This is a genomic window from Hymenobacter persicinus, from assembly GCF_004167665.1.
GTDB classification, from domain to species: Bacteria; Bacteroidota; Bacteroidia; order Cytophagales; family Hymenobacteraceae; genus Hymenobacter; species Hymenobacter persicinus.
The window spans coordinates 1-56,858 of sequence record NZ_SEWE01000029.1 but is presented as its reverse complement, the minus strand read 5'-3'; the positions used below and the strand labels follow the sequence as shown (position 1 = coordinate 56,858).

52 protein-coding genes (1 of these 52 running past the window's edge) are annotated in these 56,858 nt (G+C 63.4%); 27 read left to right on the top strand and 25 right to left on the bottom strand.

Annotated elements, in window-relative coordinates; genetic code table 11:
* From EWM57_RS13930 to EWM57_RS13910, 5 genes are all read left to right on the top strand, one after another.
* Positions 1-249, top strand: the final stretch of a protein-coding gene (locus tag EWM57_RS13930; protein WP_129921765.1) for a DUF4199 domain-containing protein. The gene continues 279 nt to the left of window position 1, outside the view; the window shows 249 of its 528 coding nt (coding positions 280-528); its start codon lies beyond the left edge, outside the window; the stop codon is at positions 247-249.
* Positions 250-295: 46 nt separating this feature from the next.
* Positions 296-823: a DUF4199 domain-containing protein gene (locus EWM57_RS13925; protein WP_129921764.1), complete on the top strand. Its 528-nt coding sequence runs from the start codon at positions 296-298 to the stop codon at positions 821-823.
* Positions 824-827: 4 nt separating this feature from the next.
* Positions 828-1,802, top strand: a complete 975-nt coding sequence (locus EWM57_RS13920) for a glycosyltransferase family 2 protein (RefSeq protein WP_242510072.1) — start codon at positions 828-830, stop codon at positions 1,800-1,802.
* A gap of 147 nt (positions 1,803-1,949) precedes the next feature.
* Positions 1,950-3,110, top strand: a complete 1,161-nt coding sequence (locus EWM57_RS13915; protein ID WP_129921762.1) for a glycosyltransferase — start codon at positions 1,950-1,952, stop codon at positions 3,108-3,110.
* A 74-nt stretch (positions 3,111-3,184) separates the two neighbouring features.
* A complete protein-coding gene (locus EWM57_RS13910; RefSeq protein WP_129921761.1) occupies positions 3,185-4,942 on the top strand; it encodes a T9SS type A sorting domain-containing protein in 1,758 nt (585 codons plus the stop codon).
* On the opposite strand, the gene EWM57_RS13905 is transcribed toward EWM57_RS13910, so the two are convergent.
* From EWM57_RS13905 to purB, 3 genes are all read right to left on the bottom strand, one after another.
* On the bottom strand, positions 4,939-6,048 hold the full coding sequence (locus EWM57_RS13905; RefSeq protein ID WP_129921760.1) for a glycosyltransferase family 9 protein: 1,110 nt from the start codon (positions 6,046-6,048) through the stop codon (positions 4,939-4,941). The genes EWM57_RS13910 and EWM57_RS13905 overlap by 4 nt on opposite strands.
* Positions 6,049-6,196: 148 nt before the next feature.
* Positions 6,197-7,870, bottom strand: coding sequence for a T9SS type A sorting domain-containing protein (locus EWM57_RS13900; RefSeq protein WP_129921759.1), 1,674 nt, complete (start codon positions 7,868-7,870; stop codon positions 6,197-6,199).
* Positions 7,871-7,918: 48 nt separating this feature from the next.
* On the bottom strand, positions 7,919-9,283 hold the full coding sequence (gene purB / locus EWM57_RS13895; protein ID WP_129921758.1) for an adenylosuccinate lyase: 1,365 nt from the start codon (positions 9,281-9,283) through the stop codon (positions 7,919-7,921).
* Positions 9,284-9,448: 165 nt separating this feature from the next.
* On the opposite strand from purB, the gene EWM57_RS13890 reads away from it, so the two are divergent.
* Entirely contained in the window at positions 9,449-11,593 is a 2,145-nt protein-coding gene (locus EWM57_RS13890; RefSeq protein WP_165370515.1) for a transglycosylase domain-containing protein, read from the top strand.
* A 73-nt stretch (positions 11,594-11,666) separates the two neighbouring features.
* Here EWM57_RS13890 and EWM57_RS13885 read toward each other — a convergent pair whose 3' ends face one another.
* The 4 genes from EWM57_RS13885 to hemG all read right to left on the bottom strand — a co-directional run bounded on the left by EWM57_RS13885 (position 11,667) and on the right by hemG (position 15,761).
* Entirely contained in the window at positions 11,667-12,527 is an 861-nt protein-coding gene (locus EWM57_RS13885; protein WP_129921756.1) for a methylated-DNA--[protein]-cysteine S-methyltransferase, read from the bottom strand.
* 91 nt (positions 12,528-12,618) lie between these two features.
* Positions 12,619-13,548, bottom strand: coding sequence for a TerC family protein (locus EWM57_RS13880; RefSeq protein ID WP_129921755.1), 930 nt, complete (start codon positions 13,546-13,548; stop codon positions 12,619-12,621).
* A gap of 59 nt (positions 13,549-13,607) precedes the next feature.
* Positions 13,608-14,411 carry a polyprenol monophosphomannose synthase gene (locus EWM57_RS13875; protein ID WP_129921754.1) on the bottom strand — a complete coding sequence of 268 codons (804 nt, stop codon included), beginning with the start codon at positions 14,409-14,411 and terminating at the stop codon, positions 13,608-13,610.
* 21 nt (positions 14,412-14,432) lie between these two features.
* Positions 14,433-15,761 (bottom strand): protoporphyrinogen oxidase, encoded by a 1,329-nt coding sequence (gene hemG / locus EWM57_RS13870; protein ID WP_129921753.1) that lies wholly within the window; start codon positions 15,759-15,761, stop codon positions 14,433-14,435.
* Between the two features lie 84 nt (positions 15,762-15,845).
* Here hemG and EWM57_RS13865 point away from each other — a divergent pair, with 84 nt between their 5' ends.
* Positions 15,846-16,382, top strand: a complete 537-nt coding sequence (locus EWM57_RS13865) for a D-glycero-alpha-D-manno-heptose-1,7-bisphosphate 7-phosphatase (protein ID WP_129921752.1) — start codon at positions 15,846-15,848, stop codon at positions 16,380-16,382.
* Between the two features lie 132 nt (positions 16,383-16,514).
* On the opposite strand, the gene EWM57_RS21180 is transcribed toward EWM57_RS13865, so the two are convergent.
* Positions 16,515-16,670 (bottom strand): hypothetical protein, encoded by a 156-nt coding sequence (locus tag EWM57_RS21180; protein WP_165370514.1) that lies wholly within the window; start codon positions 16,668-16,670, stop codon positions 16,515-16,517.
* 101 nt (positions 16,671-16,771) lie between these two features.
* Positions 16,772-18,175, bottom strand: coding sequence for a type III PLP-dependent enzyme domain-containing protein (locus tag EWM57_RS13860; protein ID WP_129921751.1), 1,404 nt, complete (start codon positions 18,173-18,175; stop codon positions 16,772-16,774).
* A 280-nt stretch (positions 18,176-18,455) separates the two neighbouring features.
* On the opposite strand from EWM57_RS13860, the gene EWM57_RS13855 reads away from it, so the two are divergent.
* The 7 genes from EWM57_RS13855 to EWM57_RS13825 all read left to right on the top strand — a co-directional run bounded on the left by EWM57_RS13855 (position 18,456) and on the right by EWM57_RS13825 (position 25,370).
* On the top strand, positions 18,456-19,445 hold the full coding sequence (locus tag EWM57_RS13855; protein WP_129921750.1) for an arginase: 990 nt from the start codon (positions 18,456-18,458) through the stop codon (positions 19,443-19,445).
* A gap of 145 nt (positions 19,446-19,590) precedes the next feature.
* Positions 19,591-21,384: an arginine--tRNA ligase gene (gene argS, locus EWM57_RS13850; RefSeq protein ID WP_129921749.1), complete on the top strand. Its 1,794-nt coding sequence runs from the start codon at positions 19,591-19,593 to the stop codon at positions 21,382-21,384.
* A gap of 44 nt (positions 21,385-21,428) precedes the next feature.
* The gene (locus tag EWM57_RS13845) at positions 21,429-22,010 is read left to right on the top strand and encodes an LOG family protein (RefSeq protein WP_129921748.1); all 582 of its coding nucleotides are present in this window, start codon (positions 21,429-21,431) and stop codon (positions 22,008-22,010) included.
* A gap of 188 nt (positions 22,011-22,198) precedes the next feature.
* A complete protein-coding gene (locus EWM57_RS13840) occupies positions 22,199-22,789 on the top strand; it encodes a glutathione peroxidase (protein ID WP_129921747.1) in 591 nt (196 codons plus the stop codon).
* Between the two features lie 169 nt (positions 22,790-22,958).
* Positions 22,959-23,894, top strand: a complete 936-nt coding sequence (locus tag EWM57_RS13835) for a 1,4-dihydroxy-2-naphthoate polyprenyltransferase (RefSeq protein WP_129921746.1) — start codon at positions 22,959-22,961, stop codon at positions 23,892-23,894.
* A 40-nt stretch (positions 23,895-23,934) separates the two neighbouring features.
* Positions 23,935-24,501: a hypothetical protein gene (locus EWM57_RS13830; protein WP_129921745.1), complete on the top strand. Its 567-nt coding sequence runs from the start codon at positions 23,935-23,937 to the stop codon at positions 24,499-24,501.
* Between the two features lie 50 nt (positions 24,502-24,551).
* Positions 24,552-25,370, top strand: a complete 819-nt coding sequence (locus tag EWM57_RS13825; RefSeq protein ID WP_129921744.1) for an SDR family oxidoreductase — start codon at positions 24,552-24,554, stop codon at positions 25,368-25,370.
* Positions 25,371-25,451: 81 nt separating this feature from the next.
* Here EWM57_RS13825 and EWM57_RS13820 read toward each other — a convergent pair whose 3' ends face one another.
* The gene (locus EWM57_RS13820) at positions 25,452-27,092 is read right to left on the bottom strand and encodes a DEAD/DEAH box helicase (RefSeq protein WP_394345421.1); all 1,641 of its coding nucleotides are present in this window, start codon (positions 27,090-27,092) and stop codon (positions 25,452-25,454) included.
* Positions 27,093-27,249: 157 nt separating this feature from the next.
* Between EWM57_RS13820 and EWM57_RS13815 the strand changes: the two genes are divergently transcribed.
* Entirely contained in the window at positions 27,250-28,383 is a 1,134-nt protein-coding gene (locus EWM57_RS13815; protein WP_165370513.1) for a CaiB/BaiF CoA transferase family protein, read from the top strand.
* 327 nt (positions 28,384-28,710) lie between these two features.
* Positions 28,711-29,565, top strand: a complete 855-nt coding sequence (locus tag EWM57_RS13810; protein ID WP_242510071.1) for a hypothetical protein — start codon at positions 28,711-28,713, stop codon at positions 29,563-29,565.
* A 268-nt stretch (positions 29,566-29,833) separates the two neighbouring features.
* Here the strand turns inward: EWM57_RS13810 and trpS are convergent, their stop codons facing one another.
* From trpS to EWM57_RS13770, 8 genes are all read right to left on the bottom strand, one after another.
* Positions 29,834-30,811: a tryptophan--tRNA ligase gene (gene trpS / locus EWM57_RS13805; protein ID WP_129921743.1), complete on the bottom strand. Its 978-nt coding sequence runs from the start codon at positions 30,809-30,811 to the stop codon at positions 29,834-29,836.
* 18 nt (positions 30,812-30,829) lie between these two features.
* A complete protein-coding gene (locus EWM57_RS13800; RefSeq protein WP_129921742.1) occupies positions 30,830-31,453 on the bottom strand; it encodes a hypothetical protein in 624 nt (207 codons plus the stop codon).
* Positions 31,450-32,196: a queuosine precursor transporter gene (locus tag EWM57_RS13795; RefSeq protein WP_129921741.1), complete on the bottom strand. Its 747-nt coding sequence runs from the start codon at positions 32,194-32,196 to the stop codon at positions 31,450-31,452. Before EWM57_RS13795 ends, EWM57_RS13800 begins: the two co-directional genes overlap by 4 nt.
* Before the next feature lie 101 nt (positions 32,197-32,297).
* A complete protein-coding gene (locus EWM57_RS13790; RefSeq protein WP_242510070.1) occupies positions 32,298-33,203 on the bottom strand; it encodes a ribonuclease Z in 906 nt (301 codons plus the stop codon).
* Between the two features lie 153 nt (positions 33,204-33,356).
* Positions 33,357-33,731, bottom strand: coding sequence for an STAS domain-containing protein (locus tag EWM57_RS13785; RefSeq protein WP_073111726.1), 375 nt, complete (start codon positions 33,729-33,731; stop codon positions 33,357-33,359).
* A gap of 104 nt (positions 33,732-33,835) precedes the next feature.
* Positions 33,836-34,678: a DUF4198 domain-containing protein gene (locus EWM57_RS13780; protein WP_129921739.1), complete on the bottom strand. Its 843-nt coding sequence runs from the start codon at positions 34,676-34,678 to the stop codon at positions 33,836-33,838.
* A 120-nt stretch (positions 34,679-34,798) separates the two neighbouring features.
* On the bottom strand, positions 34,799-36,643 hold the full coding sequence (locus tag EWM57_RS13775; protein WP_129921738.1) for a glycosyltransferase: 1,845 nt from the start codon (positions 36,641-36,643) through the stop codon (positions 34,799-34,801).
* Positions 36,644-36,804: 161 nt separating this feature from the next.
* A complete protein-coding gene (locus EWM57_RS13770) occupies positions 36,805-38,625 on the bottom strand; it encodes an alpha-amylase family glycosyl hydrolase (RefSeq protein WP_242510069.1) in 1,821 nt (606 codons plus the stop codon).
* Between the two features lie 181 nt (positions 38,626-38,806).
* On the opposite strand from EWM57_RS13770, the gene EWM57_RS13765 reads away from it, so the two are divergent.
* Together EWM57_RS13765 and EWM57_RS13760 are read left to right on the top strand one after the other, a co-directional pair.
* Positions 38,807-39,496 carry a hypothetical protein gene (locus tag EWM57_RS13765; protein ID WP_129921737.1) on the top strand — a complete coding sequence of 230 codons (690 nt, stop codon included), beginning with the start codon at positions 38,807-38,809 and terminating at the stop codon, positions 39,494-39,496.
* Positions 39,497-39,571: 75 nt separating this feature from the next.
* Entirely contained in the window at positions 39,572-39,973 is a 402-nt protein-coding gene (locus tag EWM57_RS13760) for a DUF6960 family protein (protein ID WP_129921736.1), read from the top strand.
* A gap of 215 nt (positions 39,974-40,188) precedes the next feature.
* On the opposite strand, the gene EWM57_RS13755 is transcribed toward EWM57_RS13760, so the two are convergent.
* Positions 40,189-41,535 (bottom strand): YfcC family protein, encoded by a 1,347-nt coding sequence (locus EWM57_RS13755; RefSeq protein ID WP_129921735.1) that lies wholly within the window; start codon positions 41,533-41,535, stop codon positions 40,189-40,191.
* 151 nt (positions 41,536-41,686) lie between these two features.
* Here EWM57_RS13755 and EWM57_RS13750 point away from each other — a divergent pair, with 151 nt between their 5' ends.
* The 3 genes from EWM57_RS13750 to EWM57_RS13740 all read left to right on the top strand — a co-directional run bounded on the left by EWM57_RS13750 (position 41,687) and on the right by EWM57_RS13740 (position 44,890).
* Positions 41,687-41,932, top strand: coding sequence for a hypothetical protein (locus EWM57_RS13750; RefSeq protein WP_129921734.1), 246 nt, complete (start codon positions 41,687-41,689; stop codon positions 41,930-41,932).
* Between the two features lie 137 nt (positions 41,933-42,069).
* Positions 42,070-43,314, top strand: coding sequence for a hypothetical protein (locus EWM57_RS13745; protein WP_129921733.1), 1,245 nt, complete (start codon positions 42,070-42,072; stop codon positions 43,312-43,314).
* Positions 43,315-43,354: 40 nt separating this feature from the next.
* Positions 43,355-44,890: an ArnT family glycosyltransferase gene (locus tag EWM57_RS13740; RefSeq protein ID WP_129921732.1), complete on the top strand. Its 1,536-nt coding sequence runs from the start codon at positions 43,355-43,357 to the stop codon at positions 44,888-44,890.
* A 90-nt stretch (positions 44,891-44,980) separates the two neighbouring features.
* Here the strand turns inward: EWM57_RS13740 and EWM57_RS13735 are convergent, their stop codons facing one another.
* The 4 genes from EWM57_RS13735 to EWM57_RS13720 all read right to left on the bottom strand — a co-directional run bounded on the left by EWM57_RS13735 (position 44,981) and on the right by EWM57_RS13720 (position 49,362).
* Positions 44,981-45,346, bottom strand: a complete 366-nt coding sequence (locus EWM57_RS13735; RefSeq protein ID WP_129921731.1) for a CZB domain-containing protein — start codon at positions 45,344-45,346, stop codon at positions 44,981-44,983.
* A gap of 48 nt (positions 45,347-45,394) precedes the next feature.
* Entirely contained in the window at positions 45,395-46,690 is a 1,296-nt protein-coding gene (locus EWM57_RS13730; protein WP_129921730.1) for a PAS domain-containing protein, read from the bottom strand.
* A gap of 150 nt (positions 46,691-46,840) precedes the next feature.
* Complete coding sequence (locus tag EWM57_RS13725) at positions 46,841-47,680, bottom strand: hypothetical protein (RefSeq protein WP_129921729.1); 840 nt, start codon at positions 47,678-47,680, stop codon at positions 46,841-46,843.
* Between the two features lie 158 nt (positions 47,681-47,838).
* Positions 47,839-49,362 carry a malate:quinone oxidoreductase gene (locus tag EWM57_RS13720; protein WP_129921728.1) on the bottom strand — a complete coding sequence of 508 codons (1,524 nt, stop codon included), beginning with the start codon at positions 49,360-49,362 and terminating at the stop codon, positions 47,839-47,841.
* A gap of 328 nt (positions 49,363-49,690) precedes the next feature.
* Between EWM57_RS13720 and EWM57_RS13715 the strand changes: the two genes are divergently transcribed.
* The 6 genes from EWM57_RS13715 (at position 49,691) to EWM57_RS13690 (ending at position 55,782) form a co-directional block, all read left to right on the top strand.
* Positions 49,691-50,719, top strand: coding sequence for an SDR family oxidoreductase (locus tag EWM57_RS13715; protein WP_129921727.1), 1,029 nt, complete (start codon positions 49,691-49,693; stop codon positions 50,717-50,719).
* Positions 50,720-50,965: 246 nt separating this feature from the next.
* Entirely contained in the window at positions 50,966-52,927 is a 1,962-nt protein-coding gene (locus tag EWM57_RS13710) for an ATP-binding protein (protein WP_129921726.1), read from the top strand.
* Between the two features lie 165 nt (positions 52,928-53,092).
* Positions 53,093-53,947 (top strand): ABC transporter ATP-binding protein, encoded by an 855-nt coding sequence (locus EWM57_RS13705; RefSeq protein ID WP_129921725.1) that lies wholly within the window; start codon positions 53,093-53,095, stop codon positions 53,945-53,947.
* Complete coding sequence (locus EWM57_RS13700; protein ID WP_129921724.1) at positions 53,931-54,710, top strand: hypothetical protein; 780 nt, start codon at positions 53,931-53,933, stop codon at positions 54,708-54,710. Before EWM57_RS13705 ends, EWM57_RS13700 begins: the two co-directional genes overlap by 17 nt.
* A 14-nt stretch (positions 54,711-54,724) precedes the next feature.
* The gene (locus tag EWM57_RS13695; RefSeq protein WP_129921723.1) at positions 54,725-55,108 is read left to right on the top strand and encodes a GntR family transcriptional regulator; all 384 of its coding nucleotides are present in this window, start codon (positions 54,725-54,727) and stop codon (positions 55,106-55,108) included.
* A 5-nt stretch (positions 55,109-55,113) separates the two neighbouring features.
* Positions 55,114-55,782 carry a hypothetical protein gene (locus EWM57_RS13690; RefSeq protein ID WP_129921722.1) on the top strand — a complete coding sequence of 223 codons (669 nt, stop codon included), beginning with the start codon at positions 55,114-55,116 and terminating at the stop codon, positions 55,780-55,782.
* A 166-nt stretch (positions 55,783-55,948) separates the two neighbouring features.
* On the opposite strand, the gene EWM57_RS13685 is transcribed toward EWM57_RS13690, so the two are convergent.
* Positions 55,949-56,143: a PID-CTERM protein-sorting domain-containing protein gene (locus EWM57_RS13685; protein ID WP_129921721.1), complete on the bottom strand. Its 195-nt coding sequence runs from the start codon at positions 56,141-56,143 to the stop codon at positions 55,949-55,951.
* 79 nt (positions 56,144-56,222) lie between these two features.
* The coding region (locus EWM57_RS13680; RefSeq protein ID WP_129921720.1) for a T9SS type A sorting domain-containing protein at positions 56,223-56,858 on the bottom strand (636 nt) is incomplete at its 5' end.

The window sequence follows — 56,858 nt, the reverse complement described above, 5'->3', positions numbered from 1 at the left end:
AGCGTGTACGGGCTGGCGCGGGTGGCCGGCCCGGCGCAGCTTGAGCGCAGCAAAGCCGAAATGATTAAGATTGCCGAGGGCACCAAGGCGCTGTATCTGCGGCAGAAGGGGGGCAAGGCCCAATACGAGCAAACGATTCAGGGCCTGCAGCAGCTCGACGAGCAGAGCCTGACCACGGACGACTTTATTAAGAAATTCCTGTTGGGAGTGCTGTTGAGTGTGCCAGGAGGGATTTTCTTTCGGAAATAGTATCACCCAATTCTTTCCTTTCTCTCCAAACCCTTCCCTACTCCCCATGGAAAACACGTCTACTCCCTCCGTTACCACCACCTCCGTTGCCTTGCGCTATGGCTTACTGACGGGCCTGGCCTCGATTATCTTCTCCTTTATCCTGATGGCCACCGGCCAGGAAACCAACGTGCCACTGAGCATGCTGGGCCTAGTTATCTGGGTGGTGGGCGTGGTAATGGCGCACAAGTTTTTCAAGGCCAACAACGGCGGCTTCATGTCCTACAGCCAGGGCCTGGGCATCGGCACCATTATTTCGCTGGTGTCCGGGGTGATGGGCGCCATCTTCCGCTACGTCTACACCGAGTTTATCGACTCTTCCTCCACCCAGCGCGCCGTGGAAGCCATGCGGGCCAAACTGGAGGCGGATGGCATGGACGACGCGCAGATTGACAGCGCCGTGGCCATGTCGCAGAAGTTCAGCTCCGGACCGATGGCCATTGTCTTTGCCATTCTGGGCTCGATTCTGATTGGCTTTATTCTGTCGTTGATTGTTTCCGCCGTCACCAAAAACACCCGCCCCGAGTTTGAGTAAGCGTTTGTCCCCGCATTTCCCCGTTGAGCTGTCCATCGTCATTCCCCTGCTCAACGAAGCCGAGTCCCTGCCGGAGCTCACGCGCTGGATCAACCGGGTGCTGACCCAGCACGGGCTGACCTACGAGGTGATTCTGGTCGACGACGGCTCCACCGACGCGTCCTGGGACGTGATTGAGGAGCTGGCCCAGACCGACACCCACCTGCGCGGCATCCGCTTCAACCGCAACTACGGCAAGTCGGCGGCCCTGAACACGGCCTTCAAGGAGGCCGCGGGCCGGGTGGTGTGCACCATGGATGCCGACCTGCAGGACTCGCCCGAGGAATTGCCCGAGCTCTACCGCATGATTGTGGAGGACCGCTACGATCTGGTCAGCGGCTGGAAAAAGAAGCGCTTCGATCCGCTGAGCAAAACCATCCCGACCAAGCTCTTCAACGGCGTGACCCGACAGATATCGGGCATTCAGCTCCACGACTTCAACTGCGGCCTCAAAGCCTACGACCAGCGCGTGGTCAAGGGCATCGAGGTGTACGGGGAAATGCACCGCTACATTCCCGTCATTGCCAAGTGGAACGGCTTCGGCCGCATCGGCGAAAAGGCCGTCCAGCACCAGGAGCGCAAGTACGGCGTAACCAAGTTTGGGCTGGAGCGCTTCGTCTACGGCTTTCTGGATCTGCTCAGCATCACGTTCGTGAGCCGGTTTCGGCGGCGGCCCATGCACTTCTTCGGCACCATGGGCAGCCTCTCGTTTCTGGTCGGGATGCTGATTACGCTCTGGCTGGTGGGGCAGAAGTGGTATCTGGCCTTCCACAACCAGCACGCCCGCGGCGTCACCGACCAGCCCCTGTTTTTCCTGGCGCTGGTGGCCGTCATTGTGGGCGTACAGCTGTTTCTGGCCGGCTTTCTGGCCGAGATGGTCCAGCTCAGCGGCCCGCGCAAGAACCAGTACCTGATTCGGGAAAAGCTGAATATTGACTGACAAGATAACTTTTTAAACTGTCATCCTGAGCCTGCGAAGGACCTTATCACGTCAGCACGAGTCGTTGTTACGTCTCTCGTTCTGCCCTGGCAAGGTCCTTCGCAGGCTCAGGATGACAGTCGATTTTAGGGCTTAACCGATCTACGTATGAAAGTCGTCATCATCGGGCCGGCTTACCCGCTGCGGGGCGGGCTGGCTACCTACAACGAGCGGCTGGCCCGGGCTTTCCGCGCGGCCGGCGACGAAGTGCGGCTCGTCACGTTCAGTTTGCAGTACCCCGACTTCCTGTTTCCGGGCCAGACTCAATTCAGCACCGAGCCCGGCCCCGAGGACCTCGACATCGAAGTCAGCATCAACTCGGTGAACCCGCTCTCGTGGTGGACCGTGGGGGAAAAGCTGCGGCGCGAGAAGCCGGACCTGGTGATTTTCCGGTTCTGGCTGCCGTTTATGGGCCCGGCCCTGGGCTACATTGCCCGCCGCATCCGCCGCAACGGCCACACCCGCGTCGTGGCCATTACCGACAACGTGATTCCCCACGAAAAGCGCCCCGGCGACCGGGTGCTCACGCGCTACTTCCTCTCGGCCTGCCACGGTTTCGTGACCATGAGCCGCGCAGTGCTGGCCGACCTGCGCCGCCTGCACTTCAAGCAGCCCGCCCAGTACCAGCCCCACCCGCTTTACGACAACTTCGGCCCCCTCAAGCCCAAGCCCGCCGCGTTGGCGGCCTTGAAGCTCGACCCGCAGTTCGGCTACCTGCTGTTTTTCGGCTTTATCCGGGCCTACAAGGGCCTCGACATTCTGCTCGAAGCCTTTGCCGATGAGCGGCTGCGCGCTTTGCCCGTCAAGCTCATTGTTGCCGGCGAGTACTATGAGGATGCCGCGCCTTACGAGGCCCTCATCAAGCAGTACGACCTGGAAAGCCGCCTCGTGCGCGCCACCGACTTCATCCCGAACGAAAAGGTGGTCGACTATTTCTGCGCCGCCGACCTGGTGGTGCAGCCTTACAAAAACGCCACCCAGAGCGGGGTTTCGCAGATTGCCTACCACTTCGAGCGGCCCATGCTGGTCACCGACGTGGGCGGCCTAGCCGAGCTGATTCCCGATGGGGAAGTGGGCTACGTGGTCAAGCCCACGCCCAAGGCCATTGCCGACGCCCTCGTGGATTTCTACCAGCACCAGCGCGAAGCCGAATTCACCGCCGGGGTGTGGGCCAAGAAAAAGGAATTCTCCTGGAGCGAGATGGTGGCCGCGCTGAAGGCCGTGGGGCAGCCCGGCAAGTCTGATGCCCGTCAGCAGACTACATACTAACAAGCTGGTTTGGGTGATACGCAGCGAATAGGGCTTACTTTACAGAGTACTTCTATCCTTTCGTTCTTGTAGAGATGATTAATTTTATTCTACCACGATTTTTACGGTTAAGTAAAGGTGGACTGGTAGCCATGCTCTTATGGCTTGCCACTACCGTTTCGTTTGCCCAGGCGCCTGCCTGGCAGGCCGCAATAGCGGCTGGCCAGACCGGGGGCAACGCGCCCGCAATGAGCGCCACTGCCGCTGATGCGGCTGGCAATGTGTATTTAACGGGTTCTTTTCAGGGCACTGTCGTCTTTGGCAGCCTGACGCTAACCAGCGCCGGCTCGGAGGACGTTTTTGTTGTGAAGTGGAGTAGCGCTGCCCGGAGCTTTGTATGGGCGCTGCGGGCTGGCGGTCCGGGCCAAGACATTGCGAATGCTATTGCTGTGCGCGGAACCAGTATCTACATAGCCGGAAACTTCAGAGGCGCTACGGCCATGTTTGGCAACTCTGTGCTCACGAATGTGACCAGCAACAACCTTGATCCGGATATTTTTGTCGCCAAGCTCACGGATACTGGTCCAATGGCCTACTTTGACTGGGCCAAGCGGGCGGGCGGTACCGAAAGCGACTATGCCCATGCCCTGGCCGTCAATGGCTCAAGCGTTTACGTGGTTGGAGAATTCTACAGCCAGGCGGCCAGCTTTGGGGCTACTGTGCTCTCCAATGTGAGCAACAACAACTTCGGCGGCGACGTGTACGTGGCGAAGCTCCTAGATCAAGGAACAAGCACGGGCTTCGTTTGGGCGCAGCAGGCAGGGGGGCTCGATTATGACTATGGGCAGGGAGTAGTAGCGGATGGCAGCAGCGTGTACGTGACCGGTTACTTCTACAGCTCTGCGGCGGACTTTGGCACTACCACGCTGACCAACGCCAACACTGCCAGCAATAATACCACGGATGCCTACGTGGCCAAGCTTACCGATGCCGGCAGTACGGCCAGCTTCCAGTGGGCCCAACGCGCCGGCGGCCTGCAGAATGAGTACGCCAATGCTATTGGGCTGAAGGGCCCTAACGTGTACGTGACAGGAACGTTTGAGAGTAGTACGGCCAGCTTTGGCAGTTACGTTCTGGCCAACGCGGCGGGCACGGGCACGAGCGACATATTTGTAGCCAAGGTCGTGGATACCGGGACTACTGCCGGATTTGCCTGGGCGCAGCAAGCCGGGGGCGTCGGCAATGACTACGCCAATGGGATAGGGATTAGTGGTACCAGCATCTACGTAAGCGGCGGCTTTAAAGACCCCATATCCTTTCCGGCACTTACCACCCTTACCTCGGCTGGCCTGTACGACGTGTTTCTGGCCAAAGTGATTGACTCGGGCAGCAGTGCCCGCTTTGATTGGGTGCAGCAAGGGGGGAGCACCGGAGATGACAGCGCGAAGGGCGTGGCCGTAGGTGGAAAGCAGCTGCACTTGATTGGGGCAGGACCAATTCCCCTTGTGTTCGGCAGCCGAAGCATTCAGGGAATAGGGCGAGTCGGCTTCCTGGCGTCACTGACCGACAACACCATTCTGGCCACCGCCCCGGCCTGGCTGGAGGAAACTACAGTATACCCGAATCCCGGGCACGACCAACTGGCGGTTATGGTGCCCGGCGTGGCCACGGAGTCACAGGTGGCAATGCAGTTGACCGATTTGCTGGGCCGGGTGGTTTATCGTACGTCAGCGGCGCTGCCCAGCTCCGGCTTGCGGCATTACCTGGATGTATCAACGCTTAAGCCCGGCTTTTACTCCCTGCGCATCCAGGTCGGGACGAGCTATACTGTCCGAAAGCTCACAATTGATTAATTCCCAGCTAGCGTCGGCACGCTGGCCTGCACGGCTTCGAACACCTTCTGGGCGGGCAGCTCTTCCATGCAGCTGGTGCCGAGCTTGCAGGTGCCGCGGTAGAAGCACACGCAGGGCCGGTCGGGCTGCACGATCTGGCCGCGGCCGTAGAGGTCGAATTCGTAGGGGTTGAAGATGTTGTTCATCAGCACCGTGGGCTTCTGCAGGGCAATGCTGATGTGCATGGCCATGGTCACCTGGGTCACGATGCCATCCATCTGGTACATCAGGTTGATGAACTGCTCCAGGGGGAAGGTGCCCAGGTAGGCGGCGCCGGTGGCCGCGTGCAGGCGCTGGTTGCGCTCATCCTCGGCCGTGCCGCCGAGCAGCACCGGGGCATAACCGCCCTGTTGCAGCTGACCGATGAGCTCCACCCACTTCTCGTCGCTCCACAAGCGGGTGGTCCACCGGTCGCCGCAGCCGGTGTTGAGGCCGATGCGGGGCCGGCCCGTGGGCAACAGGCTCCAGTTGTAGCCCTTGTCCTGGTGGGTGTCGAAGACGTACTCCTCGTGGCGGAACTCGTAGCCGCAGAGCTCGAAGATTTCCTGGACGTAGGGCTTCTGGTTTTGCTGGCTGAGCTCGTCGAACACCCCGGTCAGGAACTTGTGGTTGGCCAGCCCATTGCCCGGCCAGGCCACGCCGAACTGCGGGTGCAGGGTGTAGCCAAACTTCTGGGTGGCCCGGATGGTGTCGTGCAGGGCGCAGGCTTCCTTGTCCTTGTCGAGATTGAAAAGCAAATCAAACTCCCGGACCTGCAGGTGGAGCACGCTGGGCAAGTCGAGCTTGAGAATCTCGTCGATGGCGTCGGCAGGCAAAATGGCGGGCGTGAGCGTGAGCCAGGTGATTTTGCTGTTCGGGTACTCCTGGCGCAGGCGGCGCAGCAGAGGCGTGGTGCGGATAACGTCGCCGATGGCCCCGAGCTTGATGATCAGGATGCGCTGCTGCACGGGCGCGTACACGGGGCAGCCGGCGCACTGGTAGCCGTGCTCCTTGTTGGGGCGGCAGGGAATATCACCACGGAAGTGGCGGCAGTCGGGATGAACCAGGGTACCGTTGAGAGAAGCCATGCGGGAGAGAGTATCCGGCAAAGGTAGCCGAAGGGGCGAAGCCGGCCGCAGGTAGCACGGAAAAAGCCGCCATCGGCAATGCCCACCATAAAAAAAGCCCCGGCCGCCGCGACGGGCAACCGGGGCTTTGGTGAAACGGCCGCGGACTTTACTCCACTACCAGCCGGCCGGAGGCCTCCCCGCAGCGCACCACGTACAGGCCGGGCGCGAGGCTCGTCACGTCGAGCGTGGTGGTAGTGGCCCCGGCGCGCAGCACCTGGCGGCGCACTTCCCGACCCAGGGCGTCGAGCACGAGCACGGGGCGGGCTTCGGGGGTGGCGGGCAGCGCGAAGGCAGCGGCGGTACGGGCCGGATTAGGCGTGAGCCGGAGAACTTCGGCCGCCACGGCCCGGTGGGTGCCCAGAGTCAGGCCGCTGGTGCGCGCCACGTAGAAGGCGTCATCGAGCGTGGAAGCCGTCAGGGAAGTCGAGCCGATGACGGTGGAGTTTTGGTAAATGCCGGCCACGGTGGCCTCGCCGGTGCTGGTCAGGGAAAGATTCAGAACGGCGTCGTTGTTGATGCCCCCGCCGCGCACGGCCTGGGTCCAGGCCGTACCAGCGCTGTTGAGGCGGGCCACAAACAGGTCGGCGGAAGAGGCGGCCGGGTTGGTATTGGTCAGCGTTACCGGCCCAAACGGGGCAGTGGCGCTGAAAAACAGGCCGCCGACGGTAGCCTGCCCGTTGGGGCTGATGGCCACGGCCAGGGCCGTTTCCGAGCCGGAGCCCCCGGCCCGCAGGGCCTGACTCCAGGTGCCGGCAGGCGTGAAGCGGGCGGCAAATACGTCGGAGGTGCCGTTCGTGGGGTCCGCGTTGGTCAGCGCAATAGTCCCGAAGCTGACGGCCGGGCTGCTGAAGGAGCCCACCACGGTGGCGTTGCCGGCCGCATCAATGACCACGCGCCGGGCCTGGTCGGAGAGGGGCCCGCCCACGCGCACGGCCTGGGTCCAGGTGCCGGTGCTGCCCAGGCGGGCCACAAAGGCGTCGTTGGTTTGCCCGCTGGCGTCCGCATTAGCCAGCGTGAAGCTGCCAACGCCCATCGAGGCACCCACAAACGAGCCCACCACGACGGCCGAGCCATCGGCGGCCAGGTCCACGTCTTCCGCCTGCTCATCGGCATTGCTGCCGGCCCGGGCGGCCTGGGTCCAGGTGCCGCTGGCGCTGAGGCGAGCCACAAATACGTCGGAGGTAGCGCCTGAGGGGTTGCTGTTGGCCAGGTTCAGGGTGCCGAAGCCGGCGGAAGGGCCGTAGAAAAAGCCCGCCACTACGGCGTTGCCGGCCGCATCCAGGGCCAGGGCCGCGGGGACGTTGGCCGCCAGGCTACCCCCCTGCACGGCCTGGGTCCAGGTGCCGCTGGCGCTGAGGCGGGCCACGAACACCTCCGCCCCGTTGGTGGTACCGACCCGGTTCAGGGTGGTGGGGCCAAACTGAGCCGCGGAACTGTAGAAGCCGCCCAGCACGGTAGCCGTACCGCTGGCGTCGAGGGCCAGGTCAATGGCGTAGTCTTCGGCAGGGCCGCCGGCGCGCACGGCCTGCGTGAAGGCGCCGGCACTGTTGAGGCGGGCCACAAACACGTCCCGGTTGCCCGCGCTGGTGAGCGTGGTCGAGCCCAGGGTGATGGTGCCGGTGAAGTCGCCTGCCACGACCGAGTTGCCGGCCGCGTCGGTGGCCGTGGCGTAAATGCGGGCGTAGCCGGCCCCCGTGGGCGCGGTGGCCCACTGCCAGCTCTGGGCCTGAGCAATTGCCGGCCCCAGCAGCAGGGCCGAAAGCAGTACGAGTCGATTCATAAGCGTAGGAATAAGGAAGGATGGAACAGTGTGGATAGGCCGGCGTCGTTACAGGCCCACGTAAGTGTGGGGGGTAATGGCGCGCAGCTCCTGCTTGACGGCCTCGCGGACATCGAGCGTGTCGATAAAGGTGCCGAGGCTGGCCTGGGAAATAGCTTCGCCGGTGCGGGTCAGGGCTTTGAGGGCGTTGTAGGGGTCGGGGTAGGCTTCGCGGCGCAGGATGGTCTGGATGGCTTCGGCCACCACGGCCCAGTTGGCTTCCAGGTCGCGGTGCAGGGCCGCTTCGTCGAGGGCCAGCTTGTCGAGGCCGCGCTGCAACGCCGTCAGGGCAATGAGGGTGTGGCCCAGGGGCACGCCCAGGTTGCGCAGCACCGTGGAGTCGGTCAGGTCGCGCTGCAGGCGGCTGATGGGCAGCTTGGCCGCCAGGTGCTCGAGCAGGGCGTTGGCCACGCCTAGGTTGCCCTCGGCGTTTTCAAAGTCGATGGGGTTCACCTTGTGGGGCATGGCCGACGAGCCCACTTCCCCGGCCTTGATGGTCTGGCGGAAGTAGCCCAGCGAAATGTACTGCCACACGTCCCGGGCCAGGTCGATGAGAATCGTGTTCAGGCGCTTGAGCCCGTCGCAGGTGGCGGCCAGGTGGTCGTAGTGCTCAATCTGGGTCGTGGGCTGGCTGCGGTGCAAACCTAAGCGGTTCTGCACAAACACGTCGGCAAACTGCTTCCAGTCGACCTGCGGATAGGCGACCAGGTGGGCATTCATATTGCCGGTGGCCCCGCCGAACTTGGCCCCGAAGGGCACCTGAGCCAGCAGCTCCACCTGGGCGTCGAGCCGGGCCACAAACACCTGGATTTCCTTGCCCAGGCGGGTGGGAGAGGCCGGCTGACCGTGGGTGCGGGCCAGCATGGGCACGGCTTCCCAGTCGGTGGCGCGGGTGGCCAGCTGGTTGCGCACCTGGGCGTAGGCCGGCAGCAGCACCCGCAGCAGCGCCTGCTGCAAGCTCAGCGGCACGGCCGTGTTGTTGATATCCTGGGACGTGAGGCCGAAGTGAATAAACTCCAGGTACTGCCCCAGGCCCAGGGCCTGAAACTGGTCGCGCAGGAAGTACTCCACCGCCTTCACGTCGTGGTTGGTGACCCGCTCGTGGGCCTTCACCGCGTCGGCATCGTCGAGGGAAAAGTGCTGGTAGAGGCCGCGCAGAGCCGGAAAAACCGCCTCGTCGACCTCCGCCAGCTGGGGCAGGGGCAACTCGCAGAGGGCAATGAAGTACTCGACCTCAATCAGCACCCGGTAGCGGATCAGGGCCAGCTCGGAGAAGTACGGGGCCAGCGGGATTGTCTGGCGGCGGTAGCGGCCATCGAGGGGCGAAACGGCAGTCAGGGGCGAGAGAAGGGCGAAGTCGGCAGCAGCAGTCATGCGGGAAGGAAACAAAGTTGGCCAGGGAGCGTCAAAGGTAGCGAATGAGGGCGCGGGGCAAACTCAGGCAAGGGCCTTTTTCGCTACCTTTGGGCTCCGAGCGGCGGTGGGTTTGGCCCGAATATGGCAGGCCCGGCCGCACTTTCCTTTCCTCTACTTGCTCGCGTGACTTCAGCAACCAAAAAGAAAATAGCTATTGGCCTGGGCATCTTGGTGGTGTTGCTGGGCGTGGCCCTGGGCGTGTTTCTGCTCAAGCGCCAGGAGCTGCTCACCTATGCCCTGCAGCAGGTGAAGGCCAAGGTGGAGCGCAAGTACCCCGTGGCCTTGACCCTGGGCCCGGCCCGCTTCACCGACCTGAACACGGTGCAGATTGACGGCATGAGCCTGGTGCCCAAGGCCCAGCCCACCGACACGCTGCTCAAAGCCCGGCTGATGACCGTCTCGCTGAGCGTGCGGTCCTTGTTTGCGGGCCGGCCGGTGTTCAGCAACCTCGAAATCAGCGACGCCCGCCTGACGGCCCGCAAAACGGCTCATTCCGACAACTACTCCTTTCTCTACAAAAAGAAAGGCAAGCAGCCCGAAGTGCCCCGCGACACGACCAAGGGCACCAACTACGCCCTGCTGGCCAACCAGCTGCTCGAGGCCAGCTTCGACAACGTGCCCGGCCAGGCCGACTTCCGCAACTTCCTGGTCACCTACAACAGCCCCCGCCACCAGGCCCGCATCACCATGCCGCGCCTGGCCATTGAGGACGGCGACATCAACGGGCAGCTCACGGCCGTTATCGACTCGGTGGAAAACCGCGTGGGGGTGCAGGGCCACATCGAGCCCGGCGACTACGCCCTGGCCGCCGAGGTGTTCGGCCTCAACCGCCGCCCCGTGACCTTGCCCTACGTGTTGCGCCGCTACGGGGCCCGGGTGCAGTTCGATACGCTGCGCTTCAGCCTCACCGACAAGGACCTGGCCGACGACGAGCTGACCGTGCGCGGCACGGCTTCGGCGGCCAACTTCATCGTCAACCACCCTAAGCTCTCCGACCGGGACGTGCGCTTCCCGCGCGGGGGCATCGACTTCGTGGCCCGGCTGGGGCAGGCCTTCGTGGCCCTGGACAAGGGCACCAAGGTGACGCTCAACCGCATGGAGTTCTTCCCCGTCATCAGCATCCGCAAGCTGCCGCTGAACCAGCGGGTGGTGGGTCGGGAAGTCAACGGGGTGCGCAACCGCCGCGAGGCGCTGGCGGGCCTGCAGGTGAAGGCCGATATTCAGTCGGCCGAAACGGCAGCCAACACGTTCTTCGCGGCCCTGCCCGAGGGCATGTTCAACACCCTGGAAGGCATGCAGGGCGAAGGCACGCTCACCTACAAGATGCACCTGGCCCTGGACATGAACCAGCTCGACAGCCTGCAGTTCAGCTCGGGCCTGACGCCGAAAAACTTCCGCATCACCCGCATGGGTGCCGAAGACCTCAACAAGCTCAACGAGGAGTTTCGCTACACGGCCTACAACGACAAGGGTGACTCCATCAAAACCTTCGCCGTGGGACCTTCCAACCCCGAGTTCGTGCGCTACGACGAAGTGTCGCCCTACCTGAAGGCCGCCATCATGACGGCCGAGGACCCGCGCTTCCTGACCCACCGGGGCTTTATGGAAAAGGCCTTCGTGAAGTCGGCCATTCAGAACATCAAGGAAAAGCGCTTTGCCCGCGGCGGCAGCACCATTTCGATGCAGCTGGTGAAGAACGTGTTTCTGACCCGGCAGAAAACCGTGACCCGCAAGATTGAGGAAGCCCTGATTGTGTGGCTGCTCGAAAACACCCGGCTCGTGCCCAAGGAGCGCATGTTTGAGGTGTATTTGAACATCATCGAGTGGGGCCCAAAAATCTACGGGGCCTCGGAAGCGTCGAAGTTCTACTTCGACAAGCAGCCGGCCAACCTGAACCTGTCGGAAAGCCTGTACTTGGCCAGCATCATTCCGCGGCCCAAGTACTTCAGCCGCTCGTTCAACCAGTACGGGGAAATGCGCAGCAGTGCCCGCTACTTCCACCACCTGATTGCCGATTTGATGGTGCGCAAGGGCCTGATCGGGCAAAACGACCGGGAGACGCTGACCTACAACCTGAGCTTTCCCGGCCGTGCCCACGGCTCCATCTTCCGCGCCGTGCGCCCCGATACCACCCGCACCGTGCTGGCCGCCGACTCCTCGCAGTTTGAGCCCCTCAACCTGATTGACCTGCTCGGGGGGCAGGCCCCGGATGAGGGCGTGAATACGAACACCGCTCCGCCCGCTGAAGAGCCCAAGCCCAAGCAGTAAGCGGGCCGCAGCCAACAAAAAGCCCCGCCGAATTTCGTCCGGCGGGGCTTTTTGTTTTCGAGAATACCTGAGGTCAAGCCAAGGACGGCAGATCTACCCGGGCGGCTTCCCAGCCCAGCAGGGCCTGCTTGCGCAGGCTGCCCCAGCGGTAGCCGCCTGGTCCGCCGTGCTGCTGAATCACGCGGTGGCAGGGAATCAGGTAGGCAATGGCGTTGGCGCCCACGGCTCCCCCCACGGCTTGGCTGGCCCCGGGCTGCCCGAGGGCGGCGGCCACGTCGCGGTAGGACACTACGGCCCCGGCCGGAATCCGCAGCAGGGCTTCCCACACCTTGATCTGAAAGTTAGTACCCCGGAGTAGCAGGGGCAGGGGCTGGGCGTCGGCGGCAGGCGGGGCAAAAAGCTGGGCAGCCACGGCGGCCGTGCGGCCGGGGTCGGCGAGCAGGTTGGCCCGGGGCCAGGAGGCAGCCAGGGCGGCCAGGGCCGGCTCCCGCTCCGCCGCCGGCTGAAACGACAGGCCGCAGATGCCCCGGTCGGTGAGGCTGAGCAGGGCTTCGCCGAAGGGCGTGGGGTGAAAGCCGTAGTGAATCGTGAGGCCAGCGCCCTGGGCCCGGTACTCGGCCGGCGTCATGGCCTCGTAGGTCACGAACAGGTCGTGGAGGCGGCCGGCGCCCGACAGGCCGGTTTCGTACGTGGCCGCCAGCAGGCTGCCCGACTCGGAGAGCACCTGGCGGGCGTACTCCTTGGTCAGGAAGCGCAGAAACCGCTGGGGGCTGGTGCCGGCCCAGCGGGTAAACAGGCGGGTGAAGTGAAACGGGCTCAGGTGCACGTGGGCCGCAATCTGCTCCAGGGACGGCTGCTCCGTGACGTGGGCGGCAATGAAGGCAATGGCCTGTTCGACACGGGCGTAGTCGAGGGCGGCTTGGGAGGAAGACATGGCAGAAAAGCAGGGGTGAGGAGGCAAAAGTACGGGCCCCGGCCGCCGGCTTCAACCCGAATCTTGCGGGATTAGAGCGGGCAAAAAATGCTTACTCGGCCAGCTTCTCCCGCTTCGGAAAAATCAGGGATACCACCACCGATACCACCAGAATCAGCCCCACCACGGCCAATGACAGCAGCATGGGCAGCTCGTAAAGCTCGGCCAGCAGCAGCTTGCCCCCGATAAACATCAGAATCAGGGACAGGCCGTAGTGCAGGTAGTGAAACAGCTTCATCAGGCCCGCCAGCGCAAAGTACAGAGCCCGCAAACCCAGTAGCGCAAACACGTTGGACGTGTAGACGATAAACGTGTCGCGGGAAATGGCCAGAATGGCCGGAATCGAGTCGACGGCGAACAGCACGTCGGTGGTTTCGACCATCACCAGCACGATGAACAGGGGCGTGGCAAAGAGCAGCTTTTCCTTGCGCACGAAAAACTTACCCCCTTCCAGCTTGCTGGTAATGGGCAAATGGCGACTCAGAAACTTGACGACGGGGTTGCTGTCGGGGTCAATTTCCGGGTCGCCGGCGCTGGTTGCCATCTTGATGCCGGTGTACACCAGAAAGGCGCCCAGCACGTACATCAGGAAGTGAAACTTGGCCAGCAGCGCCGCCCCGGCCAGAATAAAGATGGCCCGCAGCACCAGCGCCCCGATAATGCCCCAGAACAGAATCTTGTGCTGGTACTGCAGCGGCACCTGAAAGTAGGTGAAGATGAGCAGGAACACGAACAGATTGTCCACGCTCAGCGACTTCTCAATCAGGTAGCCGGTCAGAAACTCCAGCCCCGCCTGCTTGCCCAGGTAGCGGTAAACGAGGTAGTTAAACGTCAGGGACAGGGCAATCCAGAAGCTGCTCCAGCCCAGGGCCTCCCGAATCGAGACGACGTGCGCCTTGCGGTTGAACACGAGCAGGTCGAGCATCAGCATCGCCAGCACGAAGGCATTAAAGCCTACCCAGAAGACAGGAGTGATTTCCATTAGCTCCCCAAGATAGCACACTCCCGGTAGGACGCCCTATGCGCGGGCCCCGTTAGGGCTTACCGGGACTCGGGGGCGGGAGTTGCCGACGCGGCCGAATGGGGGCCGGCGGGGGCCACGGCGTCGGGGCCGCTGCGCTCAAACTTGCGAAACCAGCTGCCCACCTTCATCTGCACCACGCCGAAAAACGCCTCCTTGAAGATGCCCTTGGTCATCTTGGAAGCTCCGCGGGTGCGGTCGGTGAAGATAATGGGCACTTCCACGATGCGGAAACCGTATTTGTAGGCCAGCCACTTCATCTCAATCTGGAAGGCGTAGCCCACGAAGCGGATATGGTCGCGGGTGATGACGCGCAGCACCCGGGCCGTGTAGCACTTAAAGCCGGCCGTGGCGTCGGCAATGGGCATGCTGGTAATGAAGCGCACGTAAGCCGAGGCAAACCACGACATCAGCACCCGGTCCATGGGCCAGTTGACCACGTTCACGCCCTGAATGTAGCGCGAGCCGATGGCCATGTCGTAGCCATCCACGGCGCAGGCGCGGTAGAGGCGCATCAAGTCCTCGGGGTTGTGGGAGAAGTCGGCGTCCATCTCGAAGATGTACTCGTAGCCGTGGGCCAGGGCCCAGCGGAAGCCGTGCAGGTAGGCCGTTCCCAGGCCCAGCTTGCCCTTGCGCTCCTCCAGAAACAGACGGCCCGGAAACTCCTGCTGCAGAGCCCGCACGATGTCGGCCGTACCGTCGGGGGAGCTGTCGTCGATGATGAGCACATCAAACGCCTGGGGCAACGAAAATACCTTGCGGATAATCAGCTCCGCATTTTCGCGCTCATTGTAAGTAGGTATCAGGACGAGCCCATCGTTCATAAGTGCCCCAAAGATATGGAATCAGCCTGGGAGGGCAGAAATTTTTTCGGCCAGGACCCGGGCCTGCCGGATGCAGTCGGGCACGCCCACGCCCGCCCGCCAGTTGGCCGCCGCGTAGATTCCCTGCCCGGCCAGCGCATCCACGGCCGCGTGGGCCGCCACGATGTGCGCGTCGAACTGGGGAATAGCTTTGTCCCAAGAGTACCGGTATTGCCAGACGGGTTGCACGGCCCGGATGCCGTAGAACTTGCTGAGCTCGGCGTGTACGGCGCTTTTCTGCTCGGCTTCGGACTGTCGGGCCTGGGCTTCGTACTGGGCCCCGCCCACAAACGTGGTGAAGAGCACCTGGCCGGCCGGCACCCGGTCGGGAAAAATCGAGCTGGTCCAGATGCTGCCCGCGGCGTAAGGCTGCTCCACCTTCGGATGCAGGGCCCCAAAGCCGTCAAGCGGGTGGGTGACGTCGGCGCGGTGGTAAGCCGTGTAAATGGCCGTCATGGGCGGGTAGTACACGGCGGCCAGCGCGCGGGCGGCTTCGGCAAACAACGGCTGGAGCAGGGGCGCGGCGGCGTAGGTGGGCAGGGCCAGCACTACCGCGTCATAGGTTTCGGGCTGCAGACCGGCGGCCGTCTGCACCTGATAAGTACCGGGTGCTGGCTGCCGCAGGGCCGCCACGGGCGTGTTGCCGTGGTAGTGGGTGAGCTGGGCGGCCAGCGTGTCGGTCAGGGTTTGCAGGCCATTGCGCAGGGAAACAATACGCCGCCGCCCACCCGTGCCGCCGCTTTTCATCAGCCCCCGAATCACCGAGCCGTAGGTTTGCTCCAGGGCCGCCAGCTTGGGAAAGGTCTGGTGCACGAGCAGCTTTTCCGGGTCGCCGGCGTAGATTCCGGAGATAAACGGGTTGAGGGCGTAGTCCACGATTTCAGCGCCGAAGCGGCGGCGGAAGAAGTGGGCCAGGGTTTCGAGCGGGTCGACGGCGGCGGCGGGGCGGCGCAGCTCGCGCAGCAGGTTGAATTTGGCCCCGAGGCTGAAAAACGGGCTGGCCAGCAGCGCGGGCGGGGAGCCGGGCAGCTTACGGTACTTCCCGCCGCGCAGCACGTAGCGGTTTTTGCTCACGGCAGCCGTATCCTGGATGTCGGCGCTCAGGTCGAGGTCAGTGAGCAGCTGCTCCAGCTCGGGGCTTAGCTGCAGGGAGTTGGGGCCGGTTTCGAGCAGGTAGCCGTCGAGGTGCTGGCTGCGAATGTTGCCGCCCGCCGCGCCGGCCTCAAACAGGTCGTAGGCCACGCCGGCCTTTTGTAGGTAAAACGCCAGCGTAAGGCCCGAAATGCCCCCGCCCAGAATGGCTACTCTCATTCCCGTCAAATCTTGGTGGGCCGCAAAGGTAAGGCCCATTTCGCGGGCCGCCGCAGCCGGCCGGAATCCGTAGCTTTGCCGCCCATGAACCAGCCTGTCAGTGCCGCCGAACCCCAAAAAGCCGTTTTCCTGGACCGGGACGGCGTGCTCAACCTCGAAATCGGGGACTACGTGTGGCGCCCCGCGGATTTTGTGGTTATCGACGGCGTGCCCGCGGCCCTGGCCCGGCTGAAGGCGGCCGGCTACCGCCTCATCGTCGTCACCAACCAGGCCGGCATTGCCAAGGGGCTGTACTCGGCCGCCGACGTGGCCGCCTGCCACCAGAAGCTTCAGGACACCTGCGGGGGCCTTATCGACGCATTTTATTTTGCTCCCGGCCACCCCAGCGTGAGTGAAACCCTCTCGCGCAAGCCCGGCTCTTTGCTGCTGGAAAAGGGGTTAGCCCGCTTCCGCCTCGACCCCGCCCAGTGCTGGATGCTCGGCGACCGGGCCCGCGACCTGGAAGCCGGGGCCCGGGCCGGGGTGCGCGGCCTGCTCATCGGCCACACCGAAAAGCTGGACTTTCAGCCCCGGGCCGCGAGTCTGGCGGAGGCGGTGGATATTATTCTGGCCGGCTCATAAGTGAATCAGAGCGGCCTGCTGAGCCCCGCGAAGCAGGCCGCTCTGAATACAGCTACTGCACGAAAAAGCCCGCTTCCGTTGCTGGAAAGCGGGCTTTTTCAGGCCGGATAGAAAGCTTGCGCTACTTCTAATTTACTGGCGGGCAGCCGGAGCCGTTTCCGTCGAGGCCGTGATGGGCGACGAAACGCGGTTGGCGGCTTTCGTGCTGGTGTAGGCCGGGCACTTAACCTTGTTGCAGGACCCGAGGCCCAGAACGGCCACGGAGGCCAGCAGAAGTAGCTTTTTCATGTAAGTCGAAACGAGAGGGTTGGTAAATGTTGCCAACATCAAAAGTACAACTTCCGGCCGGCCCGGCCAAGTATGCCGGCCGGAAGTTTTTGACGGCTTCGTTACTTCGAATACCCCAGAATCCGCATCATCGACTCGCCGTTCTGCTCCTCGGCAAAAACGTAGTCGGTGAGCGTACCGTCGGCGGCGCGGTCCAGAATCACCATTTTCGGGGCCGGAATCAGGCAGTGCTTCACGCCGCCGTAGCCCGAGAGGCTTTCCTGGTAGGCGCCGGTGTGAAAGAAGCCCACGTAGAGCGGCTTGGCATCGGTGGCGGGCTTACGCTCGGGCAAAAACACCTGGTAGATGTGCTTTTCGGCGTTGTAGTAGTCCTGGGAGTCGCAGGTCAGGCCGCCGAGCTGGATTTTCTTGTACTTCTTCTCCCAGCCGTTCAGCGCCAGCATGATAAAGCGCTGGTTCAGGGCCCAGGTGTCGGGCAGGTTGGTGATGAAGGAGCCGTCAATCATGTACCAGAGCTCTTTGTCGTTCTGGAGCTTCTCATCCAGAATGCTGTAGATGGTCGCGCCCGACTCGCCCACGGTGAAGATGCCAAACTCGGTGAAGATGTGGGGCTCGGGCACGCCTTCCTCCCCGCAGATGCGCTGGATGGTGCGCAGAATCTCCTCAATCATGTACTTGTAATCGTACTCCTTCTGAATCGAGGTCTGGATGGGCAGGCCGCCGCCGATGTCGATGGTGGTCAGGGTGGGGCAGACCTTGCGCAGCTCGCAGTACTTGTGCACGAACCGGCTCAGCTCCGACCAGTAATACGACGTGTCCTTGATGCCCGTGTTGATGAAATAGTGCAACATCGTGAGCTCGAAGCGCGGGTCTTCCTTGATCTTCTGCTCGTAGAGCGGAATGGCGTCGGCGTAGCGGATGCCCAAGCGCGAAGTGTAAAACTGGAAGCGCGGCTCCTCGTCGGAAGCCAGGCGCATGCCCACGTTGCACTTCTCGCGCACGTTGTCGTGGTAGTACTCCACCTCGTTGGGCGAGTCCAGAATCGGCATGCAGTTCTTGAACCCGTCGTTGATCAGGGCCGTGATTTCGCGCTTGTACTCCTCGGTTTTGAAGCCGTTGCAGATGATGTAGGTGTCCTTCGTGACCTTGCCCTTGGCGTGCATGGCCCGGATGATGTTGGTGTCAAACCAGGACGAGGTTTCGATGTGCACGTCGTTTTTCAGGGCTTCCTCCACCACGAAGCTGAAGTGCGAGGCCTTGGTGCAGTAGGCGTAGGAGTAGCGGCCCGAGTAGCCGGTTTTCTCGATGCCGAGCCGGAATAATTCCTTGGCCCGCTGAATCTGGGAGCTGATTTTGGGCAGGTAGGTCAGGCGCAGCGGGGTGCCGTGCTTTTCCACCAGGGCCATCAGGTCAATGTCGTGGAAGCGCAGCTCGTTCTGCTCCACGCGGAACTCGTCGGTGGGAAAGTCGAAGGTCTGGGAAATCAGGTCGTGGTAGGTATCCATGCGGGCAGAAAAGGGGAGAAGGGCTATGGAAAGAGAAAAACGGCCGCCCATTGGCGCCGGGGCCGGTTGGCGACTACAAACAGTTCAGCTTGGTATTTCCGAAGGCAAAAGCTTTTTCCGAACTTAGAGCCCGCAAAGATACCCCGCCCGCGGGGTTTTGGTTGTGCTTTGTTCGTTGGTCGCGGCGGAAGGTCCGTGCGCGTCAAGCCTGAGAGGAATTCCCACCCGCTCAATCGGCAAGCATCTAACCCTTTTAACCCTTTTTTGCCCATGTAACTATATGCGCCGCATCAAGCTCATTGAAGTCCGCTCCGAGCTCGGAGCCGGGACTCGTGGGGCCAGTCTGGGGGTCGACGCCCTCCGGATTGCCTGTCTGAACAAAGGCTCCGACTACTTCCGCCGCTTCAACGCCGTGGCCGTGCCGGATCAGAACCACGTCTTGTTCGACAAAAATCATTTCCCCTTCGCCAAGCATATCGACTCGATATACACCGTGCAGAAGGGCATTGCCAGCACCGTCGAGCAGACGCTCCGGTTTGGCGAATTTCCCCTGGTGCTGGCCGGCGACCATTCCAACGCCGCCGCTACCATTGCCGGCATCAAGGCCGCCTACCCGCACAAAACCCTGGGCGTGGTCTGGATTGACGCCCACGCCGACATTCACTCGCCCTACACCACCCCCAGCGGCAACGTGCACGGCATGCCCCTGGCCATGGCCCTGGGCGAGGACAACCTCGCGTGCCAGCGCAACGTGGTGGAGCCCGAAACCGAGTTTTTCTGGCGCCGGCTCAAAAACCTGGGCGAGGAAGGCCCCAAGCTCAAGCCCGAGCACTTGGTGTACGTGGTCGTGCGCGACACGGAAGAGCAGGAAGACGCCGTGATTGAGCGCCTGGGCATCCGCAACTTCAAGCTGCCCGAGTTCAAGGCCAAGGGGCCGCGGCAGGTGGCCCGCGAAATCTACGAGCAGCTGCGCTTCTGCGACCTGGTCTACATCAGCTTCGACGTGGATTCCCTGGATTCGCGCTTCTCGAAGGGCACCGGCACGCCCGTCGTCGATGGCCTCGACGTGCAGCAAGCCATCGGCCTGTGCCGCGCCCTGCTCGACAACGACCGGGTGGTGTGCTTCGAGATGGTGGAAATCAACCCTACTCTCGACCGGGAAAACACCATGGCCAAAAACGCCTTCGACATCCTGGAAGCCGCCACCGACGCCATTCAGGACCACCTGCGCGTGCAGGACGTGACGGCCGGCCGGGGCGGCACCTCGTAGGCGGAGTCCACACCCTGATTTCGCGCGCTGCGGAAGCGGCGGCCGGTTCCAGTTGGACCCCGCCGCCGCTTCCGCTACTTTTGCGCCTAGTATTCCCGCCGGGCAACCCGGATTCGGCGGCGCCTCGCTCTATATTCCGCACCCCGTGCAAGAACTCGAACAAGACATCAAAACGGCCCTCGTGGCCGCCATTCAGCAGGTTTTCGGCGCTGAAGTACCCGCTACCCAGCTGACCATCCAGCCCACCCGCAAGGAGTTTGCCGGCTCCTTCACGCTCGTCACCTTCCCGCTGACCAAAGCCCTGGGCAAGGGCCCCGAGCAGATCGGGCAGGCCCTGGGCGAGTGGCTGACGGCCAACGACGCGCGCATCAGCGGCTACAACGTGGTCAAGGGCTTTCTGAACCTGGAAGTGGCCGACGCGGAGTGGCTGCGGCGGTTTGCCCAGCTCGTGCAGCGCCCCGACGGCGCGCCCGTGCCCACCGGCGGCCCCCAGAATGTGGTAGTGGAGTATTCCTCGCCCAACACCAACAAGCCCCTGCACCTGGGCCATTTGCGCAACAACTTCCTGGGCTACTCCGTGGCCGAGATTCTGAAGGCAACCGGCGCCACCGTCTCGAAGGTGAACCTGGTCAACGACCGGGGCATCCACATCTGCAAGTCGATGCTGGGCTACCAGCAGTTCGGCCACGGCGAAACGCCGCAGTCCGACAACATCAAGGGCGACCATCTGGTGGGCAAGTACTACGTGCTGTTCGAGAAGCACTACCGCGAGCAGGTCAAGCAGCTTGTGGCCGAGGGCGTGGCCGAGGACGTGGCCAAGGCGTCGGCTCCGCTGATGCTCGAAGCCCGGGACATGCTGCAGAAGTGGGAGGCCGGCGACGAGGCCGTGGTGGCCCTGTGGAAGCAGATGAACGGCTGGGTGTACGAGGGCCACAACGCCACCTACGCCGCCATCGGCGTGGATTTCGACAAGTTCTACTACGAGTCGGGCACTTACCTGCTGGGCAAGGAGCGGGTGCAGGAAGGCCTGGACCGCGGCCTGTTTTACCGTAAGGAAGACGGCTCGACCTGGGTTGACTTGGCCGCCGAGGGCCTCGACCAGAAAATTCTGCTGCGCTCCGACGGGACCAGCGTGTATTTGACCCAGGATTTGGGCACGGCCGAGCTGAAGTACGGCGACTTCCATTACGACTCGAGCATTTACGTTATTGCCGACGAGCAGAACTACCACATGCAGGTGCTGCAGGCCACCCTCCAGAAGCTGGAGAAGCCCTACGCGGCCGCCATTCACCACCTCAGCTACGGCATGGTGGACTTGCCCACCGGCAAGATGAAAACCCGGGAAGGCACCGTGGTCGACGCCGACGAGCTGGTGCGCGAAGTGGTGGCAGCCGCCAAGGCCGCCACGCTGGAAAAGGGCAAAATCGAGGGCCTGACCGAGGACGAGCAAACCCAACTGTTCCATACCCTGGGCCTGGGCGCGCTGAAGTACTACCTGCTCAAAGTGGACCCCAAGAAGCGGATGCTGTTCAACCCCGAGGAGTCGGTGCAGCTGGAAGGCCACACCGGCCCGTTCATTCAATACTCCCACGCCCGTATTGCCCAGCTGCGCCGCAAGGCCCAGCAAATGGGGATTGCCGAGGCTGCCGACTTCACCACTTTGCCCGCCCTGGAGAAAACAGAGCGGGAAATGGTGGAGGAGCTGGCCCGCTACGGCAGCGTAGTAGCCGAAGCCGCCCGCAGCTTCTCGCCCGCCGTGGTTTCCCAGTACGCCTACGACCTGGCGAAAGCCTATAACCGCTTCTACGCCGAAGTACCCGTCCTCCAGGAAACCGACGAAACCAAGCGCGCCTTCCGGGTGGCGCTGTCGGCCCAGACGGCCCGCACCATCAAGGCCAGCATGAACCTGCTCGGCATCGAGGTGCCGGAGCGTATGTAATTGCTGCCGTTCTGAATCAACCCGCACTTAGCCATTCGTACCGCATGAAAAGTGTTGCCGTTTATTGTGGGGCCAGCGCCGGCTTCAACGAAACCTACCGCCAGCAGGCCGAGCTAATGGGCCAGGAGCTGGCCCGCCGCAACCTGACGCTAATCTACGGCGGCGGCCGGGTGGGCCTGATGGGCGCCGTGGCCGACAGCGTGCTGCGCCACGGTGGCCGGGCCGTGGGCGTCATCCCCGATTTTCTGGCCGACAAGGAGCTGGCCCACGTGGGACTCACGGAGCTGCACATCGTGAAGAGCATGCACGAGCGGAAGCTGCTGATGGCCGACCTGGCCGAGGGCTTCATTGCCATGCCTGGGGGCTTCGGCACGCTCGAGGAGCTGTTTGAGGTGCTCACCTGGGGGCAGCTGGGCCTGCATAAAAAGCCCAGCGGGGTCTTTAACGTGCTGGGCTTCTACGACCACCAGCTGCAGTTTCTCGACAAAATGGTGACCGAGGGCTTTCTGCGGCCCGAAAACCGCGCCCAGCTCCAGCAGGACGACACGCCCGCCGGCCTCATCGACAAGATGCTGGCCTACGTACCGACGGATCTGGAAAAGTGGCTCACGGTGCCCCGCACCTAACGCAGCAAGTACGTGGCGCGGGGCAATAGCTCCGCGCTCTTGTTTTTGGGAAGTAGGGGAGTAGGATAGAGAAAACTCTATGTATGGCCCGGCAAAGCCGTACCTTACCGGCGAAACATTGCCCGCTGCCCGGCGGTTTGGCCGGTATCGGCGCGGTAGCCACTCTCACTTTCCCGCCCCCCTGCTCTATGAAAACGCTTGCTGTTGTGCTGATGGGCGCCTTAGCCGCCTGCGGCTCGGCCTCCACCACCACCCAACCCACTCAACCCGCCTCCGCCATGTCTGCTCCCGAAACCACTGCCACCGGCTCCGTTTACGATTACTCCGTCAAGAACATCAACGGCCAGGACGTCAAGCTCAGCCAGTACCAGGGCAAAAAACTGCTCATCGTGAACGTGGCCTCGGAGTGCGGCTATACGCCCCAGTACAAGGAGCTTGAGGAACTCAGCAAAAAGCACGGCGACCGGGTGGTCGTGCTGGGCTTTCCGGCCAACAACTTCGGCGGGCAGGAGCCCGGCACCAACGCCCAGATTGCCACGTTCTGCGAGAAAAACTACGGCGTGACCTTCCCCATGTTCGCCAAGATTTCGGTGAAGGGCGACGACACCGCCCCGCTCTACCAGTTTCTGGCCGACAAAACCCGCAACGGGGCCGTCAGCGACGCGCCGACCTGGAACTTCTGCAAGTACCTCGTCGATGAGCAGGGCCACGTGGTGGGCTTCTACAAGTCCGACGTGAAGCCCATGAGCGACGAGCTGGTAGCAGCCATTCTGAAGTAGCTTTCTTTCATGTTTAGAACGACCCGCCGAGCGCAACCTAGCGTCTGGCGTGTCGTCATGCTGTCATCCTGAGCAACGCGAAGGACCTCTACCGCTTCGTTGCACGAGTAACTCAACGAAGCGGTAGGGGTCCTTCGCGTTGCTCAGGATGACAGTATCTTTGCTTTATATGCTTTCGACCCCCGCTTCTGCTTCCCCCGCCATTAGTCCAGCCAAGGCCTGGATTTCGGCTTTTCGGCCCCGCACCCTGCCGCTGGCGTTGGCCAGCATCCTGACCGGCGGCTTTCTGGCCGCCAGCCACGGGCAGTTTCGTGCCGCCGTGTTCGGCCTGGCCGTGCTGACCACCATATTGCTCCAGATTCTGAGCAACCTCGCCAACGACTACGGCGACTCCCAAAACGGCGCCGACAGCGTGCACCGGGAAGGACCGCAGCGGGCCGTGCAGAGCGGGGCCATCAGTCCGGCCCAGATGAAGCGCGGCATGCTGCTGTTCGGGCTGCTGTCGTTGGTAAGCGGGTTGAGCCTGCTCTGGGTAGCCCTGGGCACGGCGGGCGCCTGGATTTTCCTGACTTTCTTCGTGCTGGGGCTAAGCGCCATCTGGGCGGCCATCAACTACACCGCCGGCGCCAAACCCTACGGCTACGCCGGCCTGGGCGACCTGTCGGTGTTCACTTTCTTTGGGCTGGTGGGTGTGTGCGGCACGTATTACCTGCAGGCGCGGGCGCTGCCGCTGTCCGTGCTGCTGCCCGCCGCGGCGCTGGGCTGCTTTGCCACGGCCGTGCTCAACGTGAACAACATCCGGGACATTCGCTCCGACGAGCTGGCCGGCAAAATCACCATTCCCGTGCGCCTGGGGCCCGTGCACGCCCGGCGCTACCACTGGGTGCTGCTGGTGCTGGGCCTGGCCTGCGCCGTGGTCTACGTCGCGCTGACTTACCACTCGCCCTGGCAGTGGCTGTTTCTGCTGGCCGCCCCGCTGCTGCTGCTCAATGCCCGCCGCGTGTGGCAGCGCCAGGACAGCATGCAGCTCGACCCGCTCCTCAAGCAGATGGCCCTGACCACGCTGGTGTTTACGGTGCTGTTTGGGGTGGGGCAGGTGCTCTAGTCGTGGTGGACCACAAAACGCGGCCGACCTAATGGATACAATGAAGAGCAAGATTACGCCAAACCTCGTTCCGCTTCTGGTTTTGGCAGCCTTGAGCCTCTATACCATTTACGCCATTCTCAATATTCCGGTGTACGTGGATGGGGAGGCGTATGCGCAAGCCTTCAACTATCACCACTACATCGGATTTGCCGTCCTGGGCATGGCGCTGAGCACTTATTGGAAAGCAAGGCCCTATTTCAAGTACGCTGTACTGGTGTTGTTAACCCTCTGGATAATTGGAATTTCCAACTACCTGCCCAGCTTGGTAAGCGTAGGGTTAGGCTATGACGAATCAACTATTTCCTTCCAAGTTTTCGCGCTGTTATTCGCTCTGGTATACTACCTGCTGAACCGCGCCAGAGTCAATGAATGGCTGCTGAACCTTATTTCCGCGAAGCCCGACTCAAAGCAGGTCAAACGAATACAGCGGCAGGACATCGAGAAGTTTAAGCACACGTTTCGCAACTATTCCACCGAGCAGCTGAAAACTATCGTGGAGGAAAGAAAGCTGGTCGGGTACGCGGTAATGGCGGCCGGGGAACTGTTGGCCGAGCGGGTAAAGTAAACCCGGCCATTATCCGTCAGCATGTGCAAACTCCTTAACCTCCTCCAGCCATGAAGACTGTTTTCATCACCGGCACCTCCACCGGCATCGGCGAGGCCGCCGTGCGCCTGTTTGCCCAGCACGGCTGGAACGTGGCGGCCACCCTGCGCCACCCCGCCGACGCAAACTTCCAGGACCTGCCCACCGTGCGCACCTACGCCCTCGACGTCACCGACGAGGCCGCCGTGAACCGCGTGGTGCAGCAGGCCCACCAGGATTTCGGCTCGCTCGACGTGGTGGTCAACAATGCTGGCTACGGGCTGGTGGGGCCGTTTGAAACGGCGACCACCAAGCAGATTCAGCAGCAGTTTGCCACCAACGTGTTCGGCGTGTTTAGCGTGACGCGGGCGGCGCTGCCCTTTCTGCGGGAGCAGAAGTCCGGGGTTATCCTCAACATCACCTCGGTGGGCGGACGCACGGGCTTCCCCATGAACTCGCTCTACCACGCCACCAAGTTCGGCCTCGACGGTTTTTCCGAGTCGCTGTGGTACGAGCTGGCGCCGTTCGGCATTCAGGTCAAGGTGGTGGCTCCCGGCGGCGTGGCCACCGACTTCGCCACCCGCTCCCTGCAAATGACCCTCGACCCCGCCGATGCCGCTAACTCCTACGCCGGGCAGGTGCGCAGCGTACTGGAGGCCTTCCGCAGCCGCAGCGGCAACCATTCCACCGCCGCCGAGATTGCCGAAGTCATCTACGCCGCCGCCACCGACGGCACGCCCCAGCTCCGCTACATTGCCGGCCCCGACGCGCAGGCCCTGCTAAAAACCAAAGCCGAGCTGCCGGAGCAGGACTTTATGAACCTGATCCGGCAAAACTTCGGGCTGGCCTAGCTTCTTACTCGGACTTATTGCCGCTCGGTTAAACGCAAAACGCCCCGCTACTTTCCTAGCGGGGCGTTTTGCGTTTAGTTGTTATTCCGCGCTGGGCGCAGCCGGCGCGGCGGTGGTTGCTTCTGCCCCACCTTCGGGCCGGGGCCCGCGGCCGCCGCGGTTGCGGCCCCCGCGCTTCCGGCGAGGCTTGCCGGTGCCGGCTTCACCTTCCGCACGCGGTTCGCGTGGGGGGCGAGCCTCCCCCTCGGGACGGGGTGCCCGGGGCTCCCGGGGCGGACGGGCTTCCCCCTCCGGCCGCGGGGTGCGGGGTGGGCGGGCTTCGCCTTCGGGGCGCGGGGGGCGCTGGTAGGGCACGGCCGGGGCCTGGCCGGCGTCCAGTGCGGCCAGGGCCGCCTGGGCGTTGGCAATGCGTTCCTTGTGGCGCGGGTCCTTGGGGTCGTGGTTGTCGCGGCGCGGGCCGCGGCCCCCTTCGCCGCGGGCTCCTTCCGGCCGTGGGCCACGGCCGCCGCCGGAGCGGCCACCCCGCTCGGGCCGGCCCCCGATTTTGCCGCCCAGGCCGCTGAAGCGCTTGGGGTCAAATTCCGGGGCGGGGCCCAGGCCGAGGCCTTCGGTGATATTCTGCTTTTCCAGCTCCCGCTCAATGAGCTTCTCAATCTTCACCACCCGGTCCTGGTCTTGGTCGGCAATGAAGGTGATGGCCGTGCCCTTGGTGGCCGCGCGGGCCGTGCGGCCAATGCGGTGCACGTAATCCTCGGCGGCGCGCGGGATGTCGTAGTTCACCACGTGGCTCAAAGAGTCGATGTCGATGCCGCGGCTGAGCACGTCGGTGGCCACCAGAATCGGGAACTGCTTGTTTTTAAACGCGCGCATGATCTGCTCCCGCTCTTCCTGGGTACGGTCGGAGCTGATGCCCTGGGCCACGTAGCCCAGCTTGTTGATGGCGCGCACGATGCCGGCCACGGCCGCTTTTTGGCTCGTAAACAGCACCATGCTCTGCACGTCCTGGGTTTTGAGGATGTGCTCGAGCAGGTAAATCTTCTGGCGGTCGAAGGCCATGTAGAACTGCTGGTCGATGCCGGCGGCGGGCTTCGAGACGGCCAGCCGGATTTCGTCGGGCTGGTTCAGGATCTGCTGGGAAAACTCGCGGATCTTGTTGGGCATCGTGGCCGAAAACAGCAGGGTCTGCCGCTGCTTGGGCAGCTGGCGCACGATGTTGAGAATATCGTCCGAGAAGCCCATGTCCATCATTTTGTCGGCCTCGTCGAGCACCAGGTACTTAATCTGGTCGAACTTGACGTAGCCCATCTGCAAGTGCGCAATCAGGCGGCCCGGCGTGGCAATGATGATGTCAGCGCCCGAAGTCAGGGCGCGCTTCTGCTGCTCCCAGTTCTCACTTTTGCCGCCCCCGTAGATAGCAATGCTGCTGGCTTCCACGAAATAGCCGAAGCCCGTTACCTGCTCGTCGATCTGGGTGGCCAGCTCCCGCGTGGGTACCAGAATCAGGGTCGAGGTATTGCCGTGCTTGGCGTGGGAAATCTTGTCGAGCAGGGGCAGCAGGTAGGCCGCCGTCTTGCCCGTGCCGGTCTGGGCGCAGGCAATCAAATCCTTGCCCTCGATAATTTTGGGAATGGCCTGCTCCTGAATGGGCGTGGCATTCTGATAATTCATGGCATCCACACCGGCCAGCAGGTCGTCGTGCAGATTGAAATCGGTAAACTTCAAGGTTCAGCGAAATGAAGTGAAAGTATGCGCTGACCCTGTTTTCCGGTCAGCAAACCGCTTGATTTGACGTAAATATAAGGGAAAACGGCCCGGTATGGTTTCGGCAGGCCGGGCGGGCCGCAGCGGGTATCGGCCGTTCCGTCGTTTCTTTGCCCGCATGAATGCTGCCGCCGCCCTGCCTTTTGCCGATATTCTGATTCTGGAGCTGGCCGGCGTGCTGGCCGGGCCCCAGGTGGGCCAGTTCTTCGCCGAGCTGGGTGCCACCGTGGTGAAGGTGGAGCCCCCGGCCGGCGACGTGACCCGCACCTGGAAAACCGCCGCCGAAGCCCCCGACACCGACGTGTCGGCCTACTTCAGCTGCGCCAACTGGGGCAAAGAGTCGGTGGTGCTGGACCTGACCACGCCCGCCGGCCTGGCCGCCGTGCACCGCCTGGCCGCCCGCGCCGACATTGTGCTGGCCAGCTACAAGCCCGGCGACGCGGAAAAGCTGGGCGTCGACTACGCCGCGCTCCGGCAGCTGAACCCCGAGCTGATCTACGGCCACCTCACCGGCTACGGCCCCGCCGCCAAGCGGGCCGGCTACGATGCCGTGCTCCAGGCCGAAACCGGCTTTATGCACCTGAACGGCCTGCCCGGGCAGGCGCCCCAGAAAATGCCGGTGGCGCTGATTGACCTGCTGGCGGCCCACCAGCTAAAAGAAGGCCTGCTCACGGCCCTCTACCGCCGGGCCTGCTCCGGGCAGGGCGCCCTGGTGCAGGTGTCGTTGCTCGACAGCGCCCTGGCCTCGCTGGCCAACCAGGCGGCCACCTGGCTCGTGACGGGCCGCGACCCCCAGCCCCTGGGCTCGGGTCACCCCAGCATCGTGCCCTACGGCACCGTGTACCGGGCCGCCGACGGAATTCAGCTGATCTTGGCCGTGGGCGCCGACCGGCAGTTTCGGCAGCTCTGCGAGGCCCTGGGGCGGGCGGCGTGGGCTGCGGAGGCGCGGTTTGCTACCAACGAAGCCCGGGTAGCGCACCGGGCCGCGCTGGAAGCGTTGTTGCACGGCCGCATCGGGGAGCTGCCCGGGGCGGAGCTGCTGGCTGAGCTCGAACGGCGCGCCGTGCCGGCCGGGGCCGTGCGCACGGTAGGGGAGGCGCTCAGCCACGAGTCGGCCCAGGCTATGCTGCTGCCGCCCGCCGCCGGGTTTGCCCACCCCGGGCTGCGGACCGTGGCCTTTCGCAGCCCGCAGTGGCCGGTAGCGGCGGCCCTGCCCGCTCCGCCGCGGCTGGGGCCGCTACCGGTGGAATAGCCGGCTCCTGGGTCGCAGGGCGGTAGTTTTATCTGGCTGGGTCTAGCGGCTGGCCCTGGCCGAGCGGAGGGGGTATAACTTTTAGACCCCCTCAAAAACTTATACCCCTGCAGTGAGCCAGGAGTAGGGGGTATAAGTTTTGGACCCCCTCGAAAACTTATACCCCCCTGCTGGGCAGCGGCTGTTGGACCGGTTTTAGGCCAGCGGTGCCCTGCTTGCCAGAACCCCAGAGCCGCTATATTTCGTACTTGCCAAGGCCATCTGTGGCCCTGAATGGCCCGGGCCGCCCGAGTTGCCCGGCCTTTTCTCCACCTGTTGCTCCTTTCCATGCCCTCTACCAAGTCGCCCACCAACCTGATTCCCCCGGCTTCCGACGCGGAGCCTACGCCATTGCCCGAAGTTGTGCCGGCGCTCGAATCCCACTCTGGGGCTATGGCCACCAACCAGGCGCCCACCGCCGCGCCCGGCTCCCCGGTGGAAGCCCCGGCCGACCGGCTCGACCAGATTTTCGAGGGTCTCAAGCAGAAGTCCATTGCCAAGCAGGCCATCTTCCGCAACACCGGCGCCGCCTTCGACTTGCTGCGCAAGGTGTCGCAGGAGCTGGTGGTAGAGCTGAGCCGCAAGCTGAGCCCCGTCGACAGCAGCGTGCTGGTGGAGTACCGCCCGGTGAGCGACATGGAGTTTCACATCAAGTTTTCCGGCGACCTGCTCGTGTTTGTGATGCACTCCAACATCGTCACCTTCCCCGACGACTACGGTCCCATGCCGTCCAAGTACGTGGAGCAGGACTTCCGGCGGCGGTTTTTCGGGCACATCATGGCCTACAACTTCATGGCCGACTCCATCAAGTACCAGCGCCTGAACGACCCGGGCTACCTGGTGGGCCGCCTGCTGATCAACATCGAAAACCACTACTTCCTCGAAGGCGTGCAGCAGCTCGAGCTGCCCGACAACGACATGGCCGACAACTTCCTGACGCCCGATATGCTGCGGCTGTTCGTGGAAAGTGCCATGATTGCGGCCGTCAACAACGACCTGATTGCCCCACCCATGCAGGACATCCAGAAAATCACGGTCAAGCAGAAGCTCGAAAACCAGCAGGTAAGCCGGGGCAGCAAGGTTGGCTTCAGCTTCTCCAGCGAGCAAAAGCCTCAACCCAGCATCGACGGGCTGGTGTATTAGGTGAGATGGTGAACTGGTGAGTTGACGTTTCAGCGGCGCTTTTGATTTGCCTGTCATTGCGAGGCGTAGCCGAAGCAAGCCGTCCTGAGCAACGAGCCAAGCCTCATGATACCGATGATACAGAAAGCCCCGACGTATGCCAACGTCGGGGCTTTCTGCTGGAAAGGAGCTGTTTACATGTCAGAGGACGGCTTGCTTCGGCTACGCCTCGCAATGACAGGTCCGACAGCACGAAAACTCACCAGCTCACCAGTTCACCATCTCACCGCTACCGCGCGGCGTAGCCTACTTTTTCCCGCACCTTGTTGAGTACTGCCGAGCCGTAGGCCTGGGCTTTGCGGGCGCCCTCGGCGAGTTTGGCGTCGAGTTCGGGCAGGTTGTTCATGTAGAAGTTGAACTGCTCCCGCTCGGTGGCGAAGCGGCGCAGAATCAGCTCGTAGAGCTCTTTTTTGGCGTGGCCGTAGCCGTAGCCCCCGGCCAGGTAGTTCTGGCGCATGGCTTCGGTTTCGGCCGGCGAGGCCAGCAGCGAATACAGCTTATAGGTCACGTCCGCGTCCGGATTCTTGGGCGCTTCGAGCGGGGTGCTGTCCGAAATGATGGTTTTGATGGTTTTGAGCAGCTCTTTCTCGGGCAGGAAGATGTCGATGATGTTGCCGTAGCTCTTGCTCATCTTGGCCCCGTCGGTGCCGGGAATGGTCATCAGTTGCTCGTCGGCGCGGGCCTTGGGCAGCACGAAGGTTTCCCCGTAGCGGTTATTGAAGGCCGAGGCAATGTCGCGGGCAATTTCGAGGTGCTGAATCTGGTCCTTGCCCACGGGCACAATCTCGGCGTCGTAGAGCAGAATGTCGGCCGCCATGAGCACGGGGTAGGTAAACAACCCCGCATTCACGTCGGACAGCCGGTCCGACTTGTCCTTGAACGAGTGGGCGTTGGCCAGCATCGGGTAGGGCGTGAAGCACGACAAATACCAGGTCAGCTCGGTCACCTGCGGCACGTCGGACTGGCGGTAGAACAGGTTTTTGTCCGTGTCGAAGCCGCAGGCCAGCCAGGCGGCGGCCACCGCGTAGGTGTTTTGGCGCAGCAGGGCCGCGTCGCGCACGGTGGTCAGGGAGTGCAGGTCGGCAATGAAGTAGAGCGAGTCGTTGGCCGAGCTTTTCGACAGCTCAATGGCGGGCAGAATGGCGCCGAGCAGGTTGCCCAGGTGGGGGCGGCCAGTGCTCTGAATGCCGGTCAGGATGCGGGACATGGGAGAGTTTTGAAAGATTTACCGGCCTTGCTGGTTGGCCCGGCGCAGGTAGTCAGGGAAATTTTCGAAAGTGACTGTGCCGCTAAGCACGGCCTGCTGCAACTCGGGCCAGGGGGCAAAGAAAGGCGCCATTCTTTGCCGCTCCGCTTTGCGCCATTTATTGTTGTTGTCGGGTCCGGTCTCAAACGCCTGCGTGCCGCGCGGCCTCACCAGGAAGGTTGTGAAGTAGGAGGTCATATTGCCCGTGGGCTCAGCCGTGTAGTACACTGCCAACTGCAGCGGACCGGTAGTGTCGGCATACTCGATAAAGGCGTTGTCGGCGTGGTAGGAATGCAGGCCAAATTCAAAGTCGAAAATGCCCTGGGGTACCAGTGTATGGCCGTTGATGGTGAATGAACGGACCTGTGAGGCGGAGAATTTCTGTTTTTTATTCACGTACAGCACCGATTCCCCACGGGTTTTGAATTGCAGGTTTCCTTGCCCGGCAGTACCGTCGGCTAACAGGTAGGTGCCCGGGCCGCGGAGGAAGTCGATGGCGTATCTGCTGACCAGGCCCTGCGCGTACCCAGGCTTAGTCACTGCTATACCAAAACACAAGAAGGTGCCTAACGCTAGTCTGGAAACTGACTTTGTTGAAATCATACACTTATATCGGCTACGGCTTCCTGCTGCAGCTCGGTGGTTTCGGCCGGACCCAGGTACCGGTCGATGAGGAAGTGAGCCAGATACAGGACCGGCGTGAGCAGGATGGCCGCCGCAAATTTATACCAGTAATTGGTGTTGGCCACGTCCAGCACCTGCGCGAAGCTCCAGTTGCCAAACAGGTAAAAGGCCACGTAGAGCACCACAAAGCTGTCGACGAGCTGGGAGATGAGCGTGGAGCCGGTGGCCCGCAGCCAGACGTAGCGGCCCCGGGTGGCCCGGCGCAGCAGCTGAAACACGGTGGCGTCGAGTACCTGCCCGATGGCGAAGGCCGTGAGTGAGCCGGCAATGATGCCCAGGCCCTGCCGGAAAATCATCTGGTAGGCAAAGTCGATGTTGATAGGCCGACCCTGCGGGTCTTTGCTGTTCACGTCGAGCCAAAAGGCGGCCGGGGGCAGCTTGGTGGTGGCGTAGATGACCAAAAAGGCGAACAGAATCAGGGCCGCCGTCAGGTAGCTCACCCGCAGCACGCCGGCTTTGCCGAAGTACTCGTTGATGATGTCGGTAGTCACAAATACCACGGGCCAGATCAGCACGCCGGCCGTCAGGTTGTCGGGCCGCCCGATGAGCGGGGCCAGGGAGAAAATCTTCACCCCGATAATCTCGGCCAGCAGGGCATTGACGATGAAAATACCGCTCAGAACGAGGTAGAGCTGGGTTTTCTTGTGGTCGTAGGTTTTCAAGAGCGCTTAGATAGGAGAGCTTAGAACCTGGAGCTTAGAAAAAAAACGTCGGAACATTTCTACGTTTTGGGCTCTCATCTTTAGGTTCTGAATTTCTGAGCTTACTCCGCCACATTGAACACGGATCCTTCCACGGCCAGCTCCACGGGCTCAAACACGGCCCGGGCTTCTTCCAACAGCGGGGTCAGGTCGCGGTAGCGGGACGAGAAGTGGCCGATGAGCAGGCGCTTGGCTTCGGCCAGGCCGGCAAACTGTCCCGCCTGCCGGGCCGTGGAGTGGTGGGTGACCTGAGCCCGCTCGCGCATCTCGTCCAGGAACGTAGCCTCGTGGTAGAGCAGGTCGGTGCCGTGAACCAGCGCGGCCAGGCTTTCGGTGTAGAGCGTGTCGGAGCAGAAGGCGTAGCTGCGCGAGTGGCTGGCAGCCGTGCTCACGTCGAGGTGGCGCACCTGCACCTGGCCGGCCTCGTCGCGCACGTCTTCGCCCTGGGCCAGCTGGTGGAGCTGGGCGGGGCTGAGGCCGGCGGGCAGGCGGGTCTTGTCGAGGTGGCGGCGCTTTGGCTTTTCCCGAAACAGGTAGCCGCAGCACGGAATGCGGTGGCGCATGGGCAGCGAGTGCACCGTCACGTAGCGGTCTTCGTACACCAGCGCGTGCTGCTCGGTATCGACGGCCGTGAATTCGAGCGGAAACGAGAGCTGAGTGTGCGAGACGCGAAACTGCGTGGTCAGAATCTCGTCGAGGCCGGCGGGGCCAAACAGCAGCACGGGCTCGGTACGGCCCTGCAGGTGCATGGTGCTCAGCAGCCCAAACAGGCCGAAGAAATGGTCGCCGTGCAGGTGGGAGATGAAGATGGTGTTGAGGCGCTGGTGGCGCACCTTGTGCTCGAGCAGCCGGCGCTGGGTGCCCTCGCCGCAGTCAATCAGGTAAGAATGGGGCCCGACCGTGAGCACCTGCGCCGTGTGGTGACGGTTGAGAAACGGCGTGGCAGAGGCGCTGCCCAGAATTTTCAACTCAAACTCCAAAATAGCGGGGTGCGGCGGCGGCGTATAGGCGAAAGAAGTGAACGGCGGATGAAGCTCCGCTAAACGAAAAAAGCTGTCAGCCATTAGCCGTCAGCGCAACACTAACGGCTAACAGCCAACAGCTCACAGCTTGGTCAAAAGCTATTCTTTGCTGGTCAGGTCCCGCTCGATGGCGTGAAGGAAGATTCGGTCGATGCCTTCTTCCACGGTGGGCAGAATATGCAGCACCGATTCGAGCTTGGAGATGGTGATGAGCTTCATCACGTGGTCCTGCAGGCCGGTGAGCACCAGCAGGCCGCCGGTCGAGTTGCACAGACGGTTGGCAATGAGGATGGAGCTCAGGCCCGACGAGTCCGTGTACTTCACGTTCTGCAAATCCAGGATCAGGTTGTTGATACCTTCTGCGTTCAACTTCACGAACTCCGACTTCAGATCAGGCGCGACGGTTGTATCGAGCTTTTTCTCGTCAATGGTGATAATCGTGTAAGTTTCCTTTTTATCAATCGAGTACTTCATACCGTCTGTGGTGTCGGAGTTTTTTAGGGAGTTGCGAAGGTAGGAAAAAAAAAATCGGGTGCGGAGTGCGCGGGACGACCAAGTTAGGAGAAAATTCCGGGATTTCAGCGGGCCGAAATCCCGGCGGTGCCGAAGGTGAGCGTGGCCCAGGTGCTTTGCCAATCGGCCACCTGCGGATCGGCAGCGGGCTCCATGCGCACCGTGCTGACCAGGTAGGTAGCTCCCGCACTAAGCTTGAACAGCACGCGGCCGTTTTGGTTACTGCGAAAAGTGAAAAGTTGCGCCGTTTGTTGGCCCGGTAAGCGCTGGCGCACCTGCACCAAAGCCCCGCGCTGGGGCTGCCCCGCGGCCAGCACGAGCACCGTGAGCGAGGCCCCGGGCTTGGCGGCGTACGGGTTTTGTTCGGGTACCAGCTCCAGGGCATGTCCCACGGCGCGGGCATAGGTGCGGGCCGTATCCGGGCCGCCGGCACCCACCTGCACCAGCGTTTTGGCGCAGCGGCGGTACATTTCCCGCCCGGGCTTGAGTTGCTGCTGCCGCTGCTCGCGCAGGGCAATGATGTAATCCAGACCTTGCTGGCGCAGATACTCGGTGAATTTGCCGGCTTCCAACTCCGCGTAGTTGCTGGTGGTGCTGAAGGCCAGCAGGTGTACGCCGGGCCGCACAAACATGACCGTGGTAGCCAGCGTATCGGCCAGGCGGGCGGCGGCAGTATGGTCCAGCGTTTGGCCGGGGGCATACTGCACAAAGCTCGTGAGCCGGCTGCTCCGGCCCGGCCAGCGGGCCCCGGCGAAGTTGTCGCCGACCAGCACGCGGATGTGCTGGGACGTGCCAGGAGCTACCCAAAACCGGGCCGGCTGCAGCCACAGCTCCTGAGCCACAGCAGTGACGGCCCCCATCAGGAGCAGGAGCAAAGCCGGGAACAGCAGGCGAGGTTTCAGAAGCACAAAGCAGCGGGAAAAAGCCGGAGCGGCCGGTGGAAGCACCAGCTTGGCGGAAATATACGCCCGTCAGTGCCGCCCCGGATTAAAGGTGGTCCGCAGCAACATCCCAAGGTGGGCCGGGGCTTAGTCCCGCTCCAACGCCAGGGCGTAGGCCCGGTCGTAGTGCACGCGCAGGTTTTTCCAATCGTAGAGTTCGGCGGAGCTTTCCACGTTGTTGCGCTGCATGATTCGCTCCCGGCGGTTGAGCTGCACGAAGTTCCAGAGCATGTCGGTGAGCTCCTCAGCCGACTCGTCGAAGGACTTTTCCTGGCGCTTGACCACGTAAATGCCCTTGGCTTCGTGGTCGGGCACGGTTTCCATCACGTAGTCGCCGAAACCCGACAGGTCGGAGGTGATGGCCGGCACGCCGCGGGCCACGCACTCGAGCGGGGTGTAGCCCCAGGGCTCGTAGTAGCTCGGGAAAATGCCCAGGTGGCAGCCCCGCACAAACTGCCCGTACTCCATGCCAAACAGCGGCGAGGTAGGCGAGACGAAGTCGGGGTGGTACACGATTTTCACCCGGTCGTGCTGGTTGTTGACCAGGTTCGAGCGGCGCAGGAAGTTCAGAATGTCGTCGTTGGCGTCGTCGACCAGGTTGTGGGTGATAACCGGCGGCAGGGCGTGGGTTTTCCAGCTTTGCAGGGTGCGGCGGTAGCGCAGCTTCCAGTAGTCGTCGACCATGCTGCTCAGGTCGGGCAGGCGGTGGTCGGTGCTGGCGGCGGCGGCGTAGAACAGCCGTTCGCCCACCTGCCGCTCAATGGCCTCGCAGGTTTCCTGCACCTCATCCAGAATGGCCCGACTCTGGAGCACCTGCGGGTTGATGCTGTGAAACGGCCGCTTGGTGATGAAAAACATGACCACCTGCCCGTCGAGCCCGCTTTGCTGGAGGCGGTAGTTGAGCCGGGCCAGGGCTTCCAAGGTCAGGTCAAAGCCCTTGTTGTGGTACTCGTAGCGCCCGGAGGTGAACAGGTAGAGCGTGTTGTCCAGGTCGAAAGAGTACGACTGGAAGAAGTGCGCCATCACAAACTCGTGAATCTTGGCCTTGTACTGCTGGTGCAGATTCTGAAACTCGTGCAAAGCCACAAACCGCTCAATGTTAAGGCCGTTGGGCAGCACCGCGTCCGGAATCCGGTCGAGCAGGTAGATGCACTCGCGCACGGTCAGCTCACTCACGGTGGTAAACACGTGGGAGCCGTGGGCCGCGGCCCGCTCGATGCGCACGGCGGTTTCGATGTTGAAGTGCACCGCCTCGGCCGCCCAGTTCACCTGCATCAGGTGGTCGTAGAAGTTCGGGTCGTTCATGGCCAGGTAGCGGCCCAGCAGCGTGGCGTGGGTCGTAAACAATAAGTGTACCGGCACCTGCTCCCGGCGCAGGGCCGGAATGGCCACGCCGGTCATCCACTCGTGGAAGTGACCGATAACGCGCCGATCCGGCACCGTTTCAGCCGTCAGGGTTTGCAGAAAGATCTTGGCCAGCAGCCCGAATGCCTCCACCTGGTGCAGTAGGTCGTCGGAATCGGGGGTCGGAATGCCGTGATGCTCCCAGAGGTCGGACTTGATGCCGCCCAGCCGGTCGTAGACCTGGTAGGGGTTAATCAGCACCACCCGGGGCCGGCCCGTGACGAGCCAGACCCCGTACTGCACGTCGAAGCCGTGGGCCCGCATCTGGCGCACGGCGCCTGCAAAGGGGTCGTCCTTGCGCAGGTGCTCCAGCTCGTACTCGTCGATGGGCTCAAACTCGCCCTGGGCCTGGTGGGCAAAATAGGGGCCCAGCAGGCAGTACCGGTCGTCCCAGACCTGCACCGTGGCCGGCACCTTGGAGCGAATCACGGTGTAGATGCCGCCCACCTGATTGCAGACTTCCCAGGCCACTTCAACCAGCAGGGCATCGGGGGCAATGGGGTTGGGCGCAGGAGCGGGAACTTGCATAAGGCGGGTGTTGGCGTGGAGCGGCAAGATAGTTTTCTCCTTGTGTTTGACTACGGTATTGACGGGACGGGTCCAAAAAAAAGCGGGAAGCAGGCCCATCCGGTGCGGATCTGGCCGGCCTCCCGCCTTTAAAGGGCTCAACTTGCCCCAGGGAAGCGGGGTTAGGCGTCCTGGGAAATGATGAGCACGGAATAGGGGGCCAGCCCGAATGCGGCGTGAAACGGCTGCCCGTCGTAGCTGCCTTCCTCGGCGTCGGTGCCCATACTCTCGAAGTTGCCGAACTGCTGGTCGTAGCCCTGCCAGTCAGAGTTGAAGCGCACGTGCCAGCGGCCGGCGGCGGGCAGCCCCACGGTGTAGGAGTCGTGGGTGACGTCGGCGAAGTTGGCCAGGATGATGGTTTCGTCGCCGGCCCCGCCCGCGTCCCAGCGGCGGAAAGCCAGCGTTTTCTCGTCGTTATTCACGTGGAACACCTCCGTGTGCTGACCCGTCAGGCCGCGGGTGGTGCCGGTCAGGTTGCGGCGCAGCCCAATCAGGTCGCGGTACAGGTGCACGAGGCCGCCTAGCTCGTCGGCGCGCTGCCACTGCAGGGGCTGGTCGTCGGAGAAGTAGCCGTCGGCCAGAAACTCCTGGCCCTGAAACAGCATCGGCACGCCGGGCGCGGTAAACACCAAGGCCACCCCCAGCGTCGCGCGCTTCTTCGGGAACCAGCCGTGGGCCTCGCCGGGCATGATTTCCTCCGGCACCCGGGACTTACCGTTGGCCACCTCATCGTGCGACTCGGTGTAAATCACGCGCTGAAAGGCGTCGCCGTTGTAGGCCTGGGCTAGCGTTTGGGCCACGGCAGACAGGTTGCGGTCGGCGTCGTTGGGGGTAGTCAGGGCCTCGCGCAGGATGTTGACGAAGGCGGCATCCCACTGGGCGGCAAAGCCCTGGCCGTCGGCGTCCGGGGCCCGGGTGATGTACTCATTGCCCTGCAGATCCTCGGCAATGGTGATTTTCCAGGGCATCTTGGCCTGAATTTCCTCGTTGATCCACTTCATCAAGCTCCAGCCGTCGGGCAGGTCGCGGCTGGGGTCGTTGGAGCCGTCCACGTTGCGGATGTGGGAAATGGAGTCGCAGCGCAGGCCGTCGACGCGGTAGTCTTCGAGCCACATCAGGGCATTGTCGCGGATGTAGCGGCGCACTTCGGGGCGGCTGTAGTCGGGGCGGTTGTGGCCCCAGGGCGTTTCGGCCCGCCAGTCGTTGTAGAAGTAGATGCCGCCGCCGTCGTTTTCCTGCCAGCCGTCGAACTGCCACAAATCCAGGTCGCCGGGGCCGAAGTGGTTGTAGACCACGTCCAGAATCACGGCGATGCCGTGGCGGTGAGCCTGCTTGACCAGCTCCTTGAAGGCCTGGGGCCCGCCGTAGTCGGTTTCGAGGGCGAAGGGGTGGGAGGGGTTGTAGCCCCAGCTGCGGCCGCCGGGAAACTCGGTGGGCGGCATCACCTCAATGGCGTTGATGCCCAGCTGCTGCAGGTAGTCGAGCTTTTCAACCACGTCGAGAAAGGTGCCGGGCTGATCGGCGGTCCGGGGGTTGAACGTGCCTACGTGCAGCTCGTAGATGACCAGCGTGTTCCAGGCGGGCATCTCGAAGTGGTCGTCCTGCCAGTCGAAGTCCAGGGTGGGCACCACCGAGGAGCCGGCCGAGTGGGTGACTTCGCGGGCGTAGGGGTCGTTGCGGGTCAGCTCCTGCCCGTCGGCGGTGCGCAGCCAGAACTTATACTCGGTGCCGGGGCCCAGGTCGGCCACGTCGGCGGCCCAGTAGCCGTCGGCTTCGTGGGTGAGCGGGTGGGCACTGTGGTTCCAGTCGTTGAAGGGGCCGACCACGGCCACGGCCTCGGCGTGGGGCGCCCAGACGCGGAAAGTGGTACCGGCAGCATGGGGAATGGCCCCCATGCCGGCTTGCAGCGTGGAGGTAGGCGAAGAGGTAGTCTCAGAAGGCATGGGTACAGCGGAAAATCAGCACGAAAGCTCAACGGCTTTGGGCGTTTAACTCCATAGCTAGCGCCCGGGTTATAGACCCACGCCGAAGCCGCTCAGCCTGAACGGGTAAATACTGGTTGCTGCCGGCTTTGGGGGCCCGGCCTCGGCTTGCGGGAAAGGGGAAAAATGCCGTGCTTCCCCCATGACTTCCTCGACTTCCTCCACTGCCCCGATGCCGGCCGGCCGCGTCACGCTCTACCACCGGGAGCACGCCCAGCGCCAGCGCAAAAAGAGCGTTGGCCACGTGGTGCCCGCCGTGGTGCTGGTCTTCACCGCCCTCGACGCGCTGACGGGCCGGGAACCGCTGTCCTGGGTGACGGGGGCGGAATTTGTAGTCGGGGCCGCTTACCTGGGGCTGATGCTGCGGGAGTGGCGGCATCTAAAGCAGCGCCCCTTCCACCACGAGCGGGTGGCGTGGCTGGAGCTGGCCGCGGCGGGCGTTCTGGCGTTGGAAGGCTACCACATCTGGCACCGCCACCACGAGGCCGAACTGCTCAGCGGCGTTCATAAAGTGCACGTGCTGCCTTTTCTGTACGGAACCCTGGCCGCGTTTTTCGTCGTGCTGGCCTTCAACCTGCACCGGGTGGGGCAGCGGCGCCATCTGCACCTGCACGAGGAAGGTTTCAGCGGCCGGCTCCGGCTGTTGGGTCCCGCCTTTCACGTGCGCTGGGCCGACGTGACGGCCGTAGAGCCCGTGGGAGCCGCCGACCTGCTGGTACACCACGAATCTGGGGCGGCGCAGCGGATTTCCTTTGCCGACCTGCACGACGGCCCCGCCCACCGCGACCGGGTGGTGGCCCACGCCGCGGCCCGGCTCCGGGGTAGCGAATAAACCGCCGGGGGCCGTTAGCTTTGGCGAACCAAAATCCGGCAGCCGGGTTTTTATTTCGTACCATCTTTCGTTTCCGTGCCCCGCCCCAAACCCGTTGTTTTCGGCCTTTACGCCTGGACGCCCGACTACGGCTTCCGCTACATTCACCCCGCCAACCGCCGCACCTTCGAGTGGCTGGAACCGATGGGGAAGCTCTTCGAGAAAATCGACGAAACCGAGGACTGGATTCTGCTGCGCTACGACGAGCAGCAGTTTAAAGTCAGTGGGGAGCTGTTCACGGAGCTGCCCGACAAGCCCCCGTTCAGCTTCGGCGACCTGGTGGAGGAAGTTAGCCCCGCGCCCGGGCAGCCGGCCCACCGCGGCTTGGTGTCCGACGTGTACTGGGACGAAACCCGCCACCGCACCCGCTTCCAGATTGTGGAGAAAAAGCGCAAGCTCAAGCGCATCTTCGAAGCCGAGGAGCTGCGCTTCGCCTAAACCCGGCACGCTAACCTTGTCACGCTGGACCTGCCATTGCGAGGCACCAGCCATTCCGCGCTTCAAGCGGCGTCAATTCGTCCTCTGAAAAGTGACCAGCCTCTTTTCACCAAAAAGCCCCGACGTTTTTCTAACGTCGGGGCTTTTCGATTCACAAAGTTCGGCGCGTCGTCCGGGACGGATTGCTTCGCGTTGCTCGCCATGACAGCTCGTGTTTACTTCAACCCCACGGCAATACCGATGACGACGGCCGCAATGCCCACGGCCAGCAGCACCAGGTAGAGCGGGAATACGAATTTCCACCACTGGTCGAAGCGCACTCCGCAGGCGACGAGCATGGCCATGAGGGCGCCGTTGGTGGGCGTGAGCAGCTCGCACAGGCCGGCGCCGTACTGGTAGGCCAGCACCGTCACCTGCCGCGGCAGCCCGATCAAATCTGACAGGGGCACGAGCAAGGGCATGGTCAGCACGGCCTGCCCGCTCACGCTGGGCACGGGCAGGTGCAGGGCCGTGTGCACGCCCATCATGCCCAGGGCCGCCACCGTTACGGGCAGGTGGGCCAGCGGGGCCGACAGCGCCTGCACGATGGTATCGACAATGTGGCCCTGCTCGAGCACGACGAAAATGGCCCGGGCAAAGCCGATGAGCAGGGCCGAGAAGGCAATGTCGCGGAAGCCGGCAATGAAGCCCTCGGCTGTGCCCGTCAGCCCCAGGCCGCCCACCAGGCCCGCCACAATGCCCAGGGTGAAAAACAGCGCCGCCATCTGCTCGAAGTCCCAGCCCAGCTCCAGCACCCCGTAGGCGAAGTAGCTGAACGTGAGCAAGAGCAGCAGCAGCACTAGTCCGTGCCGGCCAGCTCCGCCCGCCGTGGCGTCCGCGGCATCGGCGGCCTGGGGCGCCACCCGATTTTTCTGGGCAAAGCGCACCGTGCCGAGTATCCACAGCCCCAAGGCCACTACCAGAAATGCCATCCGAAAAGCCCCGCCCGACAAGAGCGGGAGCTGGGCCAGCTTCTGGGCTATGCCGACCTGAAACGGGTTCAGGGGGCTAAAGGCCGCGCCTACGGCCGCCGAGCCCAGGCTCACGGCCACCGCCGTCAGGGGCGGGTAGCCGATGCGGCGCATCAGAATCAGCAGTACGGGCACCAAGGGAATGATTTCTTCCTGCATGTTTTCCAGCGCCCCCATCGTGGCAAACAGCACGGAAATGATGGGAATCACCACCGCCTCCCGCCCCCGGAACTTGTCGAGCAGCCAGTCGACGCCCCGGCGCAGGGCCCCGGTGTGGTCGACGACGGTGAAGGCCCCGCCGGCCAAAAACACCAGGAAAATCACGCTGGCCGCCTCGGCCATGCCCTTCGGAATATCCACCAGGGCCTGCAGCGGGCTCACCGGCGTGGGCGCCACGCGGTGGTAGGAGCCGGCCACCACTACGTCGCGGCCGGTGGCGGCGTCGGCCTGGCGGGCAAATTCGCTGGCCGGCAGCACGTAGCTCAGCAGCATGGCCACAGCAATAAAGCCCACCAGCAGCACCAGGGGGTGGGGGAAGCGGAATGTTCTCATGCCGCGAAGGTAGAAGAGTGGCCGCAGTATTATTATATTACGTATTCCTGCGGTCGGGCTTTAAGGAAAGCAGGATAAAATAGTAAACGTCTAATATAATGTACCGGGCTTGGAACCAGACAACTACGGGTTCCGGTTGTGGAGGCCGCCTATGAACCTACGTGTCTTCAAAAAGCTGCCGATGGGGCAGCAAGCCGATTGCCTGGCCTGCCACGGCGACTTTCTGGCCGAGCGGCGGGAAGACAGCTTCTGCCTGCAGCTCTTCGCCCTGGGCGACTTCTACGCCGAGGTGTGGCGGGTGCTGGATGAGGAAAAAATCCTGTTCATTCACCTGTTTCAGCAGCCCTCCGGCCTGGCTGAATACTTGGCCTCTATCCAACTGCCGGAAGTGTTTTAGCGGCGCCCGCCGGGGTTGTTTCGCCGACCCGCCGGAAAGAAGCCTAGCGTGCGTAAGTTTACCGCATCATTAATGGCCGTCGGCGACTACCGGCGGGCCTGCTAGCTTCATTCCTTATTCTAACCCGGCTTTTTCTGATGCGGCACCTCTACGCCCGTGGCTTGTGCATTATGCTAATCTGGTGGGGGCTGCTGAGCCCGGCCGCCGCCCAAACCAAACCTGCTCCCGCCGACTCGCTGCGGGCCATTTCCCGGGATGTTGCGACCCGGCTCGGACAGCGCCCCAGCGACCAGGTGCGGGTAGTGCAGGTGCGTGAGCTGCTGCTGGAGCAGGTGCAGCACGGCCCCGTGCGGGAACTGCCCCGCTTACTGGCTTACCTACGCCAAACCACGGCCGATACTACGGTTGGCGTGCGGCCCTACGAGGAATGGGCCCTGCTGGCCGCCGCCGGCGACTGGTATTCGGTGGCCGAGCAGGTGCGGCGCTTTAGCCAGATAGGTACTTCGCCCCGGCAGCAGCTGCGCTACCAGCGCCTGCCCCAGGATGGCTTGTTTGACCGCACCGTGCGGCGCGTAGCCCAACGCCAGGACACCCTGCGGGCCCAGATCCGCCAAGCGCGCTTTCTGCCGGAAGACTCCACCTTCCTGCAATTGTTCGTGACCCTGCTCGTGCCGCCCCCGGCGGGACCCGCGGGCTCGCCGGGCCGCCAGTCAGCGGCGCGCAATGATATTCAGGCCTTCCTGACTCAGTACCCTGCCACCGAGTACGGGTCCTTCCTGCGTCAGTTTGTTGGGCCCGAGTACGCTCCCAGCCGGTTTTCCTACGGGCTCGACTTTCACTCCGGCAGCGGCCTGTTGCTCGGCGAGCTGCCCACCTACTTCCGCCACGGGGCCAATATGGGCGTGGGCTTTGAGGCCGGCTGGGACCAGTACCAGCTCTACCTGCGCGACTATATCGGGCTGGGCAGCGTGCGCAGGCCCTTCGACTACGGCGGCCCCTGGCGCCAGGGACTCAAGGTAAATTACTTTGTGCCTGAAATTTCGCTGGGCTACCGGGTCGTCGACAACAAGCGGCTGCGGCTGGTGCCTTTTCTGGGGCTGTCGGCGCTGCTGGTTGGGCCGGCCAACACCAACCGAGATGACCCCGACAATGCGCTGGATCTGAGCTTCCGCCGCCCGCTGACGGCCGGACTCAACCTGGACGTGCTGCTCTGGCCTACTACCAGCTACGGGCTGGGTGGGTACGAAACCGGCAGCTGGCTGCTCAAGCTGCGCGCCGGCGTGCGGCAGGCGGCGCTACGGCGCCACGACGGCCCCGAAGGTGGTATCATCTACCTGGATCTGGGCATTGGGGGCTTTGGCCGGATGATGAAGCGAAAGTAAACGCCGCGCCCGTCATATTGCCGAAGTTCTATCTTTCGGCATGAAACGTCTGGTTCCCCTGCTGTTTGCCGGTCTTAAATTTCTGCTGGGCTTCGCGCTGGCCAGCCGCCTCTACGAGCTCCACCGCGACGAGTACCTCTACCTCAACTACGGTCGGCACCTGGACTGGGGCTACCTGGAAGTGCCGCCCCTGACGGCCCTGCAAAGCTGGCTGACCCTAGCGCTGGGCGGCGGCTATTTCTGGGTGAAGTTCTGGCCCCTGCTCTGGGGCGCGGCCACGGTGTACGTGGTAGGACGGGCGGCGCAACGGCTGGGCGGCAGCTGGTGGGCCCAGGTGCTGGCCTGCCTGAGCTACGTGGTGTGCGTCTACGCCCGGCTCAACTTTCTCTACCAGCCCAACTCGTTTGAAATCTTTAGCTTCACGCTGAGCGCCTACTGGCTGCTGGCCTACGGGCAGCAGCCGCGCCCCCGCTACCTTTACGGCCTCGGGCTGGTGCTGGGACTGAGCCTGCTCAACAAGTACACCGCCTTCTTCTTCATTGCCGCGCTGGTCGTGGCCGTGCTGCTCACGCCCCAGCGCCGCCTGCTGCTGAGCCGACCGGCCTGGGTGGCAGCGGGCCTGGCCCTGCTGCTGTTTCTACCCAACCTGCTCTGGCAGATCCAGCACGGCATTCCGTTTCTGCACCACATGGCCCTGCTGCACGAGTCCCAACTGGTGAACGTGACGGTGGGTGACTTCTGGAAAGACCAGCTGCTGATGTGCTTTCCGGCGCTATGGGTATGGCTGCCGGGGTTGCTGGCGCTGCTGCTGTACCGGCCATTTCGGCCTTACCGCAGTTTGGGCCTGCTTTTTCTGCTGGGCCTGGCCTTGCTCACCGTGCTGCACGGCAAGAGCTACTACGCGCTGGGCTATTACCCGCTGCTATTTGCCCCGGGCGCCGTCTGGCTCGAACACCGGCTGGCCGGCCGGCCCCGCCTGAGCCCCTGGCTGCGGCCCGTGCTGCCGGGTTTGCTGGTGCTGCTGGCCGTGCCGCTGTTTCCGTACGCCTACAGTGTGTATCCGCCGGCCCGCATGCAGCAGATCGGGGAGGCCTACCGCAACACGGGCGCCAACCGCTGGGAAGACGGCCAGCTGCACCCGCTGCCCCAGGACTACGCCGACATGCTGGGCTGGCAGGAACTGGCCGACAAGGTCTGGCAGGTGTACCAGACCCTGCCCGACTCGACCCGGGCCAATACGCTGATTCTGTGCGACAATTACGGGGAGGCCGGGGCCGTGAACTACTACAACCGGCAGCGCGTCCTGCCCGCGGCCCACAGCTTCAACGGCAGCTACCTGTTCTGGCTGCCCCCGCGGCCGGCGCGGCCCTACCGACACTTTATTCTGGTGCAGGAAAAGCCCCGGGACCGGGCCGCCCACTTCGCCAGCTACGGGCAGCAGGCCGAAGTGCTCAACCCCTACGCCCGCGAGAAAGGCACGGTGGTGATGCTGGGTACGGACCCGGATACGGCCTTCGTTAATGGGGTGTACCGCTACCACCAGCAGGAACTGGCCGCCTGGGCCCCGCACAAGTAACCTCCGGCCATCTGCGGGACTATTAAAAACCACCACGCCCTAACTCCGTGCGGAATAAGGGCGTGGTGGTTTTAAGCAGGAGAAAGTGCTCTACGCCGCGGCGTTGGTAGTAGTGCGCTCCAGGGTCTGCAGCAGCCGTTCGACCTGGGCGGCGTACACATCGACTTGGTCGAGGCCGGTGCGGGCTTCCTCGATTTGGCCGCGCTGGTACTGCTTGACCAGCTTCTGGCCGGCGTCGAGCATATTCTGGATGGCGCGCTCCATCTCGCGCACCTCGGGGTAGGAGCCGTATTTGGGTTTGACAATTGTGTGCAGCCATTGGCTGAGCGGGTTCTCGCTCGGCGAAAACAGGGTGGGGTCGGCCTCGCGCACGCCGTAGAGCACGGAGCGCAGCCTCGACTTGAACAACACCTGTTTGATACGGGCTTGCTGGAAGTCCAGCGCGGTTATGTCCATCGAAAAAGGGCCTTGGGGCCGGAGAGCGTGAAGAACAGGACCACGGGATTAGCTACCGGACTGAGTGCCCGAATTCAAGTTTTCCGAGTTTTTGCGGGCCTCCACTAGGTCGGTGATTTCGTAGGCAAAGACAGTGATGCCGGCCTTTTTCCCTCCTTCCGAAAACAGCTGGTAGGTGAAGTTGAAGTAGCCCGGGTGCAGCGTGCCGCTGCCGTCCCGGTCGAGCTGAAGCGGAATTTCCTTGCCATAGAACGTCTCACCGGTGTTGTAGACGTTGTCCAGAATCTCCATAATACCCTGGTCGACTACCTCGGGCAGGGCCTCGGCCACGGTGAGCCCCACGAGCTGGCGGTTTTCGAACAGCTGCTGGTAGAGCGGGTTCACGAAGTCGTAGCGGTGCTCGGGGCCGCGCAGGATGCAAATCAGGGCCGGGGCCTGCTGAAACAGGTTGTAGAACGTCTCGCGCTGGCTTAGGGCCAGGTTGTAGGCCTCGTAGGCTTGGTCGGAAAGCGCCGACTGCTGCTCATTGGCCTCGAGCAGCTCCTGCACCATCTGCTTCTGGTCGTGAATGTCGAAGCCGCAGCCTACCCACATCGTAACCTGCTCATCGGCATTGCGGCGGGGCAGGGCGCGGACCAGCACCCAGCGGTACTGCCCGTCGGCGCGGCGCAGGCGGTATTCCACCTGGTACACGTTGCCGTTGGCCACCGATTCGGCCCAGGCCCGCTGCACCCGCTCCTTGTCGTCGGGGTGGATGTCATTAATCCAGCCGTAGCCGGTCAGCTCGGCTGGGGACTTGCCGGTGAAGGACAGCCAGCGCTGGTTGAAGAAGTCGCGCCGCCCGTCGGGCGTGGCCGTCCAGATCAGGGCCGGCAACGACTGCAGAATAAACTCGGTGCGGTCCTGGTTTTCGGCCAGCTCCCGCTGTATTTCCTCGTTGCGAAGCTGGGCCAGGTACTTCTCGGTGATGTTCTCGGTTTTTTGCAGAATGTACTGCAGCTCGCCCTGCTCGTCGAGGATGGGAAAGTGGGTGGCCTGCCAGTACATCTGCTCGAAGCCGCCGCCCCGCTCAGCCGGCACTTCCAGGTCGTAGCGAATCACGGGCATGGTGTTGGGCGCCCGGTGCTGGCGCACGTACTCGTGCGACTGGAAAATAATGTCGTCCTGGTTCTGGTCGACCGCCGGGAAGGCGTCGAACATGGAGCGGCCCAGCACGTCTTCGCGCTTTTTCAGCGACACCGCCTCGTGTCCGTCGGTGTTATCGACGATAACGGCGTCCGGGGTCATGAGCATAAAGTTTTCGGGCAGCTGGCGGAATAGCTTTTGGTAGTCAACCGAAGTCATAGGGCAGAAGCGGTGGAGAAGGCAGAACAACGAAAAACGCCCGGGGCGCCGGAGGTCGGCGGCGGACGGAAAGTAAAACTACTCAAATAATGCGGGCTCGACTTAGCTACGGAGGAGCTTAAGCCGGCAGCTAGCCGTGGCCGCCGCGAGTCAGCTGGTTTTAAATAGGTACCAGCCGTTGCCCAGCGGGCGCATCACCATTATGCCGTCGGGGCTCATGGCGGGCACGGCGGCGGCATTGGGCTGGTAGAGCAGTCCCACCGTGCTATTGACCCGTCCCCCGATGGTAAATTCCAGGCAGGCTCCGCAGTCGGGGCCGGGCCGGGACAGGCGGCTGATAAACAGGCTTTGCAGCAGGGCCTGAATAGCGGGGTCGGCGTTGGCAGCCAGCTCGGCGGCGGCGCTGTCGGGGGCGGCAAAGTATTGCCCCGCCCTCACCAGCCGCACCACCCGCTCGAAGTCGCGCCGGTGCTGGGTGAAGTGGCGGATGATGTCGGCGTCGGGCCCCATCCAGAGGCGGATGTTGCCGACCATAAAGTCGCGGGAAGCCGCCGGGTGGGCTTGGTTGTAGCGGGCCACCTCGTCGGCAGGCATCTCGGTGAGCATCTTCAGCATGGGCGCGCCCAGAGCCGTCATGGCCAACGACCGGACGGCCTCGAGCTTCCAGCCCGCGCCCTGACGGGTGAAGTGCAGGTAGAAGTCGTTGCGGGCCGCGGCGGAGTCGCGCAGCTCTACGGCCACCACGGCCCGGGCCGAATCCTGGTGGAGCAGCTGGCAGCGCCGCCGCAGCTGCCGCGGAATCTGCTGCCCCAGGGTTTGGCGCTTCGCTTGGCCGGCCGCCTCGCAGCAGAGGTAGCTGTGCATCTGCGGCCAGCCCTCGGGGGCCACAAACTGTTCGGCAATCTGCAGCGGCTGCCAGGGTTGGGCGCCCAGCCAGCCCGGCCAGAGCAGCAGAAACATGAGAAACCCCTTCAGTCGAATAAAAGTCATGATCTTGCCTGCTTGCCGATTCGGACGTCCGGCCCGAATTGGCAAGTTACTCAGAAGCTGGTGGTTCCGAGGTTGTATAATTTGGGCGCCGCTGGCCTGGTAAAGCCCCGAGGGGGCGGCCCCGCCCAAACCGGACGAGGCCGCGCCCCTCCACTGGCTTAGCCGTGGGCGGCGGGCTGCCCGACGTGCAGTTCCAGCACGGCCGTAGTGTGGGCCCGAACCTCGGCGGCCAGGGCGGCGTCTTTGCCTAGGGGCAGGCCGTAGGATGGAATCATGGCGCGCAGCTTGGTTTGCCAGGCCTCGGTGCTGAGCTGCTGGGGAAAACAGCGTTTCAGCAAATCCAGCATGATGGCCACGGCCGTGGAAGCTCCGGGCGAAGCGCCCAGCAGGGCCGCAATGCTGCCGTCGGCGGCGCTGACTACCTCGGTGCCAAACTCCAGCACGCCGCCGCCCTTCTCGCCTTTTTTGATGACCTGCACCCGCTGGCCGGCCACCTCGAGCTCCCAGTCCTGCATCCGGGCTTCCGGCAGGTACTCGCGCAAGGCACCCAGCCGGTCTTCCGGCGACTGCCGCACCTGGTCAATCAGGTACTTGGTGAGGGACAGGTTGTGCAGGCCCGCCGAAATCATGGGGCGGATGTTGTTGACCTGAATCGAAGAGGGCAAATCGAAAAAGGAGCCGTTCTTCAGGAATTTGGTCGAGAAGCCCGCGTAGGGGCCAAAAAGCAGCTCCCGCTTGCCGTCAATCATGCGCGTGTCGAGGTGGGGCACCGACATGGGTGGGGAGCCCACGGCGGCCTTGCCGTAGACCTTGGCCTGGTGGCGCTCAATTACCTCGGGGTTGGTGCACTTCAGCCACTGTCCGCTCACGGGGAAGCCGCCGAAGCCGTGGCCCTCGGGAATGTCGGCCTTTTCGAGCAGGGGCAACGAGCCCCCGCCGGCCCCGATGAACACGAAGGGCGCGCGCACCTTGCGCTTCTGGTCGGTGCTCAGGTCGCGCACCTTTACTACCCACTGCCCGGTTTCGTCCTTGCGCAGCTTGCTCACCTCGTGGTGGAAGTGCAGCGTGACGCCCGGCAGCTGCTGCAGGTGCTGAAACATGGCCCGGGTTAGAGCCCCGAAGTTGACGTCGGTGCCCAGGTCCATGCGGGTGGCGGCCACCGGCTCGTTGGGGTCACGCCCGTCCATCACCAGCGGAATCCACTGCCGGAGCTGCTCGGGGTCGGCCGAGAACTCCATGCCCCGGAACAGGTGGCACTGGGTGAGGGCCGCGTGGCGCTTGCGCAGGTATTCCACATTGTCGGGGCCCCACACGAAGCTCATGTGGGGAATGCTCTGGATAAAAGTCGGGGCCGGCGGCAGCAGGTGCTGCTCGACGAGGTAGCTCCAGAATTGCTTCGACACCTCAAACTGCTCGGCAATCTTGACCGCCTTCACGGTTTCGATGGAGCCGTCGGGCAGCTCGGGGGTGTAGTTCAGCTCGCAGAAGGCGGAGTGGCCGGTGCCGGCGTTGTTCCAGGCATCGGAGCTTTCGGCGGCGGCGCTGTCGAGGCGCTCAAATATTTCGATGGTGAGCTCGGGCTGCAGCTGCTTGAGCAGCACGCCCAGCGTGGCGCTCATGATGCCGGCCCCAATCAACACCACGTGGGGCGTCTGGGCGGTAGTAATATCGGAAGTCGTCATGGGTACGGGTTGGTTCGGCTGACCATGCTTTACCGCCGGGGCCGGCCGCAGGTTTTAAAAATCTGCGGGCGCCGGCGCCTCCCGGCGTCTGAGCGACGCCGGCGGGCCGGCATCCGCCCCCGCGGCAGCCGGCCCGGAACCGGTAAAGGGCTGCCGCAAGCTCCGCCGTGGGCATTCGAAGCCAACTCCCCGGGCTGGCCGCCGTTTAAAGCACTTCGCCCTATCGGACTACCACCACACCTTAAAGCCGGCCGCCGTGGCCCCCGCACCCAGCGGGGGCCACGGCGGCCATACCTCTATTTTTTCACTGCTAACCCGCCCAAACCCTATGAACGTCAAGCTCAAAAAACTCAAAGACCAGGTTATTGTCATCACCGGCGCCTCGTCGGGAATCGGCCTCGTTACGGCCCGCATGGCCGCCGAGCAAGGTGCCAAGCTTGTGCTGGCTGCCCGCAGCGAGTCGGCCCTGCGCCAGCTCACCACCGAGCTCAACCAGGCCGGGGGCCGCGCCGTGTACGTGGTGGCCGACGTGCGCCACCAGCCCGACGTGCAGCGCATTGCCCAGGTGGCCCGGCAGGAGTTCGGGCACTTCGACACCTGGATCAACGACGCCGGCGTCTCGATTTACGGCAAGCTGGAGGAAATTCCCGTCAAGGACATGCGCCAGCTCTTCGAAACCAACTTCTGGGGGCTGGTCTACGGCTCGTTGGAGGCGGCCAAGCACCTGCGTCAGCGCGGCGGGGCCATCATCAATGTCGGCAGCATTCTGTCGGAAAGCACGGCCATTCTGCAAAGCATCTACAGCGCCAGCAAGCACGCCGTGAAGAGCTTCACCGAAGGCCTACGCATGGAGCTGGAAATGGACGAAGCCCCGATTTCGGTGACGTTGATCAAGCCCGCCGCCATCGACACGCCCTACCCGCTGCACGCCAAGAACTACATGGACCGGGAGCCCCAGCACGCCCCGCCGGCCTACGCGCCCGAAACTGTGGCCCGCGCCATTCTGCACTGCTGCGAAACGCCGGAGCGCGAAATCACCGTGGGCGGGGGTGGCCGCATGATGACCTCGATGGCCGCCCTGGCCCCGCGCCTGCTCGACAAATTCATGGAAAACGTATTTGCCAAGCAGGAGAAGTCGGACCGGGCGCCCCAGCCCCGCCGCCGCAACGGCCTCGACCACGCCGCCGGCCAGCTGCAGGAGCGCGGCAACTACCCCGGCCACACCCGCGAAACCAGTCTCTACACCAGCGCCACGCTCAACCCCTTGCTCACCGTGGCCCTGGTGGGCTCGGGCGTGGCGCTGGCCACGTCTCTGCTGCGCAAGCCCACCAACGGCTCCGACCAGCCAACGGCCTAGCTGGCCAGCAGTGCGGCGCCGCCGGAGCGGCCTCGCGCAAAGCCCTGACGTTCCGGCGTCAGGGCTTTTTTTGCGGGCCAAACCGGCCACAACGCCTTCCGGTGGCCTTGCCGACGGCCGGGGTGGGCGGGTATAGTCGAGTTAAGGGAATAAACTAGGATATTCGTGGCCGCAAAGCAGCGGCCGGCCAAGTAGCAGGGCCCGAGCCGGTTGCTGAGCGCCCCGTTCTTTTAGCTCAATTCCCGCATGCCTGCCCGGTTTCGCGCCTTCCTTGTTGTCCTTCTGATTACCGTATTCGGCGCCGTCAGCCCCCGCGGCTGGTCCCAGAGTCCGATGCTGAATACGATGCACCAGCAGCTGCGCCAGCCCCAGCCCGACAGCAGCCGGGTGCTGCTGCTCTGCCGCATCAGCGACCAGTACTGGGCCCTGCGCACCGATTCGGCGGAAGCCTACGCCCAGCGGGCTTTGGCCCTGGCCCGGCGCGCCCACTATGCCCACGGAGAATGCGCCGCCCTCAACCGCCTCGGCGCGGCCCTGCGCGAAAGCAACCTGGCCCGCGCCCTGGAGCTGTTTCAGGAGTCGTTGCGGCTGGCCCAGGCCACCCACGACGTGGCCATGCAGGCCCAGAACCTGCGCAGCATCGGCATCATCTACGTGTACCTGCGCGACCGGCACCAGGGCCTGGCGTACTACTTTCAGGCCCTGCGCCTGGGCCAGCAGCTGCGCGACGACAACCGCGTGGTCATTGACCTGAGCAACATCGGCCTGGCCTACGACCTCTACAACGAAACCGACTCGGCCCGCTACTTTCAGGAGCAGGCCTACCGGCTGGCCCAGAAAATCCATTCGCCCACCAACTATATTCTCTACGGGCTGGGCAACGTGGCCCGCAAGCAGGGCCGCCCGGCCGAGGCCCTGGCCTACTACCGCCGCAGCATTGCCGAGTCGGCCCAGCTGCACCATTTGCGCAGCAGCAACTTTTCCTACGTGGGGCTGGCCACGCTCTACCAGCAGCAGGGCCAGGTCGATTCGAGCATCTACTACGCCCGCCGGGGCTGCCAGGCGGCCCAGGCCAACGGCTTTCTGCGGGGCGTGCTCAACTCCAGCATGCTGCTGACCCAGGACTTCAAGGCCCGCGGCCCCGTCGACAGCGCCCTGAAGTACCAGAGCCTGATGCTGGCCATGAAGGACACGCTGTTTGGGCAGGAAAAAGTGATGCGCCTGCAAAATATCAACTATACTGAACGCCAGCGCACCCAGCAGGCCGCCGCCACTCAGCAGGCCCTGAAAGTGCGTTACCGCACCTACGCCCTGCTGGCCGGGCTGGTCGTGCTGCTGGTATTCGTGGTGCTGCTCGTGCGCAACCACCGCCAGCAGCAGCGCGCCAACGAGGCCCTGCAGGCTTCGCTGGCCGAGCTCAAGGCCACCCAGGACCAGCTGGTGCAGCGCGAGAAAATGGCCTTTCTGGGCGAGCTGACGGCCGGCGTGGCCCACGAGCTGCAAAACCCCCTGGGCTTTGTCAAGAAATTTGCCGAGGTCAGCACCGACCTTGTGGATGAGATAAACGGGGCCCAGCGCCTCGCCCGGGACGGCCGGCTGGAGCAGCAGATTCTGGACGGGCTCAAGCAGAATATTCTCAACATCAGCCAGCACGGGCAGCGCGCCACGGCCATTATCAAGGGCATGCTCGAGCACGCCCGCACCGGCGCCGGCCCCCGAGAAATGACTAACTTGAATGCCCTGGCCGGGGAAAACCTGCGCCTAGCTTACCAGGGCACCCGCAACGAGCACCCCGGCTTCGTTGCCACGCTCACGGCCCAGCTCGACCCGAACCTGCCGCTGGTACCGGTCATTGCTCTCGACCTGGGCCGGGTGCTGCTGAACCTGTGTACCAATGCCTTCTACGCCGTGCGTCAGCGCCAGCAGCAGGGCCTCGACCAGACCTACCGGCCCGAGGTGGCGGTGAGTACCCGGCCCGTGGCCCAGGGCGTAGAGATTCGGGTGCGCGACAATGGCCTGGGCATGTCGGAAGAAGTGAAGGCCCGGATTTTCCAGCCGTTTTTTACCACCAAGCCAGTAGGCGAGGGCACCGGCCTGGGACTGTCGTTGAGCCACGATATCATCAGCACGGGCCACGGCGGCACGCTGCGGGTGGAGTCGGAGCAGGGGCGGGGCACGGAGTTTATTATTGTGCTGCCGCTGCGCTAAACCAGGTTTGCTGTCCGCTACGCCGGCCCGACGTTCTTCGTTGGGCCGGCTTTTTTTTGCTTGGGGGCACCGGGCAAAATATTTTTCCACCAAAATATTTGCGGGTTCAATTATTTGTTTACGTTTGTAGTGTACTAGATAAGTAGTACACTAAAGCGCTATGCTATGGTTCACATCCACAATCTGAGCTTCGGGTACGGCAAACGGGCCCCGCTCTTCGAAAATCTGCAGCTGACCCTGGCCCGGGGGCACATTTACGGCCTGCTGGGCAAAAACGGCGCGGGCAAGTCGACCCTGCTCAAGAACATGGTGGGCCTGGTGTTTCCCCGGGCCGGCTCCTGCCGCATCAACGGGCAGCCAGCAGCCAAGCGCCTGCCCTCGGTGCTGGAAGACCTGTACTTTCTGCCCGAAGAAATCTACGTGCCGGCTCTCACGGCGGCGCAGTTTGTGGCCAACACCGCTGGCTTCTACCCCCGCTTCAGCCACGCTCAACTGGCGACGTACCTGGCCGAGTTTGAGGTGCCCGACCACGCCGTGCTTGATAAGATGTCGTTTGGCCAGCAGAAAAAGTTCATGATTGCCTTCGGCCTGGCCACCAACACCAGCCTGGTGGTGATGGACGAGCCCACCAACGGCCTCGATATTCCCTCCAAGGTGCAGTTTCGGCGCATTATGGCCTCGGCTCTTACGGAGGAGCGCTGCCTGATCATCTCCACCCACCAGGTGCGCGACCTCGACAGCCTGATTGACACCGTGGTCGTGCTGCACAACCGCGAAATCGTGCTCAACGCCGAACTGGATCAGCTGGCCGAGCGCCTGAGCTTCACCACCGTGCGTGAGGGCCAGGAGGCGGAGGTGCTGTACGCCGAAGAGTCGGTGCGCGGGCGGGCTGCCATTCTGCCCAACACCACCGGCGCTTACGGCCGCGTGGATCTGGAATTGCTGTTCAACGCCGTAGCCAGCGGCGAGCAGTCGGTACTCAACTACTTAAAGCACCCGGTTTATGAGCAATCAATTTAATCTGGCCCGTTTCGGGCGCTTGTTTCGCAAGCACACCGCCGAGCACGGCCGGGGCTACCTGCTGAGCGTGGCTGTATTGTTGGGGCTGCTGGCCGTGCTAATGGGCACCCAGGCCTACGTGCAAAACGACCCCATGATTCCGCCGATTCAGATGGGCTACCTGATTTTCTTTCTGCTGCTGGGCGGGGCCATGTTTACCAGCACCGTCTTTGCGAGTCTGGCCGACAAGAAGCAGGCTATTGCCGCCCTCACGCTGCCTGCTTCCCACCTGGAAAAGTACCTCGTGGGCTGGCTCTACTCGTACGTGCTATTCACGCTGGCCTGCATCGGCTGCTTCTACGTGGTTGACGCCGCCGTGGTGAGCTTCGACAACTGGCACGGCCGCCCGGCGGAGCTGCTCAACTTCTTCGACGCCAAATACAAGGCCTACTACGCCCTGCTGGTGTACGCCTTTATGCACGCCATTGCCATCTGGGGGGCAGTATATTTTGAGAAGATGCAGCTGGTCAAAACGGCCTTCCTGTTCTTTATCGGGGTAGCCGCGCTGTTTGTGGTCAACTTTCAGCTCGTGCAGCTGCTGCTCGACCACGTGACCGGCAATATGGTGGTCCCCTTCGGCGACATCGACCTGGGCATCGGTAAGGAGCACTACCGGCTGGCCCTGCCGACGGAAAAGCGGCAGTGGCTGGGTGTGCTGCCGGCGCTGCTGGTGGGGCTGTTCTGGCTGGCGGGCTATTTCCGGGTGCAGGAGAAGCAGATTTAAGCGAAGGAGAACCTATGGAATTTCGGGACAACGAGGCCATTTACCTGCAGATTGCCGGGTACGTGAGCGAAAATATCCTGCTGGCCAAGTGGCAGCCGGAAGACAAGATTCCCTCGGTGCGCGACCTGGCCGTGGAGCTGCAGGTAAACCCCAACACGGTGATGCGCACCTACGAGTTTTTGCAGAACCAGCAGGTGATTTACAACAAGCGCGGCATCGGCTACTTCGTGGCGCCGGGGGCCGAGGCCCGGGTAAAGCAGTACCGCCGGGAGCGGTTTCTGCAGCAGGACCTGCCTCAGTTTTTCAAGAACATTTCCCTGCTGGAAATTGACCTGGACGAATTACGGCTGCGCTACGACCAGTTCAAGGCCGAGCAGCTCTCATTAGCTACTTCCTGAATACGATGAAAACGAGCAATAAACTGCTGCTGACGGCCCTGGCCGTGGTCCTGGCTTCCCTGCTGACCTACAACATTGCCCTGCGCGCCGAGTACCAGCGCGGGACCTACAAAGACCGGTTTCGCGACTACCAGACCTTGGCTCTCACCGATTTCGACCAAGTGCAGGTCGTGAGTGAAAACGTCAGCGTGAAGCTGACCCCGGGACCCTTTGCGGTGCGCGTGAGCAACAATGCCGCCGCCAAGGTGAACATCACCCGGGTCGGCCGCCGCCTGGTCATCACCGAGGCGCCGGCCCTGCGTGGTACCTGGGCCCCGGGCAACCAAATCCTGATTTCCTGCCCCGACCTGCGCCTGCTGCGCACCGCGGCTAACTCGGCCACCGTGGCCGGCTTCACCCTCGACAGCCTGCAGGTAGAGCAAAGCCGGAGCAGCGCGGTGGAAATGACCAACAACCAGCTCGGCGTTTTTCAGGCCACGGCCGGCCAGGGCGCGGGCAGCAATCCTCAGCTCAGCATCGACCACTCCAACCGGATTCAGCGCGCCAGCCTGGCCATTAAGAACCGCGGGGAACTGGTACTCGAAAACGTGTTCATTCCGCAGTTCAGCTGCCAGTTTTCCGACAGCGCCACGGCCCGGATTTCCGGCAAGTCGCTGGGCATGATGACGCGGTAGCCCGCAACGTTTAAGTTTGGTTGGTGGAAAAGGCCCGGCATTCGCCGGGCTCTTTCTTTGCCCACTCACTGCCGGTTGCTGGTTCGCGCGCAAAAAAAGCCCCGGCTGTCGGACGACAACCGGGGCTTGGAATGGCCGCTTTTGTTGCGGAGCGCCGCGCGGCGCTTTACCGCCGGGCGCGGCGGCGCAGCTTTTTCAGGCCGTAAGCCGCGCCGGCGGCCAGCAGCAGCGAGGCGCCACCGTCGACGGGCACGTCGGTCACGGCGCCGGGGCGGGGGCCGCCGTTGCCGGGGCCCTGGGCCCGGGCAGCCGGGGCGGCCAGCAGTAGCGCGCTAAAGAGAAAACCAAGGAAGTATTTCATAGACAAACGAAAAGGAAAGGATAAAGCGGCCGGGCCGGGCCGACCACGGCGCGTGGCCGGCCCAGCTCTTGCCGCCGGATTAGTTGACGACGACCTTCTTGGTGATGGTCGTGGCGCCGGCTTGGATGTGCAGCAGGTACACGCCCAGCGGCACATCCTGCACGTCCATCGTGGTCTGGGCGCCCGCTGCGGGCAAGGCCAGTAGGCTGGTGCGCACGGTCTGGCCCAGCACGTTGACCAGCGTCAGCCGGGCCTGGCTGACCCCGCTCACGGCGGGCACCAGCACGGTGAAGCTGCGGTGGGCCGGGTTCGGGTACAGGCTCACGCTGGCCGCCGTCAGGCCATTCTTGGTCGAGGTCGGACGCAGCGGGCCGAAGCGCAGCGTGAAGCGGTTCGTTAGCAGAGCCGCGTTAGAGGCCGAGAACGAGTAGCTGCGCTGCTGCTGCAGGTTCACTTGCTGGCCGGTCACCGCGTCGAGCAGGTACACCTCCGTGGTGCCCAGGTTCAGCAGGGCTTCGGCCGAGAGGGTGTAGGTCCCCGTGGTCGGCACCCCTACCGCCAGCGGCACGCTGGTCGTGGCGTTGCGCACGGGCAGGCCGTTGACGGCCAGGCTCGTGCCGGCCGCCAGCGAGGACAGGTTCAGCCCCGTCGTGTTGGAGAGCTTAGCCGCGTCGTAGTGGTCATCCACGCCGTCGGTGGCGCCGTCCTCGAAGTA

Coding starts and splice junctions, on each gene's coding strand:
- EWM57_RS13925 (WP_129921764.1), top strand. CDS start 296: ATGGAAAACACGTCTACTCCCTCCGTTACCACCACCTCCGTTGCCTTG.
- EWM57_RS13915 (WP_129921762.1), top strand. CDS start 1,950: ATGAAAGTCGTCATCATCGGGCCGGCTTACCCGCTGCGGGGCGGGCTG.
- EWM57_RS13910 (WP_129921761.1), top strand. CDS start 3,185: ATGATTAATTTTATTCTACCACGATTTTTACGGTTAAGTAAAGGTGGA.
- EWM57_RS13905 (WP_129921760.1), bottom strand. CDS start 6,048: ATGGCTTCTCTCAACGGTACCCTGGTTCATCCCGACTGCCGCCACTTC.
- EWM57_RS13900 (WP_129921759.1), bottom strand. CDS start 7,870: ATGAATCGACTCGTACTGCTTTCGGCCCTGCTGCTGGGGCCGGCAATT.
- purB (WP_129921758.1), bottom strand. CDS start 9,283: ATGACTGCTGCTGCCGACTTCGCCCTTCTCTCGCCCCTGACTGCCGTT.
- EWM57_RS13885 (WP_129921756.1), bottom strand. CDS start 12,527: ATGTCTTCCTCCCAAGCCGCCCTCGACTACGCCCGTGTCGAACAGGCC.
- EWM57_RS13880 (WP_129921755.1), bottom strand. CDS start 13,548: ATGGAAATCACTCCTGTCTTCTGGGTAGGCTTTAATGCCTTCGTGCTG.
- EWM57_RS13875 (WP_129921754.1), bottom strand. CDS start 14,411: ATGAACGATGGGCTCGTCCTGATACCTACTTACAATGAGCGCGAAAAT.
- hemG (WP_129921753.1), bottom strand. CDS start 15,761: ATGAGAGTAGCCATTCTGGGCGGGGGCATTTCGGGCCTTACGCTGGCG.
- EWM57_RS13865 (WP_129921752.1), top strand. CDS start 15,846: ATGAACCAGCCTGTCAGTGCCGCCGAACCCCAAAAAGCCGTTTTCCTG.
- EWM57_RS21180 (WP_165370514.1), bottom strand. CDS start 16,670: ATGAAAAAGCTACTTCTGCTGGCCTCCGTGGCCGTTCTGGGCCTCGGG.
- EWM57_RS13860 (WP_129921751.1), bottom strand. CDS start 18,175: ATGGATACCTACCACGACCTGATTTCCCAGACCTTCGACTTTCCCACC.
- EWM57_RS13855 (WP_129921750.1), top strand. CDS start 18,456: ATGCGCCGCATCAAGCTCATTGAAGTCCGCTCCGAGCTCGGAGCCGGG.
- EWM57_RS13845 (WP_129921748.1), top strand. CDS start 21,429: ATGAAAAGTGTTGCCGTTTATTGTGGGGCCAGCGCCGGCTTCAACGAA.
- EWM57_RS13840 (WP_129921747.1), top strand. CDS start 22,199: ATGAAAACGCTTGCTGTTGTGCTGATGGGCGCCTTAGCCGCCTGCGGC.
- EWM57_RS13835 (WP_129921746.1), top strand. CDS start 22,959: ATGCTTTCGACCCCCGCTTCTGCTTCCCCCGCCATTAGTCCAGCCAAG.
- EWM57_RS13830 (WP_129921745.1), top strand. CDS start 23,935: ATGAAGAGCAAGATTACGCCAAACCTCGTTCCGCTTCTGGTTTTGGCA.
- EWM57_RS13825 (WP_129921744.1), top strand. CDS start 24,552: ATGAAGACTGTTTTCATCACCGGCACCTCCACCGGCATCGGCGAGGCC.
- EWM57_RS13815 (WP_165370513.1), top strand. CDS start 27,250: ATGAATGCTGCCGCCGCCCTGCCTTTTGCCGATATTCTGATTCTGGAG.
- EWM57_RS13810 (WP_242510071.1), top strand. CDS start 28,711: ATGCCCTCTACCAAGTCGCCCACCAACCTGATTCCCCCGGCTTCCGAC.
- trpS (WP_129921743.1), bottom strand. CDS start 30,811: ATGTCCCGCATCCTGACCGGCATTCAGAGCACTGGCCGCCCCCACCTG.
- EWM57_RS13800 (WP_129921742.1), bottom strand. CDS start 31,453: ATGATTTCAACAAAGTCAGTTTCCAGACTAGCGTTAGGCACCTTCTTG.
- EWM57_RS13785 (WP_073111726.1), bottom strand. CDS start 33,731: ATGAAGTACTCGATTGATAAAAAGGAAACTTACACGATTATCACCATT.
- EWM57_RS13775 (WP_129921738.1), bottom strand. CDS start 36,643: ATGCAAGTTCCCGCTCCTGCGCCCAACCCCATTGCCCCCGATGCCCTG.
- EWM57_RS13770 (WP_242510069.1), bottom strand. CDS start 38,625: ATGCCTTCTGAGACTACCTCTTCGCCTACCTCCACGCTGCAAGCCGGC.
- EWM57_RS13765 (WP_129921737.1), top strand. CDS start 38,807: ATGACTTCCTCGACTTCCTCCACTGCCCCGATGCCGGCCGGCCGCGTC.
- EWM57_RS13755 (WP_129921735.1), bottom strand. CDS start 41,535: ATGAGAACATTCCGCTTCCCCCACCCCCTGGTGCTGCTGGTGGGCTTT.
- EWM57_RS13750 (WP_129921734.1), top strand. CDS start 41,687: ATGAACCTACGTGTCTTCAAAAAGCTGCCGATGGGGCAGCAAGCCGAT.
- EWM57_RS13745 (WP_129921733.1), top strand. CDS start 42,070: ATGCGGCACCTCTACGCCCGTGGCTTGTGCATTATGCTAATCTGGTGG.
- EWM57_RS13740 (WP_129921732.1), top strand. CDS start 43,355: ATGAAACGTCTGGTTCCCCTGCTGTTTGCCGGTCTTAAATTTCTGCTG.
- EWM57_RS13735 (WP_129921731.1), bottom strand. CDS start 45,346: ATGGACATAACCGCGCTGGACTTCCAGCAAGCCCGTATCAAACAGGTG.
- EWM57_RS13730 (WP_129921730.1), bottom strand. CDS start 46,690: ATGACTTCGGTTGACTACCAAAAGCTATTCCGCCAGCTGCCCGAAAAC.
- EWM57_RS13725 (WP_129921729.1), bottom strand. CDS start 47,680: ATGACTTTTATTCGACTGAAGGGGTTTCTCATGTTTCTGCTGCTCTGG.
- EWM57_RS13720 (WP_129921728.1), bottom strand. CDS start 49,362: ATGACGACTTCCGATATTACTACCGCCCAGACGCCCCACGTGGTGTTG.
- EWM57_RS13715 (WP_129921727.1), top strand. CDS start 49,691: ATGAACGTCAAGCTCAAAAAACTCAAAGACCAGGTTATTGTCATCACC.
- EWM57_RS13710 (WP_129921726.1), top strand. CDS start 50,966: ATGCCTGCCCGGTTTCGCGCCTTCCTTGTTGTCCTTCTGATTACCGTA.
- EWM57_RS13705 (WP_129921725.1), top strand. CDS start 53,093: ATGGTTCACATCCACAATCTGAGCTTCGGGTACGGCAAACGGGCCCCG.
- EWM57_RS13700 (WP_129921724.1), top strand. CDS start 53,931: ATGAGCAATCAATTTAATCTGGCCCGTTTCGGGCGCTTGTTTCGCAAG.
- EWM57_RS13695 (WP_129921723.1), top strand. CDS start 54,725: ATGGAATTTCGGGACAACGAGGCCATTTACCTGCAGATTGCCGGGTAC.
- EWM57_RS13690 (WP_129921722.1), top strand. CDS start 55,114: ATGAAAACGAGCAATAAACTGCTGCTGACGGCCCTGGCCGTGGTCCTG.
- EWM57_RS13685 (WP_129921721.1), bottom strand. CDS start 56,143: ATGAAATACTTCCTTGGTTTTCTCTTTAGCGCGCTACTGCTGGCCGCC.